Here is a 57,671-nt window from a genome sequence, read left to right as displayed (position 1 = left end):
CTCTGAACATCTTAATGGCGGTTCTGAGTTATCAGTATCTCATGCTATCTAACAAGGTAACGCCAGTAATGGGCGTGTCATATTTTGTTATCAATGGCGTGCTGTTGCTTTGTTTCTCATTGATGGCGATCCACACCGTTCGATTTATCGCGAGCGATGTCGCTTCTCTAAAGCGCTCTTCTAAGTAGGTACGATTTATGGAAAGCTATCTTCCAATCCTTATTCTGTTTGTTCTATTTCTATTGAACATACCCATCGCGTTTTCTCTGATCGCATCGGCGATGGTTTACTTTCTTTTTATCAATGACTCTATTCCGGTGAGCTTGGTAATGCAGCGCTTTATTAGTTCTGCTGAGTCTTTTCCGTTGTTGGCTATTCCGTTCTTTATCATGGTGGGTTCGGTGATGAACTATGCGGGGATCAGTAAGAGCTTACTTGCTTTTGCTGACTCAATGATTGGCCATAAAACCGGTGGTCTTGCTCAAGTGAATGTCGCACTGAGTACACTGATGGGCGGTATCTCGGGCTCTGCAAATGCGGATGCGGCGATGCAATCGAAGATTCTAGCCCCTGAAATGACCAAGCGTGGTTATGATTTGCCATTCACGGCCGCTGTGACAGCTGCGTCTTCAAGTATCAGCCCTGTGATTCCACCGGGTATCAACTTAATCATCTTTGCCTTGTTAGCGAACGTGTCGGTTCATCAAATGTTTATTGCGGGCTACGTTCCTGCATTTTTGATGGCGCTGTCGCTGATGGTCACTATTGCGTTTATCGCGCGTAAACGTCGTTACAAGCCTTCTCGTTCGGAGCCTGCGTCTGCCAAAGAGCGTTTTCATTACTTCCTGAAAGCGATTCCGGCACTGCTGATCCCGTTCGGCATTATCCTAGGCATGCGTTTTGGCTTGTTTACGCCTACCGAAGCTGGGGCTATCGCCGTATTGCTTTGCGCGATTATTGGTATCTTCGTTTATCGTCAACTGGGTTTGCGTCATATCCCGCTTATCATGCGTGAAACGGTGCAGGGCACAAGTAGCGTTATGTTCATCATTATTGGTGCCATGGTTTTTGGTTACTACATGACGCTAGAGCAGATCCCACACAATGTTGCTTCTGCTTTGATTGAACTTACCGACAACAAGTTAGTCTTGCTGTTGTTGATTAACGTGCTGCTGTTAGTGGTTGGTATGTTTATCGAAGGCGGTGCTGCAATGATCATACTCACGCCATTGCTGCTTCCTGCTGTGCTCAACCTAGGCGTTAACCCGGTTCACTTCGGCATCATCGTGATAGTGAATATCATGATTGGTGGTGTGACTCCGCCATTTGGCTCGATGATGTTTACGGTTTGCTCGATTTTAAAAGTTCGTATGGTCGACTTCGTGAAAGAAGTGGCTCCGTTGTTTCTAGCACTACTCACGGTTCTGATGTTGCTGACTTTCTCTGAAAGCTTGGTGATGTTTTTGCCGAATTTGCTTTAACACTGTTTAGTGATTGATTATTTAGAGGTGTAGAAATGAATTCGGTATCGAATGAATTGAACCAAAATTGGAAAAAAATAGATTGGGTGTTAACCGATGTGGATGACACCTTAACGTGGCAAGGTCAATTGCCGCCTGAAACCTTGATCGCTTTGAGCAAGCTTCGTGATTCAGGAAAAAAAGTGATTGCGGTAACGGGCGCTTGTGCCGGGTGGTGTGATCATATTGCTCAGCTGTGGCCGGTTGATGCGGTTCTCGGCGAGAATGGCGCGTTCATTATGGAAAAGAGAAATGGCTATCTGACATTGCGCTCTGATATCCCTTTGCCAAAAGTCAGTGCCAATCAGAGCAAGCTAAAAGAACAAGTATTGGCTATTTTGAGCGATTACCCAGAGCTAAGTTTAACGCTGGATCAGTCGTACCGCTTGTGTGAGGTGGCGATCGACATCGGTCAAAACCGTCCAAAAGTCGACGATGCCATTATTGAAGAGATTGTCTCTAAGATTCACGCATTAGGCGCACATGCGACAGCAAGCTCTATTCACATTAATGCTTGGTATGGTGAGCATTCTAAGAAAGCGACATCGACCGCTTTTCTTAAGGAGAAGGGGTTATCTGACCAAGAGATACTTGAGCGTAGCTGCTATGTCGGCGACTCGATGAACGACCAATATATGTTTGAAATTTTGCCTAACAGTGTCGGTGTAGCAAACATCCAGCATTACTGGGATCGACTTGAGCATCATCCATCAGTGGTGATGAGCAAGCCGGGCGGGTACGGTTTCTCAGAGTTTGTCGATAAGTTACTTGCATTAAAATAGCACTCGGTTGGCGGTTTTAACTGCCGATGATTAACATCAAACACAGCTCTTTCCTTCGTTGGATTGAGCTGTGTTTTTGTTTTATCACAAGAGACGTGTTCGCTTCTTAAGATGGTTTGTTAGCCTTTTTTAAATACTTCTGTTGGTGACTCAACCCACAACTTGCAAACTTGTTGTGTCGGTAACTCAATTCCTAGATGGGCAAATGAGAAAATTGTGAGACGCTTGATTAAGTGTCAGTCGAATAACAAGGAAGTTGAATGCACCACTTTAATATCCGTGCTCTTGAGTATTTAAACGCGTTGTCAAAATATGGGTCGTTACGTAAGGCATCTAAGATGATGAACGTTGACCCTGCCGCAATGAGCCGAATGCTGACACAGCTTGAAGCACAGGCGGAAATTAAAGTATGGGAACGCAATAATCGCCAATCTCTGCTGACTGAGGCGGGGAACGAACTGTTGAACTACTATCGCTCCATTGTTCGTGGAGAGGCGGCAGTGCTTGCTCGACTAACCAAGCTTAAAAACCTCAAGGGCGGTAATGTTAGCATCGCGATTGGAGAAGGATTTATTACTAACTTGGTCTCTAAACCGATGCAAACTTTCATGACTCGTTATCCTGATATCAATCTTTCTATTGAGATCGCAGGGGCATTGGATGCAGTCAAGATGTTGGAAGATCAACAGATAGACTTTGCGATAACCTATGCGTCTGCACCACATCCTAAACTGCACTCTCACGTTGAACGCAGCCATCCGCTCGAATTGATTGCTCCTAAGGGGCACTTCCTTACGATGAAAGAAGAACCAGTGGTAATGCAAGATATTCAAGACGCTTCTCTTGCCTTGATCGATAACTCGACCGGTATGGGGAGGTTGGTAAAGCAGGCTGAACAAATTTCCCATCTTACCTTGCAGCCAAAGCTACAAACCAATTCGGTCACCGCACTCACTAACTTCGTTTCAGCAGGGTTGGGCGTCACCTTTATGCCTAAGCTCACTGTGATCGATGAAATAAAGTCAGGGCAGATAGAAGTGGTTGCCACCGAGTTGGAGATACTATCGAAGGCGACGGTTAAGGTTCAATCTTTGAAAGGTCGCGCACTTACGTTACAGGCCGAAACCTTGTTGGATTTCTTACTTGAAAACGCCACTTTCTTGAGTCATGACGCTTACAATATCTAGGCATAGTAGATTTATGTAACGATCCCTCCCAAGCTTTCAAATACCCCTCAATATCACAGTTCCAAACTGCCGAATTCGTTTTTAAGTCGGATTGAGTTTTTGTCAACGCTTTCTCTATTGTTAAGTCAACACGTGCGGAATAAGTTACAAATCATTAACGAAACGAGTTTTACACTGACAACTGTGTTCGACTGGTTTTGGCTTTGTTGGGCATTAGGGGAAGAGAATGGAAGTTATTGTAATTGGCAGCGGTGTTATTGGATTGACCAGTGCTTGGTACCTAGCGAAAGAAGGTCACTCGGTCACGGTTATTGATCGTCAAGATAGCAGTGGCAAAGAAACCAGCTTTGCGAATGCAGGGCAAATTTCTTATGGCTATTCTTCACCATGGGCGGCGCCTGGTATTCCATTGAAAGCGATGAAATGGCTTACCCAAGAGCATGCCCCTTTAAAAGTTAAGCCTTCACTTTCTCCTGAATTGGTTTCTTGGGCGACTAAGATGCTCGCCAACTGTAATGAAGCCAAATACGCACAGAATAAATCGCGCATGCTGCGAGTCGCTAACTACAGCCGAGAGTGTCTCACTCATCTAAGAACCAGTGAACAACTGTCTTACGAAGGTAGGCAAAAAGGGACGCTACAAGTGTTTCGAAGCGAGAAGCAACTCGATGCTATTCAGCAGGATATGAAGCTATTAACAGAGAGTGGAATCGAACACTCGCTGTTTGATGTTGAACAGTGTCTGTCAGTGGAGTCGGGCTTAGCAGACGTGAAAGATAAGTTGGTGGGCGGCCTGTATTTACCACATGATGAAACCGGTGATTGTCACCAGTTCTGTTTAACCTTGACTGAGAAAGCCAAGCAACTCGGCGTTCAGTTCGTATTTGATACTGAAGTGGTCAAGCTCAATCATCAGAATCAAACCATTGAGAGTATTACAACGACTAAAGGCGAGTTCAAAGCGGATGCTTACGTGGTTGCTTCAGGAAGCTATTCTCGAGAATTGCTGAAGCAAGTCGATTTGTCGATTCCGGTTTACCCAGTGAAAGGGTATTCGTTAACACTACCGATCGTGAATGCAGATAAGTCACCAACTTCGACTGTGATGGATGAAACCTACAAGGTAGCGATGACGCGATTTGATGACCGTATTCGTATCGCGGGTACGGCCGAGCTTGCGGGTTTTAATTACCTTATCCCTGAAAAACGCAAAGCCACGATTGATATGGTGATAAAAGATCTTTTCCCACAAGCGGGGGATTTCTCTAAGGCTGAATATTGGACTGGGTTAAGACCAATGACACCAGATGGTACGCCTATCATAGGAAAGACGCCTATCAAGAACCTATTTACCAATACGGGACATGGAACATTAGGTTGGACAATGGCATGTGGCTCAGGAAAGATCTTGGCAAGCGTGGTCAGTGGCTCAGCTAGTGATATTAAAACTGATGACTTAAGTATCCACCGCTATTTGTAGTGAGATGATGCAGTGATAATTAAACAACCCCATTCTTAAGTTTGCGAATGGGGTTGTGGGTTCTGAGGGAGAAGATTATCTGGTGGTGGTTTCTAGCACATGGGTAAATCTATCCCATGATTTTTGGTCAGCTTCTTGTTGATAGTTGTTTGAGCCGAATACGGTAAAGGCATGCGGCGCACCACTGTAGGTGATCATTTCATGCGGAACTTTGGTTGTTTCAAGCTGAGCGGCGAGGTTGCCAAAGTCTTCCATGGAGATCATGGCGTCAGCTGTGCCATGGAACACGACAACAGGAGCTTTTGTCTCAGAGTAGTCTTGTCCTTTCGGTGTTGATAAACCGCCATGGAAGGTGACATAAGCTTTCGATGGGATACCCGCACGAGCTGCTTCTAAAACGGCTGCGCCACCAAAACAGTAACCCATCATCACGTTGTTATCTAAGTTACCACCAAGTCGTTTCGCTTCCATTGCCCCCGCGCTAAGTAGTGCGCGCATTTTATCTCTGTCTTTATACAGTTCGCCGGTGTGCTGTTTTTTATCTTTCACTTCGGTCGGGCGAATGCCTTTACCAAATAGGTCGATGGCGAACACGTTGTAACCGAGTTCGTTTAGCATCTCAGAACGTTTCTTTTCGTAATCGGTTAAGCCATCCCAATCGTGTATTAGCAGTACCAAAGGCGCTTGGTCACTGGCTTCACTCCAATAACCTTCGTAATCCATCCCGTCGACTTGGTAAGTGACGTTTTCTCCTGAAATCGCAGAGAAGGGCAGTAAAACTGAAAACAGGCCGAGCGTAGTGAGTTTTCGCATGCGTAATTCCTTTCGATGACAATTGACGTTCCAATCGAAAGTATAGATAACGCGATGATTCTCGCCAGATTTCTGTCTCTAACTTGAAATGTATGGCAGGGATAACAGGTGGCTATTGCTGACAAACAGCCATCGAAAGCGAGTGCGATGGCTGTACATGATGCGCTGAGAAACTCTCAGTTCGCAGAAACGCGGGGTATTAGAGTAGAAAAGAACGGATTACTACCAAGTAGCGTTATCAGCGGTGTGGCTACTTCGAAGTTCTGGGTACTTACGTTGATAGCGCGGCAACATCGACTCATTACCTAAGATGCCGCCTTGATGGATATAGATGACGGTTTTGGTTGGGTTCTCTTCTTGCCATTGCTCTAAGCATTGCCACATCAATGGGTCATAGAGCAGGTCGAATTCAATATCAGTCTGTTCTTGTAGATCCAACCAAGTTTGATAGTCCTGTTGATACAGCTTACCAAAGTGGTGTTTGGCTTTAAGCGGTAATATCTGCGGGTGATCGGTTTCGCCGAGTTCATTGAACTGCTGCGTTAGGTAGTCGCTGCCACCAACACAAGCGCAGGTTAACACTGGGATGTTGTGCACTTTTAAATGCTTATGCAGATACAGAGCTGTGCTGCCTGTGCCTGCTGGCAGTGCCACCACGAAATCGTGTTTGTTTTCGAACCGCGTCCAGCTGAGTATTTCAATCGCCAGTTGCTTCACGCCGTATTCAGAAAGCTGAGAGCGTCCACCTTCTGGTAACACAATGCATTGTGAGTCAGGTTGTCTTACTTGCTCAATATACTCTTGTGGATGAAGCTCAGAGCCTGTTTCTTTGACTGAAATAACCTTAGCCCCGAGATCGATAGCGCCACGGTAGTTGCCGAGTGGGCGTTCTTGTAGCCATTGAGGCAGGTGGTCGACGTAAAACTCAAGCGTCCAACCTTTGATTTTGGCAAGTGCGGCGAGTGAGAACAAGGAGTTAGCTTGAGCGGAACCATAGCTTATTAGAGTGGTGGTGTTTGGGCTATCGTCTTCCAGTAGCTTCATGAACTTTCTGGCTTTGTTGCCGCAAAAGTGGGAGTGAAGCTGATCGTCACGCTTTAAGAAAAAGGTGTGCTCGTTGTATTGATGTTGAGTTACAGGGCTATTATTTAGTTTCATCGCACTTAGACAAAATGCTGACTCAAGAGCCAGCATTTATAGTTCAAATAGGACTAACGAGTATCTAGTAGCTAGGGACTGCTGTAAACCAACTAAATCAAGTTTTCGTTCGATATTGAGCCGCGAACTATGAACTCATTTACTCTGGGATGGATGCGGATAGATCGGTTTGAAAGGTGATTTTAGCGGTACATCCGCCACAGCTACGATTGACCAATTCAAAGCCCCATTGGAAGCGTTGGCATAAGTCCTCGACAATCAATAAACCTAACCCATGCCCATTTGGATTGTACTGTTCTTGGAGGCCTTCTCCTTGGTCTTCAATCACAACACTCTCGTGGGACAGAGTGACCGTTACGGTACCACTATTGGTCGCTGCAATGGCATTTCTTAACAAGTTTCCGACCAACATATTCATTATCGCGCTGGTGGCTTGAATAGTGGGTTCGGATTGAACGTGCATGGAAATTTCGACATCTTTCTCATCCGCCTGTGCGGAGTTTTTTGAGACGATAGCCTCTAACTCTTGTTGGCTAAACAATCGCAGTGGCGCATCGTCACTGTTTCTTTCGTAACGCACGAGGCCGAGTAGGGCATCGACCATCTCTGACATCTGAACAATGGCTTCATCAATGCGCTCAATTTGGCGAGATTGAAACTCGGTGGTTTCACTTCTTAGCAGTAATTTATTTGCGCCACGAGCGACCGTTAATGGTGTTCTCAATTCGTGACTTGAGTAACGAGCAAACGCTTGTTCACGTTTGAGTAAGGAATTGATTTCTCTTCGGTACTGATTGAGTTGATCTGTGAGCTGACGAAACTCAACCGCGGCGTCGTCATTGACACTAAATTCTTCATTGAGGTTAAGCTTATTCGATTCCAGTTGTTCGGAAATAGAGTTAAAGGGTTCAATCAGTCGTTTAGATAACCGATAGAGCAGAGCACCAAAGCTAAAAATTAGAATAGAGAGTAACGTTAGTACAAAGGTGGTCGCATAAACGAGTTCGTAAATCTCAAACTCGACGCGGTCGATCTCGGAAAGCAGAACGATTGGGTGGGTTTGACCTTTATCAGAATACTCACCTATATACACCATGCGAGAGTTAGGCTCTTCACCTACTTCGCCAACAAAGCTTTCTTTGCCTTTAATGTACTTGAGGTATTCTGCAGGTATCAATGAAAGGTCGTTGTAGGCGATTGTCAGGTCATCAATTCTTAACTCACCGCTTTCGCCTGCTTGGAATAAACCAACCGCATAGTTACGGTCGATCAGGATACGTCTTTCACCGACGCGATCTTCTGACATGTAGAGTGCGGCAACAAAGACTAAATAGACAAAGGCCGATACAATCACGGCCATTAACCCAAAGAAAACCGCTAAGCGGCCGGTTAGGGTTTTGGTGCTCGTGAGAACATTTAAAATCAATTCGATGACTCCAGACGGAATCCAACTTTAGGGACGGTAATTAACATCTGAGTGTCAAAAGGCTTGTCGAGTTGGTTTCGCAATTGATAGATGTGACTGCGTAACACATCATTGTTGGGTTCGTCTTCTTCCCAGAGTTTGTAGGAGATATCTTCGCGAGTAACCACCTCTGGTGCTTTTTGGCACAACATCTCAAGGATGGTGTAAGTGGTTGGGTTGAGTGCGAGCAGCTTATCTTGACGGTAGGCTTTACGCGTTTTTTGGTCGATGGTGAGTTCATCAAACTGCAATTTAGAAGACGCCACCTTTCCGCGGTAACGACGAACCAGTGCGTTCATTCTCGCTTCTAAAATATCCAAATCGAAAGGCTTGGTTAGGTAATCATCGGCACCGTGGTCAAACCCTTTCAACATGTCTTCACGGCTATCAAGCGCGGTAAGCATCAGGATCGGGGTTGTGTTGCCTTGGTCTCTTAGCTTGTTACAAACCGTTAGGCCGTCCATTCTCGGCAGCATCAGATCTAATATGATGATATCAAAAGAGTTATCCATCGCGAGTTGCAAGCCAAGCTCACCGTTGTCCGCGTAATCGAGCTCCATCCCAATGCACTCAAAATAATCAAATAATACGCCTGCAATTTCGCGGTTATCTTCGACTAATAGAACTCGTTTCATTTTGATTCTCATACAGAAATAGACGGTAACATTATCCTGAGTGAGCGTGAAAAATATGTCAATAACATAACTTTCACTTATGAGGGGGTAGATTGGATTCAGATTAAAAAATAGAAGAACGTATTATGTCTGAACTTCATATTAGCCGACCTAAAGTCTCCACATCACGGATCAATCCCGCCGTTTCACTATCGATCATTGTGCCGTTTTACGATGAACAAGAGGTGTTAGAAGAGTTTCATTCTCGCTTAACCAAGGTGCTGGATAGCTTACCCATCACCAGTGAAATCGTTTATGTCGATGATGGCAGCAAAGACAACAGCTTGGATTTGGTGAGCTCATTCACTTCAATCAATAGCTCAATTTCTGTGATCGGTTTAAGCCGTAACTTTGGTAAAGAGTCAGCGATGAGTGCTGGCCTCGAACACTGCCGAGGACAAGCCGTGATCTTGCTCGATGCAGATCTGCAAGATCCACCCGAGCTGATTCCTCAAATGATTGCTAAATGGCGCGAAGGTTATGACGTCGTCAATATGCAGCGTAGCCAACGTGACGGTGAAACGTGGTTCAAGAAGTTTTCAGCCGCAAGCTTTTACAAAGTCATGAACGTGGCAGCGAAGATCGATGTTCCAGAAAATGTGGGTGATTTCAGACTGTTAAGCCGAGAGGTTGTCGACCATATCAACCAACTGCCTGAACGTAACCGTTATATGAAAGGCATCTTTTCATGGCCAGGTTTTAGACAAGCAACGATTCAGTTTAAGCGCGACGCTCGCTTCTGTGGTGAGACCAAGTGGAACTACCTCAAGTTAATCGGATTGGCGATGGATGGCATCACATCATTCTCTATCCGCCCGCTGCGTATTGCGACGGCCGTTGGTGGATTAGTGGCGCTTACCGCTTTTGTGTATGGCGTCTTCATCGTGTTCAAAACCATGATGTTTGGTGAGCCTATTACGGGTTACCCATCAATGATGGTGGTCCAACTTGCCCTAGGCGGTATTCAACTTCTGAGTATTGGTTTAATGGGGGAATACATAGGTCGTATTTTCATTGAAACCAAGAACCGCCCTTTGTATTTGATCCAATCGGTGGTCGATACCCCTGCATTAAAAACACATTTTAAATTAGAGGAGTCAGCATGAGCCTGAACCGAACGCACCTATGGTATTTGTTGGCTTTTGCATTGGTTTTAAGGCTCTTATCTCTGGCGACATACCCTTTAATGGATACCACGGAAGCGCGCTACGGTGAAATGGCTCGCTTGATGGTAGAAACCGGCAATTGGTTAACCCCTCAATTCGATTATGGCATCCCTTTCTGGGGTAAACCACCGTTGTTCACATGGATGAGTGCGGCGGGGATTGAGCTGTTTGGTTTGAGTGAGTTTGCTGTGCGTGCGCCACACTGGCTAGCAGGTTTTGCGACGATTTTGTTGGTTGCGTACATGGCTAAGCGTACCGGACAAAGTGCCTTGGTGGCGGCCGTGGTATTGGCGACATGTGGGATTTTCTCTATCGCGGCGGGTGCTGTGATGACCGACATGGCGTTAACATTAGCGATGACCATTGCCATGTTAGGTTTTTATCTATGTTGGTTAGGAGGAGAGGGTTCAAAGGGAGGAGGTAATGCGAAGACTAATCGGTCTTGGGGCTATGTCGGTTTCATTGGTTTAGCACTAGGCTTGCTGGCAAAAGGGCCGGTAGCGATTGTGATTATGGGTATCGCTGTTTTCCCTTGGTTAGTATTGCAACATGGCTTCTTTGGCGCTTTCAAAGTGCTATGGCAACGCTTTCCACTGTTGTCTGGCTTAGGTGTGATGCTGGCGATTGCTTTGCCTTGGTACATCATGGCTGAAATGGCAACACCGGGCTTTATCGATTACTTTATTGTTGGCGAGCACTTTAAGCGTTTTGTTGTGAGTGGCTGGGAGGGCGATTTATACGGTTCTGCCCATGACCAAGCAAGAGGCATGATCTGGTTGTTTTGGCTTCAAGCGGCTGCGCCATGGTCGATTGTGTTACCTATTTTGACTTTTGCTCGTCGTAAGAAAATCGCAGAAGTTAACGCTGAACATAGTGGGTTGTTTTCATTCCTTTTGTGTTGGTTGGTCTCTCCTCTAATTCTATTCACCATGGCTGGTAATATTCTTCCAGCTTACGTTCTACCTGGCATTCCGGCCCTTGGTTTGCTGGTGGCAATGCTTGTGGTAGAAAAAGATAAGAAGTGGTTCTCGAGTGTGGCTCTAGTGTTACCTGTGTTGCTAATGATTGCGATGGTCTACCTCAACCTAGGCAAAGCGAATGAGAAAAGTGACCGTATTATCTTTGAACAAATTACGGATGAAGCGCCGAGCTTTTACGTCGGTAAACGACCTTTCTCCGGGCAGTTTTACAGTCATGGACAAGCGAAAAAGCTACTTGATGTTGAACAGTTAGATGGTATCGACAAGTTCTATCTGATTGGTAAAAGAGCGGAAGTGGAAACCAAGATTAAAGACAATGCGTTGACCTGTATTTTAGAGCCGACGGTGAAGATCAAGCGCGCTCTATTTAGTTGTCATAGCCAAAACATCAAACCAAATCTATCGTTGAGCCATATACGAAGTGACGGCGATGTTCAATTTTAACTCGTCATCGAGACTGTTTAGCCACAAGTTCGACGCGCTAAACCAAAAACTACAACCTCACCATAAGATGATTAAATTCGCTATGGTGGGAGCGGGTGGCTTTGTTGTCGATTGTGCCGTGTTTGCATTGCTGCATTACGTTATTGGACTGCCGTTGATGAGTGCTCGAATTGGTTCTTTCATCGTAGCTGCAACGACAACTTGGTTTGGAAATCGAGTGCTGACCTTTGAATTCAAAGGTCAGGGGAGTTGGTACGAAAAGCTGATTCAGTGGCAAAAGTTCATGTTCTCTGCATCGATATCGGCGATACCTAATTTGCTGTGCTTTAAGCTGATGACGGTGTTACTTCCTGCATTTACAGGGGGAGTGTTTATCGCAATGGCGGTAGGCATCTTGGTGGGAATGGTCAGTAATTATCTGCTTAGTCAGTATTGGGTGTTTGCTCGTTAGACTCTCTTGTAATCACACAGACAAGTGAAAATTGTGGTTAGTCATTGGTAACAGACACAAAAAAGCGCAGATATAATAGCTGCGCTTTGTGTTTTTACGATAGCGAAGTCAATCGGTTCGCGATATTAGCGTTGTGCTGCGCGCTGGCGGTTCTTGCCGTTAGCCGCAGGTTTGCCACCTTGACCATTGCCCGATTTATTGCGGTTTGGTTTGCTGTTTCCGCCGCCATTACCTTGTGATTGCTGACCACCAGGTCCTTTCTTAATGAAGCCCGTAGCTGGTTTACGACCATTGCCATTACCGCCACCTTGGTTAGCATTACCTTGGCTACCGTTGCTGTTACCAGTTGGCTTCTTGCCACCCGGTTTTTTACCAGAGTGGTTACGTGGGCTTTCGCCACCAAGACCTGGCTGAGACTTACTGTGCTTAGTCGCAAAGCGCTGTGAACCGTGACGACCAGATTTACGACGTTGTGCAGGTGTTTGCGCATCAAAATCTTCTGCTGGTACTAGGCAGTTTGCTTTGTCACCAATTAGGTGTTGTTTACCCATGCTGATCAGCGCTTCACGGATGATTTTCCAGTTTTCAGGATCGTGGTAACGAAGCAGTGCTTTATGCAGACGACGTTGACGATCACCTTTCGGTACAGGAACATCTTCACGCTTCTTATATTTCACGCGTTTCAGAGGGTTAGTCTCTGAGTAGTACATCGACGTTGCATTACACATTGGCGATGGGTAGAAGTTCTGTACTTGGTCACACTCGTAGTTGTGCTTTTTCAGCCACATTGCAAGGTTAAGCATATCTTCGTCTTCTGTGCCCGGATGAGCAGAGATGAAGTAAGGAATCAGGTACTGTTTCTTACCGGCTTCAGCGCTGTACTTCTCGAACATCTCTTTGAAACGATCGTAAGTGCCCATGCCCGGTTTCATCATCAGGTCCAACGGGCCTTTTTCAGTATGCTCTGGAGCAATCTTCAAGTAACCACCAACGTGGTGAGTCACAAGCTCACGAACGTATTCTGGAGACTCAATCGCTAGGTCGTAACGAACACCAGAAGCAATCATGATCTTCTTAACGCCCGGTACTTTTCTTGCTGAGCGGTACAGGTCGATGGTGTGTTGATGGTCTGTGTTTAGCTTTTCACAGATTTTCGGGAACACACATGATGGACGACGGCAGTTAATTTCTGCTTTTGGATCTGAACAACCTAAACGGTACATGTTCGCCGTTGGACCACCTAAGTCAGAAATAGTACCGGTAAAGCCCGGTACTTTATCTTTAATGTCTTCGATCTCATCCAAGATAGATTCTTTCGAACGGTTTTGAATGATACGACCTTCGTGCTCTGTGATTGAACAGAAAGAACAACCACCAAAACAACCACGCATGATATTAACCGAGGTTTTGATCATGTCGTATGCTGGGATTTTCGCTTTACCGTACATCGGGTGAGGAACACGCTTGTAAGCAAGGCCAAACACGTAATCCATCTCTTCTGTAGTCAGTGGAATTGGCGCTTGGTTAACCCAGAGCTCACGATCACCGTGACGTTGAATCAGAGCACGACCCGAGTACGGGTTTGTCTCAAGGTGCAGAATACGGCTAGCGTGAGCGTAAAGAATACGGTCATTGTTTAGCTTTTCGTAACCTGGGATACGAACTGCTGTAGTTTTTGCATCGTGACGAGAAGGGCGAATAGTAATAGGCTGCGCTTTTACTTCTTCTTTTTCGTCTTTCTTGGTATCACACTGGGTTTCAACTTCGTATGGGTTAACGGGAACATACGCTTTGTTCGGCTTTTCGATACGAGAAGAGTCAATGATTTTGAAGCCTTCAGGCGCTGCTGGAAGATTGATAGCAGTACCGCGGATATTGGTTAGTGTAGACATGTCTTCGCCGTCGGCAATGCGATGTGCCACTTCAACCAGTGCACGTTCAGCGTTACCAAAAAGAAGAATGTCGGCTTTTGCATCAAACAATACAGAGCGACGAACTTTATCCGACCAGTAGTCGTAGTGAGCAACACGACGCAAGCTCGCTTCAATACCACCAAGAACGATTGGCGTGCCTTTGTAAGCTTCACGACAGCGTTGAGAATAAACCAGAGTTGCACGGTCAGGACGCTTGCCACCTTCATTGTTTGGTGTGTAAGCATCATCGTGACGTAATTTGCGATCAGAGGTGTAGCGGTTGATCATGGAGTCCATGTTACCCGCTGTGATGCCGAAAAATAGGTTAGGTTTACCTAGCTTCATGAAGGCATCTTTATTGTCCCACTTTGGTTGAGCAATAATGCCTACGCGGAAACCTTGAGCTTCAAGCAGACGGCCGATGATAGCCATACCAAAGCTCGGGTGATCGACATACGCATCACCAGTTACAATAATAATGTCACAGCTATCCCATCCAAGAGCATCCATCTCCTTTCTACTGGTAGGCAAAAAGGGTGCAGTTCCGTAGCACTCGGCCCAGTATTTTTTGTGTTCGTGAATAGGAGTGATATCGCTGTACATATTTCAACCTCTGATTTTTGAGGCGGGAATTATAGCGGCATGAGACTAGACTAGCCAGTAGAACATGCCCCTGTTAGTTCTGGTGTCTTTCGCTATATCGCTTTTAAAAGCATCAAAAGAGCCATACAACAGCATAGTTGAAGCCTTGAATAACGTCGCTAATTTGTGATTTTGATTAGTGTTCGCAGCAGTTTTTGATATTATTCGCGAAAATAAGTCTGAAGAAGTAGATCCACAATGGTCGAAACGTTATTAGTACAATTTGCTCCGATGCTTTTAGGAGCCCAACTGATCTTAACCCTCATCTTGGTGAAAGGGGATATTTGCCCGGGACAACGTGGCCGTATTCACAAGATGTTACCTGCAATTGGCGTGCTTTGGCTGGCGGTTGCCTCAGTAAAAATTGAAGCCTTTCTGGTCGTGTTCGCAATTTTTTATTTCTATTCTCAAGTTCAAACTAAGAAGACTCGTGATTCTGGCCCTATCTGGGTTATGTATTTGGCGTGTGGTTTGGCGTTATCTTACGTTGCTATTCAAGCGACGGAGCAAGCAACCACAGTCGGCATCATTACGACTCTGCTGTTGGTCGTATTGTTAGGTGCTGCGTTTGGTCATTTACTGCTGACGATCGCAAGAACGCGTTTGCAAGCTTTCCACCGTGTTTTGCCAGTGGTGGGTGTATTGGCGGGTATGTTGGTGGTACTGGCAACAGTCGTGAATGTTTACTCACTCTCTGAAGCTCAGTTAGAGCCAGTAATTTCCACGTTACTATTTAGCTTCGCTTTGTTGATCTCTTCTATCGTGGTGTGGTGTTGGCATCTACTGTTCGTTAAGACACCTGAAAAGCTTCAACTTACGGTTTCATTGTTGATGTTATTAGCGGCCGCTGTTGGTTTAACGCCAGTTTGGGCTCTGTAATTTTGGGCATCGTAACTTTGGGTATGGTAACCACGTATCTGATTTAAGAAGTGTGATCTGTTTTTTAGCGTGACCTTGGTAAGCGTTCTAAACTTAACTCTAGTCAGTGTGTTCGTAAGGAGTACGAGATGGATTTAAGCAACGTCAAAAGCCTGGATAGCATTATCTTGCTGGGAATAGTGAACGAAAAACTGCGCTTAGAGTGCGACAGTTTTGAAGAGCTCATTAGCATGTATGAGATGGATATAGAAAGTGTCGTCGGTAAGCTTGATATGCTTGGCTATCAATACGACCCACTGACTAACCAGTTTAAATCTTACGCAAGATAGTCTATTTTTCGCGAATCAACAGGTATCGAAAATCATCGGTACTGAAACTAAAAAGTCACAGATTATCTGTGACTTTTTTTGTTTCTGGCATTTGTTTCTTGTGCTTGGTGTAAGCGGAGTTAGTTGACGATGGTTATTGTTAAACGACCTCAATACCATCAAGGTGACTCTTACTCTGCTGCCTTGCCGTACTAAAGAAAGCCTGTAGGTAACGCTTGTCTTTTTCTGAGTTTCTTACTGCAGCAAACAGTCTTCTCGAAAGCCCTTTACCTAACGGCTTGCTGGCTATCAAGCCTTGCCTTGAGAACTCACTGATTGCCCAGTTTGGTAATGCCGCGACACCTAATCCTGCCGATACCATTTGCACCAACATCAAGGTGTTGTCTGCCTGCTTCCACTTCTTAGGTTCTACACCTGCAGGTTGCAAAAAGTGCTTCACGACATCTAAACGCTGTTTTTGAACTGGATAGGAGAGCATCGTGAGATCGCTAAGATCTTGCGGTTCAATGCTTGGCTTTTCAGCCAAAGGCGAGTTTATTGCAGTGATCAAACGCATCTCGAAATCAAAGAGTGGCTCATAATGAACCTCTGAACGCGGCTGTATATCAGAGGTGATCACCAAATCTAATTCACCAGCCATTAATGCGGGCAGCGGCTCAAAACCAAAGCCTGACGAGAAATCTAGGGTTACGCTTGGCCAAGCAACTTGGTATTCCTTCAAAGCGGGCATTAACCATTGGAAGCATGAGTGACACTCGATCGCCATGTGCAAACGACCATTCACATCCTCTTTCAGGCTTGCGAGTTCGTTCTCTGCTTTAGCGATTCTTGGCTGTATCTCATCGGCGAGCTTAAGCAAAATCTCACCTTCAGAGGTGAATTTAACTGGCCTAGTTTTACGAAGGAAAAGCTGACCGCCAATACGCGCCTCAAGGTCTTTCAATTGATGAGAAAGCGCCGACTGAGTCAGGTGAAGAGAGGTTGCAGTCGCGGTTAGTGAGCCGCTGTCTCTTAAGGTAGTCAATGTTCGAAGGTGTTTAAGCTCTATCATGAGTATTCCTCATATTCACTAAGCCAATTCAATATTTCTTAATAATCACCCTACGGGGTTTTTTATCATTTGTAAACGTCTAGATGTCCAGATGGGTTTGGTATGTTCATCTTCGGTCTGTTCAAGATGAATATTTTTAATAAACAAGATGAATATTTGGACGTTGTTCATCGTTCAGATTAGGTGGATAGTTTAGCCATCCAGACGCCTTTATGTGAAAGCAAAAACCATGACAGGCAGTCTGACCGGAAATTAAAATTATCGAATAAGGAACAGACTCATGACGACAACAACGCATATTCTTGGCTACCCACGTATCGGCGAAAAACGCGAACTTAAATTCACACTAGAGAAGTACTGGCGCGGCGAGATTGGTCAATCTGAGCTCAAGCAGCTCGGCAGCGAATTGAGAAATCGTAACTGGAATGTACAAGCCGACGCGAATCTAAGCTTTGCAACTGCGGGTGACTTCGCATGGTACGACCATGTTCTAACAACGACGTTACTTCTAGGCCATGTACCTAAGCGTCACGCTGGTGGATCAGAAGATGAAAAAGCCTTCCCAGATTTAGATACCTTGTTCCGCGTTGGTCGCGGTCAATCTCAAACACAATCCACCTGTTGTGGCGCTAAGCACGGCTCTGAAAGCGCTAAAGATGGTGCAGCAGCATCAGATATGACGAAGTGGTTCAACACTAACTATCACTACATTGTTCCTGAGTTCAGTAAAGACGACACCTTTGAAGTGAGCTGGCCACAACTGTTTGACGAAGTGAGTGAAGCGATTAAAGCGGGGCATAAAGTGAAGCCAGTTCTTCTAGGCCCATTATCTTATTTATATCTCGGCAAAGAAGTGGAAGAGGGCTTTGACCGTTTAACCTTGCTTCCACGCTTGCTTACTGCTTACCAAGCGATTCTGGCAAAACTGGCCAAGTTGGGTGTTGAGTGGGTTCAAATCGATGAACCTATCCTTTCTCTGGAACTTGAAACTAAGTGGGCAGATTCATTCAAATTGGCGTATCAAGTGATTCAAGGCGATGTGAAGCTACTCCTTACTACGTACTTTGATTCTGTGACTGATACGTTAGATAAAATCGTAGAGCTGCCCGTCAACGGTTTACACATCGATTTGGCTGCCGCACCGCAGCAACTTGATGAAGTGGTGAATAAGCTACCTGAAAATTGGGTGCTTTCTGCAGGTGCAATCAATGGACGTAATGTTTGGCGAGCTGACTTAGCCGCGCAGCTTGAGTTGCTGCAACCAGTGAAAGAAAAGCTAGGCGATAAACTATGGATCGCAAGTTCATGTTCACTGCTGCATAGCCCGGTTGACCTTGAGTTAGAAGAGACGCTTAGCGAAGAAGTGAAGAGTTGGTTTGCCTTTGCAAAACAGAAGGTCACTGAGGTGAGCTTATTGGGTGCCGCGTTAGACGGCGACCAAAATGCCATTTTAGCGTGTGAGACTTACAGCCAACCGATTGTTGCACGCAAGAGCGCGACTCATGTGAACAAGCCGCAAGTTCAAGCTCGTATCAATACCATTACTAAAGCGCTAGCAGAGCGCACTGCTCCATACGCAGAGCGTGCGGCTCATCAGTCTGAGGTGTTGGGTTTACCGTTACTGCCAACCACAACTATTGGTTCGTTCCCACAGACAGGCGAGATCCGTGTTCAACGTAGCGCTTACCGCACTGGCAAACTGAGTGAAGCTGAATACACAACCGCATTGAAAGGCCATATTGCGGATGCTGTTAAGCGCCAAGAAGCTTTAGATTTGGATGTGCTTGTTCATGGTGAAGCCGAGCGTAATGATATGGTGGAGTACTTTGCGGAAAACCTAGCAGGCTTTCAAACCACTAAGTTTGGTTGGGTACAAAGCTACGGCTCTCGCTGCGTGAAGCCGGCGATTGTGGTCGCGGATATTGAACGAGAAAAACCAATGACGGTGGAATGGTCGACCTATGCCCAATCTCTGACTTCGAAGCAGATGAAAGGGATGCTGACAGGCCCTGTTACCATCTTATGTTGGACATTCCCACGTGAAGACATTTCACGCAAAGAGATCACTAATCAATTGGCATTTGCGCTGCGAGATGAAGTGTCTGATTTGCAAGACGCGGGCATCAACATTATTCAAATCGATGAACCAGCGATTCGAGAAGGTTTGCCACTGAAAAAGCGTGACCACGCTGAATACCTAGAGTGGGCGGTCGATGCCTTTAAGATTTCAGCGGTGAGTGCGAAACCTGAAACTCAGATCCATACCCATATGTGTTACAGCGAGTTCAACGAGATCATTGATTCAGTAGCCGCGCTAGATGCCGATGTGATTACCATTGAGACTTCTCGCTCGAACATGGAACTGCTGAAAGCATTTGAAGAGTTCAACTACCCGAATGCGATTGGACCTGGCGTTTATGACATTCACTCACCAAACATCCCGTCAGAAGAGTGGATTGTTGATTTACTTAAGAAAGCGGCAGAGAAAATTCCAGCGGAACGTTTGTGGGCAAACCCTGATTGTGGGCTGAAGACACGGAACTGGGCAGAGACAGAAGCGGCACTGACTAACTTAGTTTCGGCGACTAAGGCACTGCGCAAAGAGTGGGAATCAGCCGAGGCATAATTCAGTCTAGTATTTAGATTGACCCGCTATTCCACGATGAACCACAAAAAAGGCCTCGCAAATGCGAGGCCTTCTGGTTTTATACTTGTTCGAATCTCGAGCTAGAAACTAGCTGCTGCTCTGACACGTCTCTTTGCTGATCAACTTCTCAACCATCAGTTGTCCGCGAGTGTTGCGAATCTTGATGTTGTAAGCCAAGCCCATATCGAGGTTTGCTCTCACTTCAGAGTTGGTGCAGTAGCTATTCACGCTCATGTCTACAACTTGGTTTAAAGGCTTAGCACCTTTTGCATCTTGGTTGTAGATCATCATGATTTCGATAACCGTGTTTTTTGCTAGCACGCGCATGACCGACAGTGGGCCATACTCAATCGGCAGGCCAGCAGATAAAACGCCAGCTCGGTGCTGCGCCATCATCTCTAGCTGTCTTTGTTCGTCTTGCTCACTTGAAGCACAGCCTGCAAGCAGAGCTAAAGCCAGTGAGCCAATAATCCATTTTTTCACGTTAAAATACTTTCTTGAATGGTTTTACAATCACATTTTGGTAAACGCCAGCATCAATGTACGGGTCAGCGTCTGCCCATGCTTGTGCATCTTCCAAAGAGTTAAATTCAGCAATCACAGTTGAACCTGTAAAGCCTGCTTCGCCAGGGTTATCTGAGTCAATAGCTGGCATTGGACCCGCTGTTAACAGTCGGCCTTCATCGTGAAGTGTTTGTAGGCGTTCTAGATGTTGTGGGCGAACACTTAGGCGTTTTTCTAATGAATTTTCGACGTCTTGAGAAAAAATCACGTACCACATATTGAGATATCCTTATTTTACTTCACTAAATTGAGGGCGTTTAAATTCGCTATCTTGCTAATTTACGCGAACTAATTGGTATTGGAAGAGCTAATGATAAGAAATTGTGAAATGGTGCGGGAGAGTGATAAGGTCTTTAGCATTTTTAATCGAAATGGCTAAAGACCTTTCAGTGCGATAGGGCTGTCGAAAGTACTATTTATTGATTGGGCGAGGCTTACCACTTTCATCAACCGCAACGTAGTTGAATGTCGCGCCACACACCTTGTAGCGGTCACCGATACCGTGGTCAAGTACAGGCTTAACCCATACTTCTAGGTCGATATTCATCGAGCTGCGACCAATCTTAGTGCAGTCACCGTAAACGCACACAACATCACCCACAGAAACTGGCTGTTTGAACTCGATACTCGACACTGAAACAGTGACTATCTTGCCGTTAGAGATCTCTTTCGCCAGTATGCCGCCAGCAAGGTCAAGTTGAGACATTATCCAACCACCGAAAATCTGGCCCGCTGCATTTGTATCAGAAGGCATCGCTAATGTGCGAAGAAGTAAAGAACCAATCGGGTTCAAAGTTGATTGAATAGTCATTGTCGTACTCTTAATGGTATTGATTGTTTTATATAAAAATAGATGTGTTTACGAGACTCGTGGTGGTCTAATTTTTAACGTCTTCACCGAACACAAATAATCAGCGGCCAATGATCACGAGTATCATTGGCCAATCGTATATTGATAATAATTGTATCAAATAGGGTATGAGGACTCATCCCTAAGGGTTACTTCTCGTCGGTATTTTTATCCGTTAACTCTTTCTGCTGGTCTTTTGGTAGATGCTTATAGATATAAACACCAGTGAGCAAGGTGAAGAGCAAGGTAGCGATGAGCAAACCAAACACTTTGAAGTTCACCCAAACATCCAACGGTAGGCTGAAGGCAACGTAAACGTTGAGAACGGCACATAGGGTAAAGAACAGCGTCCATGCCCAGTTGATCTTACCCCATACCGAATCAGGCAGTGTGATCTCTTTGCCTAACATACCTTTAATCGCTGATTTGCCCATGATGTGACTGACCGTCAGACCAATCGCAAACAGTGCGTAAACGATGGTGACTTTCCATTTAATGAAGTTGTCGTCGTGCAAGAAGATGGTCATGCCACCAAATACGGCAACCATTAGAAAGGTGATGACCTGCATTTTTTCGACTTTCTTGTAGATGAAATAAGTCAAAATAATTTGAACTGCAGAGGCAACGATCAAAGCGCCGGTCGCGGTATAGATGTCGTACATCTTATAAAGCGCAAAGAAAATAATGAGAGGAATGAAATCAAGAATTTGTTTCATGAGACACTGACTATCCAGTTAGTTGAGTTGCTGACAGTCTAACGAAAACTGTCTCGATGCTAAATAGCCCGAGACAATTGGGTGCCAATTAATTCAATCTAACCACTCATCGTGTTTAAAGAGTTTAAGCAGGTTATCGCATTGACGAGGTTTGATAGCGAGGTATTAGCTTCTTGATGTCTTCAAGGTAACCTTCGCTTTTCAAGCTGTCTAATGTGTTTTCGAGTTCTTGTTCGCTCATGGCAAAACACGTCGATTTACCGGTCGTTAAGTCGAGATACTCGTGATATTCACGTTCTGTGAAGTGGCCAATTCTGTCCATTAATAGGGTTTTAATTCCATGGTGAATCAAGCCGTAATACGTATGTCTTTGTAAGGTCATAGCCTATCCTCCGTGACAAGCTGCAGTTCAAATGATGCAACCTGCTGTATATTGGTTGGGTTATCTATGACAAAGCAATTCGAATGCCATTTTTTCCAATTGAACAGAACAAATTCCCGACCAAATAGAATTGAATTTCTTTTCAATTAGTTAAAGGAACGTACGTTCTATTCTCTAAACACCAATACGGAGCTGACGAAAAATAGTTTTATTTTGAGAATGGTAAAATTCTCATTATGACGATCTACTGAAGCTTTAAGGCTCCTGAATTGGCAATTTGATAACCGTTAATCGACTAGCCAATCGACTAAGGTTGATAGCGAGGCATTCTGACGGTTCTTGGGTTGTAATAGGAAGTATCCATTTCCCGAAAACACACTGCCTTCACTCACTTTCACCAATCTGCCCAAATCAATATCTTGCTTAGCAAGCGTGATGTCACCGATTGCAATACCAAACCCTTGAATGGCGGCGTTCATCGCTTGATCGAGTGTCGCGAATTGTTGGTTGTTCTTGCTTGAAAGGTCGTGGCTGCCTATGTGTTCTAACCAAAGTCGCCAATCACTCTGCTCATTGTTGGCGTGTAGCCAAGTGTATTGGGCAAGCTTGTGTGGCTTGATGATGGTCGATGCGTCGTCGACAAGATGGCTCTGTGTAATGCTTTGTGCTTGGCAAACGGGCGCTAACTGCTCGTTAAACAATAATTGGCTGATAATCGATTGCTGGTTTGGCTTCTTGCCATAGGTAATTACGGCGTCAAACGGATCAAAGCTTGGTTCGAAGACGTGTTTGATGGTCGACGTGAGTTCGACATCAATTTCAGGATAGGCTTGCTGAAAAGACATCAACTTAGGTAGTAGCCAAGAGGTAATACAGCTCGGTGCGTTGAGTTTGATCTTGGAGGGAGAGCTAGCCACTTGATTTAGAGCCGATTGCAGCTGATGAATCGTTCCTTGTATCAGGGGAACCAGTTCTTCTCCTTTCGGCGTTAAAGACAGTCCACGAGCGTGGCGATAGAAGAGATCACAGCCAAGGCTTTCTTCAAACGACAATACCTGACGACTCACTGCACCTTGCGTAACATTGAGCTCATGTGCCGCGCGCGTAAAGTTGAGATGCCTTGCCGTCGACAAAAACGCGAGCAAGGTTTTGGTTGAAGGAAGTGTGCGATTCATATCTTTACCTATGATTTTTTATCATGACTATTATGTGATTATTTCGATTCATTTATCAATAGTGTTCTGTTTGAATGTAAATACTTACTCATCATTAGTGATTCAATATGTGTATAAATCACATTTCTTGAATATGAAAGCAGTGATGAGACATCGTGATTATGTGAAAGGGATAGCTTCTTGACATCTTTTATTGATAACTTAGTGCCGCAGGCTGTAAAAAAATTAATACCTTATCAATCAGCAAGAAGAATTGGTGGTGATGGACGTGTCTGGTTAAACGCAAATGAATTGGAAAACTCTCTGTTTCAAGGAGAAGCCAGCCATAATCGTTACCCAGACTTTTTACCGCAAGACATTGCCAAGGCTTACCAAGCTTATTGTGGAACTGATGCTGCAACCGTTGCGGTGCGTGGCGCCGATGAAGCAATTGATTTACTGATCAGAACATTCTGCAAACCCGCTCAAGACAATATCCTTATCTGTTCACCAACGTATGCCATGTATGAGTTTTGCGCTGATGCACTAGCGATTGAAACGCTCGATTCTCCTTTACAGGAAGATTTCAGCCTGAACGTCGCTGATATTGTGAATAAGGCAGAGCTGGCGAATATCGTGTTTCTTTGCTCACCAAACAATCCAACGGGCAATGTGATTCCTAAATCGGATTTGATTCAGGTATTGGAAGGCACGACTGGGAAGTCGCTAGTGGTCGTCGATGAAGCGTATATCGAATTTGAACCACAAACGTCAGCCGTTAGCCTTATTGAGCGTTATCCGCACTTGGTTGTGATTCGAACCTTGTCTAAGGCATTTGGATTGGCTGCAGTTCGTTGTGGTTTTATCTTAGCGAGTCAAAATGTGATGCAGTATGTCGCGAAGCTGATTCCACCTTATCCGATGCCAGATTGCTCATCGCAAATCGTGCTAGACGCTTTGTCTGATGAACGAGTCTCAGTGATGCAAGATGCGACGCAAAAGCTGGTTGAGCTACGTAACTGGTTTGCTTGTGAGCTAACGCAGTTTGATTTCATCGAGTCTGTTTACCCTTCATCGACAAACTTCATTTTGCTGCGTCAAAAAGCTGGGCACCAAGTGTTCAGTGTCTTGGCGAAGGATGGCATTGTGACAAGGAATCAAAACCATGAACCGGCTTTGCGTAACTGTGTTCGAATCAGTATTGGTAGCCAAGAGAGCATGCTAGAAGTGATAACGTCACTAACACGTTACCAAACCGAATTAGAAAAGAATCAACAAGGCAAACAAATTCAACAAGCTCAACATAAAGAAACTGAATCTCAACTCGATAAAGATCATATCTAGGATGGCAATGATGAAAAAGATAATACTAGGACTCGCTTGTGCGGCCGCTTTACTTGGTACAACGGTACAGGCGAAAGAAATCCGTTTGGCGTCCGACTTTACGTATCCGCCATTCAACTATAAAAACAGTGACGGTGTGCCTGTCGGGTTTGATATTGAGATAGCTGATGCTTTGTGTGAGCAAGCTAAACTCGATTGTACTTGGGTTTCACAAAGCTGGGATTCGCTAATTCCAAGTTTATTGGCAAGAAAGTCGGATGTGATTATGGCGTCAATGCGTATTACTGAAGAGCGTAAGCGTAAGATTTTGTTTACTGATAAGTACTACCAAACTCCAGCCGTGTTTGTTGCTGCTAAAAGCGCAGAATTCAGCGTTGATCAGGCGGGCTTAGCGGGCAAAACCATCGGTGTTCAACAAGGTACGATTCACGATCGCTACGTAACCGACAAGTTTGGCAGTGTTGCCAACATTAAGCGTTACACAGGGCAAGATGAAGTTTATCTGGATCTGCAAAACGGCCGTCTAGATCTAACCTTCGGCAACTCAGATCAACTGTCATTAGCTTTCTTAGATAAGAAAGAAGGCGAGGGCTTTGAGTTCAAAGGCAAAGCAGTAACCGACAAAGCCTACATTGGCGAAGGTACGGCGTTAGCACTAAGAAAGCAGGATTCAAAACTGGCGAAACAATTCAATGCCGCGATTGAAGAGATCAGAGCAAACGGTACTTACGACAAGATCGCCGCTAAGTACTTTACGTTTGATATCTATGGCGCTGATTTGTAATTCGTCTAACGCCTAAAAATTAGAACACCAAAAACAAAAATCCGAGGGCTGTAAGGCTCTCGGACTTTCAAGTTTATGCTGGTGGTGTCAATTCAAGTCACCACCAACTTAGCGCTTAATATTACGCTTGCTGTTTTTGTAGCTCAGCTTCTTTCGCTTCGTCTTCGATTAGAGAATCAACGATAACTGCACATGCTGCATCACCAGTGATGTTCAGAGCAGTACGGATCATGTCGAAGATACGGTCTAGAGCGAACAACAGAGGTAGACCTTCGATAGGGATACCAGCCGCTAGAAGAACTGCAACCACTAGGAAAGAAGGACCTGGAACACCCGCTTGGCCAACCGCACCTAGTGTAGACGTTACGATGATAGCAACGTAAGCACCCATAGACAGGTCGATGTTGAACAGCTGTGCGAAGAAGATAGCAACTAGGCCGTAGTAAATCGCGTTACCAGACATGTTGATCGTCGCACCAAGAGGCAGAACGAATGAAGCCGTAGAGTTACGAACGCCAAGTTCTTTCTCTACCGTTTCCATTGTTACTGGCAGTGTCGCCATTGAAGATGCTGTTGATAGTGCAACCGCTTGAGGCTTCTTCATCGCAACTAGGAACTTCTTCGCAGAAGTCTTAGTGAAGATTTGAATCATCAGTGGGTAAGCAACAAAGCCGAAGATCAGAATCGCAGCGATGTAGACAACGAACAGTTTGAACACAACCATAAGTGCGCCAAAACCGAACGTACCCACAGCTTCTGCCATTAGGCCGAATACGCCAAGTGGTGCAATGATCATAACCTTGTTGATCATCCAAACCATAGCGTCAACAATCGCGTTTACGCCATTGATGATAGGGTCACGTTTCTCTTTCGCTTGTTTAGAAATCGCAATACCGAAGAATAAGCAGAAGACTAGAATTTGCAGAATGTTTGCTTCATTCAGTGATTGGAAAACGTTGGTCGGGATCATACCCGTTACGGTTGCCCAGAACGTTGGAAGTTCGCCTTTTGCAGCGTATTCAGAAGAGAACATGCCTTCAACGCCAGAAACATCGATACCACGACCCGGTTCGAATATTTCACCCATTACTAGCGCTAGTGCTACAGCAAGTGCAGACGTTAGTGCAAAGTAACCTAGAGTGGTCACGCCCACTTTACCTGCTGATGAGCTGTTGCCTAGACCAGCAGCACCTGAAATTAGGGCAACCGCGACTAGAGGGATAACCAGCATCTTGATCAAATTGATGAAGATAGCACCCAGTGGAGCGAACATAGTTGCGCTGTCACCCATCATCGCACCGACTAGGGTACCGATGATCATTGCAATAACGACTTGAACGCCGATGTTGCTTAGTAAACTCTTTTCTTTTAACACTTCCATAACCTCTGTGCTACTAAATATAAAAATCCCAGAACTACTCACCAATGTACGATGTACCATTGGATTAATATTTCGCGAGAAGTTTTACACGTATCCTTTACATTTATCAATATGAGCAGAGATGAAAGCCCTCGAAAAGTAGGTGGTTTTATGTCATTTGTTGTTTTTCTATACCGATGCAATCGTTTGCTTTTGTTTTTTATTACTCTGATATTTGCAGGGTTTATAAAAGGCTTCTTGTTGGGTGTTTCGTGAATGATTTGAGGGGTTGGTATTTGACTTGCTTTGTTAACATTTGGTTTTCATTTTTGGGTGTTTTTTGGTCTTGATATTTGAGCTAATTCAAAGACGCGTGTTGTGTGAAATTTAGCCTGAACTATGCTTAAGGTATCTATTTATTACCAAGATGTTACCTCTGCGCTTTAAATAAAACGTCTATCTAGCATCTCAGTTGTAAGGAGAGGGGCTATGACTTTTATATTAAAGTACTTGTTTGCGTTTCTTCTGTTGTTCAGCTCTGTGTTTGCTCAGGCCGATGATGTCTGGGTTATTGAGGTGAATGGAGGAATAGGTCCTGCGACCAGTGACTACCTCACTAGAGAAATAGAACAAGCTCACGATGAGCAAGCGAAGCTCATTATTTTGAAAATGAACACGCCCGGCGGGTTAGATACGTCGATGCGAGATATTATCCGATCCATCACCACCTCACCGATCCCGATAGCAACTTGGGTTGGGCCTGCTGGCTCACGTGCGGCGAGTGCGGGAACCTACATTCTACTTGCTAGCCACATCGCCTCTATGGCGCCTGGAACTAATTTGGGCGCAGCCACGCCTGTCTCTCTTGGTGGTGGTAAAGCACCGACTAATCCACTATCTCCTCAAGACGATGCTAATAAAGATGACAACACGTCAGCGAGTGAGCAAGACGAAACAAAACAAGAGAACTCAGACCAAGTAAAAGCCAGCACTGCGATGGAGAAGAAAGTCATCAATGATGCTGCAGCCTACATTGTCAGTTTGGCTAAGCTACACAATCGCAATGAAGAGTGGGCTGAAAAGGCGGTAAGAGAAGCGGCGAGTTTGGACTCAGAGAACGCGCTAACACTTAATGTGATCGATTTTATTGCTAGCGACCTTCAGCAATTGGTTGAGCTGAGTAACGGACGCACCATCATCATCAACGGTATCAATCAGGAAGTTCAACTTAGTGAGGTGGCTTTTGTCGAGCGTGAACAAGACTGGCGCTTTAGTTTGCTTTCGGTGATTACTAATCCAAACGTCGCTTACATCCTCATGCTCATTGGCATCTATGGCTTGTTACTGGAGTTCTATAACCCTGGAGTCGGCTTACCGGGTGTATTGGGCGGTATCTGTTTGTTGTTGGCGATGTACTCCTTACAAATGCTGCCTGTGAGCTACGCGGGCCTTGCCTTAATTCTATTGGGAATAGCCTTAATGGTCGCAGAGGCCTTTAGCCCTAGCTTTGGTATTTTCGGTTTGGGTGGCGTTGCTGCGTTTACGCTCGGTTCAATCATGTTGATGGACACCGAAGTGCCGGGTTATCAAATCGCATTGCCGTTAATTATCGGGATCAGTTTGTTCTCTGTTGCTTTTATTGTCGTAACTATCTCTATGTTAGTCCGAGTGAGAAACAAGCCTGTGACTACAGGGATGGAAGCGGTGGTTGGTGAGACAGGTAAAGTTGTCAGCGGTTTCCCGGGTGCTGGCCGAGTGCTAGTTGAAGGTGAAATTTGGCAAGCTCAATGCGCCAGTGAACTGCAAGCGGGGCAGCTTATCAGAGTGACCAAACTGACTGGGTTGCTTTTGGATGTCGAGGCACTACCCGATGAGGTACCACCGAGGCCGAGTTAGCGCGGAGTGTTAGGACAAACTTGATTGAATTATTTATTGCTTAACTATCGTTACCATTAGGGGGCGGTTATGTTTATACACACTATAGGTATTGTCATCGTGCTCGTTATCTTGTTGATAGCCAGCATGTTTAGAGTTCTGCGCGAGTATGAGCGTGCAGTGGTGTTCTTCCTTGGGCGCTTCTATGGCGTTAAAGGACCGGGCTTGATTATCATCATTCCTTTCATCCAACAAATTGTGCGAGTGGATCTACGTACTATTGTTTTGGATGTGCCAACACAAGATTTGATCACCAGAGATAATGTGTCTGTGAAGGTTAATGCTGTGGTCTATTTTCGAGTTCTCGATCCGAAAATGGCGATCAACAACGTTGAGAATTATCTTGAGGCCACCAGTCAACTTTCACAAACAACGTTACGTTCTGTGCTAGGGCAACATGAGTTGGACGAGCTGTTGTCTGAGCGAGAAGAGCTTAATAGAGATTTGCAATCGATACTGGATCAACACACCGATAACTGGGGGATTAAGATTGCCAATGTTGAGATTAAGCATGTCGACCTTGATGACAGTATGGTGCGAGCGCTTGCTAAACAAGCCGAGGCGGAACGTTCTCGTCGAGCCAAGGTGATACATGCGACGGGTGAGTTAGAAGCATCGACCAAATTACGCGAAGCGGCCGAAGTACTGAATCAAGCGCCTAACGCCATTCAATTGCGATATATGCAAACGCTAACCGAGGTGGCTAATGAAAGAACCTCCACAATCATCTTCCCAATGCCCATCGATTTAGTGGAGAAGATAACCGATCCGATCAAAGCGACGCTCAATGAGGCAGCGATTAAGAAAGCGATGAAAGCCGATGAGTGATTGGCTTAAATGAAAAGCAATAAAAAAGGCTCCACAGTTGTGGAGCCTTTTAATACTTGAATCGCTGGTTCGATTTATTGACCGCAGATTACTTTTGCGTAGCCGCTTTCATTGGCGTAACAAACTCAGCAAGTGCTTTAAGCATTGCTTCTGGTTGTTCAACGTTGTTTTCAATGATTTTCACAACTGCTGAGCCAGAGATAGCACCTGCAGCGCCAGCTACAATTGCTTCTTTCACTTGTTCAGGAGCCGAGATACCAAAACCAAGCAGTGCTGGTGGCGCATCAAACTTGTTCAAACGATCAAGAAGGGCAGTCACAGGCATGTTTGCTTTGGTTTCTGCACCCGTTACGCCAGCACGAGAAAGTAGGTAAGTGTAACCACCACCTAGCTCAGAAACCGATTGAAGCGTCTCATCACTTGCTGTTGGTGGAGCAATAAAGATTGGGTGAATACCAAACTTTTTAGCTGCAGCAACAAACTCGCCACTCTCGTTGGTTGGGACGTCAGCAATCAATACAGAGTCGATACCTGCATTCGCACAACGCTCGTAGAAGTTCTCGATACCACGTGCGTACACCAAGTTTGCGTACATCAGTAGGCCGATTGGCAACTCTGGGTATTTAGCACGAATTTGACCAATAAGATCAAAACACACATCTGGCGTGACTTTAGAATCTAAAGCGCGAATGTTCGCACCTTGGATTGTTGGACCATCAGCAAGAGGATCAGAGAATGGGATACCAAGCTCAAGTGCGTCTGCACCCGCTTCAACCAAAGTTTCCATGATCTTAAGCGATTGCTCAGGGTTAGGATCGCCAACTGTTACGAATGGTACGAATGCGCCCTGATTCTTTTCAGCTAAGCGAGTGAAGAGTGATTGATAGCGATCCATTATAATGCTCCTTTCTCTTTAAGAATGTCGTGTACAGAGAAAATGTCTTTGTCACCACGGCCAGATAAGTTAACGACTAATAGCTGTTCTTTCTCTGGATCGTCATGAGCCATTTTGATTGCATGAGCCAAAGCATGAGATGACTCTAGTGCAGCGATGATACCTTCGTTACGTGCGATAGCTTGGAAAGCTTCTAGTGCTTCGTCATCGGTCACGTTGTCGTATTCAGCACGGCCAATAGCATTTAGGTGTGCGTGTTGAGGACCAACTGATGGGAAATCTAGACCCGCAGATACAGAGTAAGACTCTTCTACTTGGCCGTTCTCATCTTGCATCAGTGGCGCTTTCATGCCGAAGAAGATACCGGTTTTACCGTGCTTAAGCGGTGCGCCGTGTTGGTCGGTATCAATACCTTTACCAGCTGGCTCAACACCGATTAGGCGTACAGACTCTTCTTCAATGAAATCCGCGAACATACCGATAGCGTTTGAACCACCGCCGACACAAGCGATAACCGCATCAGGAAGGCGACCTTCACGCGCTAGAATCTGGTTCTTCGTTTCTTCACCAATCATGCGTTGGAAATCACGAACAATCGTTGGGAATGGGTGAGGACCCGCTGCAGTACCCAGTAGGTAGTGCGCGTCTTCATAAGTTGCAGACCAGTCACGTAGCGCTTCGTTACACGCATCTTTTAGCGTTGAAGAGCCAGAATGAACAGGGATAACCTCTGCGCCCATTAGCTTCATACGGAACACGTTCGGGCTTTGACGTTCAACGTCTTTTGCACCCATGTATACACGACACTTAAGACCTAATAGAGCACAAGCTAGCGCCGTTGCCACACCGTGTTGGCCTGCGCCAGTTTCAGCGATGATTTCCTGTTTGCCCATACGTTTTGCTAGCAATGCTTGACCAAGTACTTGGTTTGTCTTGTGAGCACCGCCGTGAAGTAGATCTTCACGCTTTAGGTACAGTTTTGTTTTTGTACCTTTTGTTAGGTTACGTGCTAGCGTTAGTGCCGTTGGACGACCAGCGTACTCTTGAAGAAGCGTCATGAATTCGCTACGGAACTCAGGATCGGCCTGTGCATCGATAAATGCTTGTTCAAGTTGGTCTAGTGCTGGCACTAGGATCTGCGGTACGTATTGACCACCGTATTCACCAAAGTAGGCATCGAGTTTAGCCATTGTGTTATTCCTTCAATTCTACTGATGTGTATTCACACCAAGTCATTTAATCTTGTTTGAGCTTCGCAAAAGGCAAAGCTCACAAATATGTTTTTAGTTTTTGCTTTCTAATTTCTAGCGCCGAGTTTGGACTAGTAATTACGAATCGCTGCAAAAGCACGCTGCAGTTTGTCTGCGTCTTTTTTACCTGGAGCGGATTCAACGCCAGAGTTTAGGTCTAATCCTAAGCAGCCCAACTTAGCCGCTTGGTTAGCATTTTCTGGGTTTAGACCACCCGCCAACATGATTGCGCTTTGGTTGTTGATTAGGCTCCAATCGAACACTTGGCCTGTGCCACCTGTTTGAGAACCCACTTTAGTATCTAGCAGGTGACGAGTCACGTTGCTTTCCAGTAATTCTGGTAGCGAGCTCTCTGTATCGGAAGCAACACCATAAGCTTTCCAAATCTCAACGCTTTCAGGCAGTGACTGTTTTAGTTCATCGACATACGCTTGAGACTCATCACCGTGCAATTGCACAGCGAACAGGCCTAGCTCAGAAACCGTTTTCGCAACGTCTGCCACGCTGTGGCTTTGGAACACACCCACGTAGTTCAAAGGTGCGCCGCTCATAGTCAAACGAGCCGCTTCGATATCCACATGACGCTTAGATGCTTCAACGAAAATCAGACCACCGAATACCGCACCAGCTTGATACGCTTTCGCTGCATCATCAGAGTGAGTTAAACCGCACACCTTGTTTTCACCCAGCGTTACTTTACGCACAGCAAGCTCTAGGTTCTTTTCTGCCATTAGAGAGCTACCGATTAGGAAGCCATCTGCAAACGTTGAAAGGTCACGAACTTGTTGATGTGTGTAGATGCCAGACTCTGAAATCACGACTGCGTTTGGAGCCAGTTCGCGAATCAGGGGCGCCAACTCTTTAGTACGGTTTAAATCAGTCGAAAGGTCACGAAGGTTACGGTTGTTAATGCCGATTACTTTCGCGTTTAGGGCGACTGCGCGGTGAAGTTCTTCTTCGTTGCTGACTTCGGTCAATACACCCATGTTGAGTGAGTGAGCGACTTCCGCCAGCGCTTGGTACTCTTCGTCATCCAATACCGACAGCATCAACAAGATAGCATCAGCTGAGTAATGACGAGCCAAGTAAACTTGGTAGGTATCAACCATGAAGTCTTTACACAGGATAGGCTGCTTAGCAATGCTGCGAACCTTAGGTAAAAACTCAAAGTCACCTTGGAAGTACTTCTCGTCTGTCAGCACAGAAATCGCGTTTGCGTGGTTGTTGTAAACCGACGCAATGTAGTCGAGGTCAAACTCGTCACGGATTAGACCTTTTGACGGAGATGCCTTTTTACATTCAGTGATGAAAACAGTTTGCTCTCCGCTCAGAGCATCATAAAAGCTGCGGTCTGTTGCAGTTAGTGATGCTTTAAACTCGTCTAATGGTTGAGTCTGCTTACGCGCTTCAACCCATTGGTATTTATCACGAACGATTTTTGCTAATACTTCCGCCATTTCAGCTTCTTTGACTGAAACGTGGGTCGACAGTTTATCGGTAGTCTGTGTCATGTTCTTTGTCTCAATTCGTCGTTCGTTAGGCGTGTGCAGCAAGCTTTTGTACAAGCTCGTAAGCTTTGCCAGAGTTCATCGCGTCAATCGCTTGCTGTGCGTTGGCTTTTAGGTCTTCGTGACCAAACAGACGCATCAGTAGAGCAACGTTGACTGCCACTGCGCCAACTTGAGCATCAGTGCCTTTACCCGTCAGGATATCGGTTGTGATGGCTTTGTTCTCTTCTGGCTCGCCGCCCTTAATTGCTTCAAGAGAGTGAGTGTTTAAACCAAAGTCAGCCGGTGTCACTGTGTACTCGTGAATCTCGCCATCTTTAATTTCAGCAACGATAGTCTCGCCGTGAATCGCCACTTCATCTAAGCCGCTACCGTGAACAACCGCAGCACGCTTCATGCCCATTTGCAGCATGGTTTCTGCGATAGGGCGAACCAACTCTTTGCTGTAAACACCCATTAGCTCGATGTTAGGGCGAGCTGGGTTAATCAGTGGGCCAAGGATATTGAAGATAGTGCGCGTTTTCATTGTTTGACGAACCGGCATCGCGTGACGTACACCAACGTGATACTGCGGAGCAAATAGGAATGCTACGCCAAGTTCATCAACAGCCGTACGTGTGTCTTCAGCTGTCATTGCTAGGTTGATACCGAACGAATCCAGTAGGTCAGAAGAGCCTGATTTGCTCGATACGCTGCGGTTACCGTGCTTCGCGACTTTTAAGCCACACGCTGCGGCAACAAATGCAGAAGTCGTCGAGATATTGATGGTGTTGTGACCGTCGCCACCTGTACCTACGATGTCTGCGAAATCGTAATTAGGGCGCGGGAACGGGTTTGCATTCGCAAGCAGTGCTTTCGCTGCGCCAGCGATTTCATCGGGCGTTTCGCCTTTGATTTTTAGCGCTGTCAGCGCTGAAGCCATCAAGATTGGGTCTAGTTCACCCTTGATGATCACATCAAATAACTGTTGGCTTTCTTCTTGAGTAAGAGACTGCTGTTCGTAAAGTTTATTAATCTGTTCCATGATCGTTTCCTATATCGTCTTTTTCTCAAGAGCCCAATCGATAGCGTTTGCTAGAAGCGTTGCACCGTAGGTCGTCATAATTGATTCAGGGTGGAATTGGAATCCACACACCTTGTCTTGTTCTTGAACCACAGACATCACCAAATCATCGACTTCAGCGGTCACCGTTAGGCTATCAGATACATGCGTTGCCACTAAAGAGTGGTAGCGAGCGATAGCCAATGGCGAAGGTAAGCCTTGGTAAGTCGCATGGTTTTGGTGTTCCATCATCGACACCTTACCATGAATGATTTCGCCAGCGCCTGCAACGGTGCCGCCATAGGCTTCAACAATCGCTTGGTGGCCTAAGCAAATACCAATCATTGGCACTTTACCTTTTAGAAGCTGAATCAGCTCTGGCATACAGCCCGCATCTGCTGGAGCGCCAGGGCCTGGTGAAAGCAGTGCAACAGGGTTGTCTAGTTCGTTGATCGCCGCTTCAACTACTTTTGCAGGAATGTTGTTACGGTAAATTTTTACGCTGTGACCTAATGAACGAAACTGGTCTACAAGGTTGTAAGTGAATGAGTCGAAGTTATCGATGAATACAATATCAGCCATGATTACGACTCCTTCTTATTTGTTAGGTTCTTAGTATGAGCTGCTTGAATCGCTGAGATGACCGCTTGTGCTTTGCCGCGAGTTTCATCGGCTTCTGCTTGTGGGTCTGAATCGAATACCACACCAGCGCCAGCTTGTACCTGTGCCACGCCATCTTCAACGTAAGCAGAACGAATTACGATACAAGTATCTAGAGTCCCTTCACCGGTTAGATAACCGACTGCACCACCGTAGCTACCACGACGCGTTTTTTCTACGTCACGAATAAGCTGCATAGCACGGATTTTTGGTGCGCCCGTTAGCGTACCCATATTCATACAAGCTTGGTAAGCGTGCAGGGCATCTAAGTCCTCACGCAGCTGACCAACAACACGAGAAACCAAGTGCATCACATGGCTGTAGCGGTCTACTTTCAGTAAGTCTGCTACGTGGCGAGTGCCTGCTTCGGCAATACGTGCAACATCGTTACGTGCTAGGTCGACTAGCATCATGTGCTCGGCGTTTTCTTTCTTGTCGGTACGCAATTCAAGTTCGATACGGCTGTCTAGGTCGAAATCGATTTGACCGTCTGGGCGCTTACCACGACGACGAGTACCAGCAATTGGGTAAATCTCGATTTGGTTGGTTTCTGTCTCGTATTTCAGAGCACTTTCTGGAGAAGCTCCGAACAGAGTAAACAGCTCGTCTTGCATGTAGAACATGTAAGGGCTTGGGTTACTTTGTTTGAGTTCTTTATAAGCCGCCAGTGGAGCAGGGCAAGGTAGAGTAAAGCGGCGTGAAGGAACTACTTGGAACACATCGCCTTTAACTACGTACTCTTTTAAATCACGAACCGTTTGGCAGAAGTCTTCATCTGAAACACTCGGTACAGCTTCAACGTTGTCTAACGGCGTTACTTCAGTGATGGCTTTCAGGGACTGACACTTAGTTTGAATGTTGGCTAGACGGTCAGTTAATTGCGCTTTGATATTGTCATCTTGAGCAAATAAGCTCGCGTGAAGTAGGCCTTCGTTCTCTTGGTGATCGAAACGCAATAGTGTTTCAGCTACGTAGAAAACAAAGTCAGGACAATTGTTGGTCGCTTCAGCATCACCGAGTGGCTCAAAGTTTGCCACGATGTCGTAAGCGAATAGACCCGCCATGAATAGCGCGTGTTTGTTATCCGCGTCTTGCTCAAAGCTGTGCTGAACTAAACGTAGAGCATCGAATGAAGAGGCTTCTCTTAAACGTGAGTCTTCGTCTAATTCGTTGCTTGGCTCGATAAAAGTCAGCGTCAAAACGTTATCAGTAAGGTCAGATTTAATTTCTGCTTTCACGTTTTGAGTGAGGTGTTCGATAAGCGCTTGACCGTTTTCAGTCAATGCTTGAAAGGTTACTTCATGTCCGCGACATACGATGCGAACAGCAGAGTCGATAAGGAGTAGGCTTGTCAGGTTCTGTTTAGATTCAATCTCGGCAGATTCCAACAAAAGACTATCAGTTTTGTTTTCACACAAAGTATGAAAAACGCTGGTTGGATCTTGCGAGTAAGGAACTGAAGAATTGATGACCTCAATGGTTCCCAGCTTTTTGATTTCAATGGCCTTGTTCACAAGACCTCCTTTATGATTCTTTAAATTTCCTGCCGTACATAGTCGCATAAAGATACCTTTCACCCAATCTAGAATATGGTCAATTCGATGATTTGTTAGTCAGTTGAATGTGAGATGTTCGACAAATTAAAAAGCCCGCTATTAAAGCGGGCTTAGTGATAACTTTTTTATAAACAAACTGTTTAACTAGAAGTACACGTTAGCCCACCAAGAACTTGTCCAAGTGCGCCACCAATTAAGCTCCGAACTTGCTTCTACTGAAGAAAGTTCTAAAACTTTATCTTTATGGTTTTGGTTAAATTCTTGTAACATGGTGAACCTATCAAATGTGATACTTCGTATTTGTGTACTAGTTAACTAGTTTTCTGCTTGCGGGTCAAGTGTGTTGACACAAATATAACGATAAAAATTGAAAACAATGAAAAAGAATATATGAGAATTGATCTACATAGTCATACAACAGCCTCAGATGGCCGACTTACTCCACCTGAACTGATTGACCGAGCGCTAGGCTTTAACATCGAAGCGTTAGCGATTACAGATCATGATACGACTGATGGACTTGCAGAAGCACGCAGCTATATTGCTGATAACAATCTTCCTATTCAGTTGATTAACGGCATCGAGATCTCAACCGTTTGGCAAAACAAAGATATCCATATTGTTGGGTTAAACGTCGATCCTGAATCACCAGAATTGAAAGCGTTAATTGAACAACAGAAGCAACACCGTGTCGGACGTGCAGAGATGATTGCGCAACGTCTTGAGAAAGCGACTCGTGAAGGTGTGTTAGAAGAGGTTAAGTTGATTGCAGGTGATGCACCAATTACTCGAGCACACTTTGCGAAATGGTTAGTCGACAATGGCTACGCGAAAACCATGCAGCAGGTGTTTAAAAAGTTTCTTACGCGCAACAATCCAGGTTATGTGCCGCCAACATGGTGCTCAATGAGTGATGCTGTCACGGCTATTCATGCGGCTGGTGGTCAAGCGGTATTAGCTCACCCTGCGCGATATGGCCTTACCGCCAAGTGGGTTAAACGCCTTCTCGCTGCATTTGTTGAAGCAAATGGTGACGCGATGGAAGTCGCTCAACCTCAGCAAGCACAACAAGAAAGACGCACACTTGCGGATTATGCTATACAATACAAACTATTAGCCTCCCAAGGCAGCGACTTCCATTACCCATCCCCATGGATGGAACTTGGACGTAATCTCTGGCTACCTTCTGGGGTCGAAGAAGTATGGAAAGATTGGGAGTTTCAAACGGTTTCACCATCTGAATAGTCTTTAGGTGAACCAGCTCCTTCTGATGATAGAGTCGAGAGATTCGATAACGAGGATCAACAATGAGCCAGTTTTTTTATGTACACCCAGATAACCCACAAGCGCGCTTAATTACTCAAGCGGTTGCGATTATTCGCAATGGCGGCGTTGTGGTTTATCCAACAGATTCAGGTTATGCACTGGGTTGTCAGCTTGAAAATAAACAAGCACTCGAACGCATCTGTAAAATTCGTCGAATCGATGATAAGCACAATTTCACTTTGTTATGCCGTGATCTTTCTGAGTTGTCACTGTATGCACGAGTAGATAACGTGGCTTTCCGTCTGCTTAAGGCGCACACGCCAGGTGCTTACACGTTTATTTTTAAAGCAACAAAAGAAGTGCCAAAGCGTTTGATGAACGCTAAGCGTAAAACGATCGGTATTCGTGTACCGGACAACAAAATTGCCCTAGACCTTCTAGAAGCAATGGGCGAGCCATTGATGTCGACGTCTCTGATTCTTCCGGGTAACGAGACAACTGAATCGGATCCTGAAGAAATTCGTGACAGCTTAGAGCATGCGGTTGATGTTATTTTGAATGGCGGCTACTTAGGTGAGCAACCTACTACGGTTATTGACTTCAGTGACGATGACGCCGTTGTTTTACGTCGTGGTGCCGGTGATCCAGCGCCGTTTGAATAATAGCGTTACTGATTAACAGTCTGTAACGAAACAGCAAACCTGCCAGAGTAAATAACAAGTGCTTTTTGGCAGGTTATTTGCGATAATACGCGACCGCGATTTGGTCGCGAAAAATTCATTCGACGTCTGTGAAGACGACAATTAGGTAGAAAAGAGTAAATGAGCGAAAAATTACAGAAGGTTTTAGCGCGAGCTGGTCACGGTTCTCGTCGTGAACTAGAAGGTTTAATCAAATCTGGTCGTGTAAGTGTTAACGGTCAAGTTGCGAAATTGGGTGAGCGTCTTGAAGACGAGAACTCAGTGATCCGTATCGATGGCCACACAATTACAGGCAAAGCCTCTGAAGAAGTGGTTTGTCGTGTACTTGCTTACTACAAACCTGAAGGTGAGCTTTGTACTCGTCACGATCCTGAAGGTCGCCGTACTGTTTTTGATCGTCTACCTAAGATCCGTGGTTCTCGTTGGATTTCAGTTGGTCGTCTTGATGCAAACACATCAGGCCTACTGTTGTTCACAACCGATGGTGAACTAGCTAACCGCCTAATGCACCCAAGCCGTCAGGTTGAGCGTGAGTACCTAGTACGTGTATTTGGTGAAGTAACCGAGCAAAAAGTTAAGAACGTGACTCGTGGCGTTCAACTTGAAGACGGTATGGCTCGTTTCGAAGATGTGGTTTACGCTGGCGGTGAAGGTATGAACCATACTTTCTACGTAGCAATTAACGAAGGTCGTAACCGTGAGGTTCGTCGTCTTTGGGAATCACAAGAAACAACAGTAAGCCGTCTGAAACGTGTACGTTACGGTGATATCTACCTTGATAAGAAACTGCCTCGTGGCGGTTGGAAAGAGCTAGATCTTCAAGAAGTAAACTACTTGCGTGAGCTTGTTGAACTTCAGCCAGAAAAAGAGACACTGTTGGATCTTGATCCTGCAAACACGTCTCGTAAGCGTGAGCGTTCTCGCAGCCAGAAAATTCGTCGTGCTGTTAAGCGTCACGAAGAGCGCGCAAATGCTCCTAAAGGCCGTAGCAACCAGACTAAGCGTAAGAAGCCTGCAACTCGCGGAACTACAACACCTGATTCAGGTCGTAGTGCTCCAGCGACCAATGGTAAACCTCAGTCTACCAAAAAGCCTAAACTGAACAACGGACGCCCGGCTAAACCGGCTAAGCCAAGATCACGTAAGTAATTTCGTGGATTCTATAGCTTAATCCAACGTTTCGAATACAAAAAAACCTGCTAACTTAGCAGGTTTTTTTATGTCTTGAATATGGCGCAGTTCAAATCATGTGGGAGTGCTTAACTAGTTAGAAGTGATTAACTAGCTAGAAGCGCTTAGCCAGCTCGGCTGACTCGCTACGATTGATATTAGGTCACTTTCAAATGATTCGAGAAGTTGTCACCCTTCGCCATGCGGTCATACAGAATAACATTGACCGCGGCAGCAAGGTTCATGCAGCCATTAGTCGGAACGTAGATGGTTTCACGACAGAAGTCCGTGATCTCTTTTTTTAGAGTCCCATCTTCAGGGCCGAAGATATAAAAAGCGCGAGGTGGGTGCTTATAATCAGGCAGAGGCTTAGCGCCTTCTATCAAATCAACTGCGATGGGCACGCAGCCAACAGGAATAATGTCTTTAAGATCTTCAACACCAATCAAAGGCAACTCAAGATGCTTTTCCTTGGTGTCGGTATGAAATTGTCGAGCGTGGTCATAACGGGTGCCAGTATAAAATACAGAGTTTGCTCCGTAGCAACCAGCTGCTCGCATTACTGAGCCAACATTTTCAGGGGTTTTGGGATTTACTAATCCAACACAGGCATAGCCTTTGGATAGGGTATCTGTCTTTGCTTTGGTCATAATTTTGTAGAGTTGCAGTTTGGTAAAGTGATGAGGCTATGAAGTCGTAAGAAAACCAGCTCAGTACTCTGAGCTGGTTTAAGAAGAGCCTAGTCGCGTTTCCACAACATGTGACAGAACTTGTGTTCAGGGTCACGGCTGATCAGTAGACGAGCGAATACGTCATCTAAGACATCATCAGCTTCATTTACAAGACCAATGCGTACTTCAGCGTAGATCTCTTTGTCGACTTCAAAGCCAACATGTTCAACCCAATCGTCACCAGTTTCAACAAGTTCTGCAGCGCCACGATCTTCAAACTGAGCCGTGAATAAGATCACGTCTGCAGGTTCAAGATTATCAGCAGCCATCTCTAGAAAGATGTCGTATGCAGTGTCAATTGCGTCGTCGTAAGACATTAGGTCGTTAGCTTCGGTCATAATCAGTATCTTAGCTTGCGCGGTTCATGTATTTACGTTCAGCTGTGTTCACAACAACTTTGTCGCCAGTTGCAATGTACTCAGGAACTTGAACAGTAAGGCCTGTAGACAGACGAGCTGGCTTAGTACGAGCTGAAGCAGAAGCACCTTTGATTGAAGGGTCTGTCTCTTCGATTACTAGCTCAACTGAAGTTGGTAGCTCAAGAGTCGCCGCAGTACCGTCGATAAGAATCGCGTACATACCTTGCGTATCTTCGTTGATGAATAGCAGTTCGTCTTCGATCATTTCACCGTTGAAGATGAACTGTGTGTAATCTTCGTTATCCATGAAGATGTACTCGTTGCCATCAACGTAAGAGAACATCACTGCACGCTTAGTTACGTCGATCGTTTCAACGATTTCGTCAGCCTTGTGACGAACTTCTGTTTTAACGCCAGTTGCTACATCGTGACCACGGAAGCGGTAAATCTTTTGACCGCCACGGCCACCTGGTGTTGTTACTTCGATATCTTTAACTAGTACTGTTTTGCCATCAACATTGATCGCAAAACCTTTTTTAATCTCACTTGCTCTAGGCATTTTGTGTTTGTCCTTATTGGGTCTATCCGGTGATTATATCTCGTAGATGCTATAAATAGGAATAGCTTGAATCATAAAGTCACCTAGGCGATCATAGAGTTATAGTTAAATCATTATTTTATTTACCGAAACGACCTATGCAGCTACCTGTTATTGACCCAACACAGCCTTTTCAACCTGAATTTCAACCTGTGGTTAACGATCTGATTACCTTTCTAAAAGGTGGATTAGGATCTAATCTGCACAGTATTTATATTTATGGCAGTGTGGCACGTAAGCAAGCCGTTGTCGGTCGCTCCAATCTAGATGTGGTTGTGGTAACCCATCGACCGTTTCCTGACCAACGAACCACTTTGTTGAACACCATCAAATGGCGTTTCCAAAAGAGCTTCCCGCAGGTAACTCAAGTTGCGATAAAAACTACCTTAGTGAGTGAGATAGTCGATTTCGACAATATCTTCACTTGGGGTTTTATGCTCAAGCATTTAGCCGTGTGTGTGCATGGTGAAGACTTATCAGACTGCTATGGTGATTTTGAAACAAGTTGGGAAATCGCTAAGCACTGGAATATGGATGCGGAAAACTGGTTGGCGGTGTATCGCAACAAGATCGCACGAGCGACAACGCCAGAACAACAAGTCGCTGCGCAGGTGATTATTGCCAAGAAGCTTCTACGGGCGAGTTACTCACTGGTGATGTACCGCGATAAATATTGGTACGATGATCCTGTTGAATGTGGCCAGCAATTTTTGAAGTATTATCCAGATCGAGAAGTCGAAATCCAAAGGTTGGGCATTTTGCTTTCTGGTCGACCAATCCCTAAACGTTCGGTGATCGGTATTCTTGATGGCTTTGGTGAGTGGTTGATTAAGCAGTATCAGAAAACCGAGTTCAGAATCGGATAGAGATTTATAACCGAACAATTGATACAAAAAAGCAGAGCGTGCTGAAGAGCATGTCTCTGCTTTTTTCGTTTAAAGGGCATATTAAAATAGTGCTAGAACAGACCCAACTGCTGCCCACTGACTCTTTCAAAATCTAAACCGATGAAGGGTAGGATTGCCTCTGCGACCGGTTTAATCTGCTTGTCGATGTAATGCTGATAATCGATACCACTCTTTAAATACTCCTTGGGCTCAGGGCCACTCAGAGTAATCAAATACTCAATACGTCCTTTGTTTTGGTATTGAAGAGTGCGTCCTAACTGAGCATTGAGCTCGTCGGCCATACGAGCTGCGCGAACCTGCGGCGGAATGTTCTTTTGGTATTCATGTAATTTGCGGCGTAAGCGCTTTTGATACACCAATAAATCATCATGTTTGCCAGCAGAGGTTTCATCAACAAACTGTCTAACATAGTCGGTTGGATCTTGATCGTGAAACACCATCTCATACAAGGTTTGTTGGAATTGCTGGGCGAGAGGTGTCCAATCGGTGCGTGCACTCTCTAGTCCTTTAAAGATGATCTTCTCTTTATCGCCTTGAGTGATTAAGCCGGCATAACGTTTCTTTGAGCCGGTTTCTGAACCTCTAATGGTTGGCATTAGAAACTTGCGATAGTGAGTCTCGTATTCCAGTTCAAGTATTGAGGTTAGGTTGTGGGTCTCTTTTAAGTGATTCGTCCACCAATCGTTGATGTAAGCGACCAGTTCATTCCCTATCTCGTCTGCTTTTTTCTGATCATAACTGCCGTTCAGAGACACGAAGGTTGAATCGGTATCGCCGTAAATCACTTGATAGCCTTTGTCTTCGATCAGAACCTTAGTTTGCTTCATGATCTCATGTCCACGCATGGTAATTGAAGACGCTAAACGGGTATCGAAGAAACGACAACCAGACGAACCTAACACACCATAGAATGAGTTCATGATGATCTTAATCGCCTGAGAGAACGCTTTCTCGTTGTTCTTCTTCGCCACATCACGTGCAGCCCAGAGGTTTTCGATCATCTCGGGCAAGAAGTGTTTAGAGCGGTGGAATTGCCCACCTCGAAAGCCATCAACGGCTTGGTCTTCTGCTGGGCCTAGTTCAAGCTTCAACCCTTCAATAAGCCCCATAGGGTCAATCAGAAACGAACGAATGATCGATGGATACAGACTCTTAAAATCGAGTACCAAAACCGAGTCGTACAGATTGGGAATTGAATCCATCACATAACCACCGGGGCTCGCAATCCAATTTTCTGGCTCTAAGTTCGGTGCGACATAACCCGCTCTGTGGATTTGAGGCAGATATAAGTTAGTAAAGGCCGCAACAGACCCACCAACGCGGTCCAGTTCGACACCGGTTAATCGAGATCGCTCAATCGCGAAGTCGAGTAGGTGAGTGTGTTCGAAGATACGGTTTACTAGCACGCAGTCTCGAAGGTTGTACTTAGCGAGTGAAGGTTTATCGAACTTAAACATTCGGTTTATTTCATCCATACGGTCGTGAACGTTATGGATGTCTTTGCCTTCCCCAAGCAGCTCTTGCGATACCGACTCCAGCGACCAAGACCGGAAGTGATAGGTCGCTGTTTTAAGCATATCGATGCCATCCAAGACAACACGGCCTGGAATCGTGATAAAGCCTTGCTGGTTTTGTGCAGAGCTACGAAAGAAGCTGGGTTGGTTGTCTCTGCCGATGTTGAGCTTCACTTCATTCCATTCTGAACGTTTGTGTAGCAGCCTAAAATCGAAATCGATAACGTTCCAGCCAATGATGATGTCAGGATCAAATTTAGAGAACCAAGCTATCATTGCTTCGAGTAGCGCTTTCTCGTTGGCAACCCATTGGATATTGGTTTCAGCTTGTTGTGCTTCGCCGACCATGATTACTCGGCTGTCCATCGGGCTGTCTAGGCCAATTGAATAAAGCACGCCTTTTTCCGAACACTCAATATCAAGCGAGACCACAGATAGATCGGGTAAGTAATCACCTGCTCGGCATTTCGCATTTGAGACTCGGCGATGCTGATTTTTTTGCACAGCAGATCCTGTGAACTCAATACTTCCCTTGATAAAACGTTCCATTAAGAATCGATCGGCGAGTCGAATATCGCTTTCAAAGGTTTGGATTTCTTCGTTGTGAAAGGCTTGCGCTAAACCAAAGCTACTTCTCGACAGTGAGGTGTAACACGCGGCGAGAGGTGTTTGCTCGAATGTGGCTAGTTCTAGAGGCTTAAATTGGCAATCGATCGACTCTTTCGCTGCGATTGCTTGGCATGCTTCAACGTCAGATTGAGCAACAAAAAATACCGGTTTTTCATTTTGAATTGTCAGCAGAGTAGGGCCTTGAGGGGTGCTTAACCACAAGTCGATTTGTGTGCGCCCTGAAAAATCTCTTGCTTGTCTTGTGAGTACAAAGCCTTGCTGAATATCCAATGTAGTAACCTATTGAAATGGGGAATCGAATACTACCATCTAGCGACCCTCTACGCACAACAGGCAGTAAAAATACTAACTAAATTCTAGTTAGTAGAGGCGAATAACGGGACTCTATAAGCAAATAAGTGAAATTGTCACGAATGGTTATTCAATGGTATTGAAAATATCTCTATCTTATGTAATTTTATTGGGTGTTGTTTTAACTGGTTGATTTTTAGAAAAAGCTTGTTGTTTTAGTTAGCTTATTTGTTAATAAGTACTTGCTAAAGTTCGTGTTTCAGCACATATTCAACAGAGCTTTTTTTTAGTAATTAAGTTAAGATGTACTCAATGCTGCGATCCACTGTTCCTTTGTTCAATTGTTTCAAACAGATGAAACGACACAGTGGTTGCAGAGCCAATTAATAGTGTGGAGATACAAGTTTGATAAATGTTTTCCTTGTAGATGATCACGAGCTGGTTCGCACAGGGATACGACGTATTATTGAAGACGTCCGTGGAATGAACGTAGCAGGGGAAGCTGAAAGCGGTGAAGATGCTGCAAAATGGTGTCGTACTAACAATACTGACGTTATTTTGATGGATATGAATATGCCTGGTATTGGTGGCTTAGAAGCAACCAAGAAGATCTTGCGTTTCAACCCTGATGTTAAAATCATCGTTTTAACTGTTCATACGGAAAATCCGTTTCCAACTAAAGTGATGCAAGCTGGAGCTGCTGGTTACCTTACTAAAGGGGCAGGTCCGGATGAAATGGTAAATGCAATTCGAGTGGTTAATAGTGGCCAACGATACATTTCACCAGAAATTGCGCAGCAGATGGCTTTGAGCCAATTCTCGCCTGCGTCTGAAAATCCATTCGCAGACTTATCTGAACGTGAACTTCAAATCATGATGATGATTACTAAAGGTCAGAAAGTGACGGATATTTCAGAACAACTCAATCTAAGTCCTAAAACAGTCAACAGTTACCGCTACCGCTTGTTCAGTAAGCTGGATATCAGTGGCGATGTAGAGCTGACGCATTTAGCGATTAGACATGGAATGTTAGACACTGAGACCCTTTAACACTGAGATCGTATAGTGACCAACTTGTTTGACTCAGTCTCATTCCTCAAGACAGTAACAGAGCAGCCCGGCGTTTATCGAATGTATAACGCCGAGGCTGTCGTTATTTACGTCGGTAAAGCTAAGAACCTCAAAAAACGCCTTTCCAGTTATTTCCGTAAAAAAGTCGATAGTGAAAAAACACGCGCTCTAGTCAGTAATATTGACAAGATCGACGTCACTGTAACTCACACGGAAACAGAAGCGCTCATTCTTGAGCACAACTACATCAAGCAGTACTTGCCTAAATACAACGTACTTTTGCGTGATGATAAGTCGTACCCTTATATTTTTATTAGCGGTCACAAGCATCCTCGTTTGTCGATGCATCGTGGTGCTAAGAAGAAAAAGGGCGAATACTTTGGTCCTTACCCTGATTCCGGCGCTGTGCGTGAGACGTTACACCTAATCCAAAAGATTTTCCCTGCCCGCCAGTGTGAAGATACCGTTTATGCCAACAGAACACGTCCATGCTTGATGTATCAAATTGGTCGTTGTGCCGCGCCTTGTGTCAGCTCAATCATCTCTGATGAAGAGTACAGCGAGCTTATCGACTATGTTCGTCTGTTCCTGCAAGGTAAAGACAAGCTGGTGCTAGAGACGCTCATCGAGAAGATGGACACGGCTAGCCGAGACCTTCGCTTTGAACAAGCAGCTGCTTTCCGCGATCAAATCCAAGCGATTCGACGTGTGCAAGAGCAACAGTATGTATCTGACGACTCCATGGAAGATATGGATGTGTTGGGCTTTGCTCAAGAGAATGGCGTAGCGTGTATTCATATCTTGATGATTCGCCAAGGCAAGGTTTTAGGCAGCAGAAGTCATTTCCCAAAAATTCCAAACAATACGGTGCGAGAAGAGGTCTTCTCGAGCTTTTTAAGCCAATACTATCTTGCGCATAATGAAGCGAGAACCATCCCAACTCGTTTGATTCTCAATGCCGATTTGATGGAAGATGTCACACCGATTCAAGAAGCCTTGTGTGAAGTGGCGGGTCGTAAGATTCACTTCAATACCAACCCCTCTGGTACTCGAGGTCGTTACCTTAAATTGTCGAATACTAATGCATTGACGGCTATTACTACCAAGATTAATCACAAGATGACAATTAATCAGCGCTTCAAAGAGCTTCAAGAAGTGTTGTCGATGGATGCTATCAAGCGCATGGAATGTTTCGATATCAGTCATACCATGGGTGAAAGCACGATTGCGTCGTGTGTGGTATTTAATCAAGAAGGCCCGGTTAAACCAGAGTACCGTCGTTACAACATCACCGGCATTACAGGTGGTGATGATTACGCTGCGATGGCTCAGGCGCTTGAGAGACGTTATTCGAAGCAACTCGATGTCGACAAGATCCCCGACATCATCTTTATCGATGGTGGTAAAGGTCAGTTAAACCGCGCTCATGAGATCATTTCTCAATATTGGGGGGATTGGCCATTTAGACCAAGAATGATGGGTATTGCGAAAGGGGTAACGCGTAAACCGGGTTTAGAAACTTTGGTAACCCTTGAAGGTGAAGAGTTTAATTTACCTAGCGATGCGCCAGCACTGCACCTTATTCAACACATTCGTGATGAAAGCCATAATCATGCGATTGCAGGGCACAGGGCGAAACGTGGTAAAACGCGCAGAACCAGCGCTTTGGAAGGAATTGAAGGGGTCGGGCCTAAACGTCGTCAAGCTTTGCTGAAATATATGGGTGGCTTACAAGAACTTAAGCGTGCAACTGTCGAAGAAATAGCCAAAGTGCCGGGCATTAGTCATTCTTTGGCAGAAAACATTTATCAAGCATTGAAACAATAGTAAAAATCCCGCACCATTAAAGCGCAATTAATAAGAGCCCAATAATATGCGTTTGAATATACCTAACATTTTGTCCTTACTGAGACTATTTTTGATCCCAGTATTCGTTGTCGTTTTCTATCTACCTTATCAATGGGCTCCTTTCGCTGCTGCGATGGTGTTTTGGGTAGCAGGTTTCACTGACTGGCTAGATGGCATGCTAGCTCGTAAGTTAGGGCAAACGTCTCGCTTTGGTGCCTTCATTGACCCTGTGGCTGACAAAGTGTTGGTCGCTACGGCTCTTATCCTGATTACTGAGCATTACCACTCGATTTGGATAACTATCCCAGCGGTGACCATGATTGCTCGTGAGATCATCATCTCAGCGCTTCGTGAATGGATGGCTGAAATCGGTAAACGTGCAAGTGTTGCGGTATCTTGGGTTGGTAAAGTAAAAACGGTTTCTCAGATGTTCGCCCTTTGGGTACTTATCTGGCGCTACGACGATTGGATGGTATGGGTCGGATACATTGCGCTCTATGTCGCAACCGTACTTACTTACTGGTCAATGGCACAATACTTGATGGCCGCCAAAGACGATTTGTTAGACGAAAAACATCATTGATGAAGAAGCGAGCTGAGGCTCGCTTTTTTGATCTTTAACCTAAGGTTAAATTATCAATAGTGGATATCTAATGTGATATAGATCTCCTTTGAATAACCCGCTCACAGTGTGTTTTGAACATAAAGTCAGCTATTTGGCCTGTTTCGTATGAAATCTATTCAAACGAATTAAAAATACAAAAATAATATTGACTCAATCGTCTGAATCCGTAGAATGCATCCCGTACCCAAGAGGATGGCAATGAGCGATTCGATTGGAGTTACTAAGGCGCCTTGGCAGAGTGGCTATGCAGCGGATTGCAAATCCGTGGACCTCGGTTCGACTCCGGGAGGCGCCTCCATTCTTTTTCTTAGCTTGATAAGTTAAGAGATATTAAGAATGAAAATGCGATACTAGCTCAGTTGGTAGAGCGCAACCTTGCCAAGGTTGAGGTCATCGGTTCGAACCCGATGTATCGCTCCAAATTTTGTAATGTTGATTGGCGTCAGCATTAAGATGGTGTTTTACTTTTCAGTAATCGGCATCGCAATAAAGAATTGCGTGCCCTGGTGGTGGAATTGGTAGACACAAGGGATTTAAAATCCCTCGGCGTTCGCGCTGTGCCGGTTCAAGTCCGGCCCGGGGCACCATCTATTAAAGTCTTTATCTTGATAAAGCAAATGCGATACTAGCTCAGTTGGTAGAGCGCAACCTTGCCAAGGTTGAGGTCATCGGTTCGAACCCGATGTATCGCTCCAAATTAAGAAGCCCGAACAGAAATGTTCGGGCTTTTTGGTTTCTGGCGTATAGCTTTTACGTGTCAGTACTCTTCTTGTTTGAACCCGCACTCAAAATTTATTTCTATTTCTATCTCAAAATTTCGCAATCAAGTTCGTTTTTAAAAGCGAGATTCCCTATGAACTCGTTCCTCGTGCTAGGGAATGACGGAAAGGTACCATGGCTCAAAGCTTATCTAGCAACGTTTATAACCACACGTCGTCATCCTCGGGCGTGAGGAACGAATGAACCGGGGATCTCTTTCCTAAACTTAGTGTTGACGATATTTGCAGCAATTGCTTAGCCACCGCTGCTATTTATCAAGCTATTATTAAAAACTATTGGTCGTTCATTTCACTTTATGTTACTTTCCCGCGCAATCTCGGAATGAACAATGTTCAAGAAGAGCAACGATTGCTTCTGGGGGATACGCGTAGTGACCATTCTTGCTGATTGGGACATTACGTAGGGTAGGTATTGGCTAGTCCTTTAGCTGATAGACGGGATACTTATGGCGCAGTTCGCCATGTTAATGGGAAACCCAACATTGAACACACTAATTACAACATTGCTAATCAGCTCTGCATTTCCAAAGGGACCAGCTCCTCATAGCTGCCCGATCCTGCAAAAATGTCCAATTCTTCAAAACAGTAGCATTACTGAACCTTGAGCTCACGCTAACAATTTATCGCTGTCTTAAGACGGCTTAATTTCGTATTCGTCATTTGACTTATGCGAGCGTACAGCTATATCTCATTTCTAGACAATACGCGTGCTTCGCTATGAACTCTCTCCAAATTTAACGAGAGTTGGTGGGTAATTGCGTCTGATGGAGGTGAGTATGAACACATTCAAGGGGACTTTTATGACTACCGCCTTTGAAGTCGATATCAATACTATCGCAAATTCATTTTCAACTATGGTTCCTATCTTAGAGGGAACGTACGACCTAACACCTGACGCTATTTTGCTAGAGCAAGAACAGCATGAGTCGGATGTTCGCTCTTACCCAAGACGCTTACCTATTGCTATTAAACGAGCATGTGGCGCTTTAGTTGAAGATACTCGTGGCCAACTCTTTCTCGATTGCTTAGCCGGTGCAGGTACACTTTCTCTGGGTTACAACCACCCTGAGATTAACCAAGCACTTAAAGACCAGCTCGATTCTGGTTTGCCATACCAAACACTTGATATCACGACTCAAGCAAAAGAGACGTTTATCAAGCGAGTTAAAGCTTTTCTTCCTCAAGACTTTTCAAATAACTCGGTTCTTCAATTCTGTGGCCCATCGGGTGCTGACGCTGTGGAAGCCGCGATCAAGCTCGCTAAGCAAACCACAGGTCGCAACACCATGTTTGCTTTCCGTGGTGCTTATCATGGCATGACCAACGGCACCATGGGCATGATGGGTAACCTCGGCACTAAAGAGCGTCGTAGCGGCTTGATGTCTGACGTACATTTCATGCCTTTCCCATACAACCTACGCTGCCCGTTTGGCATTGGTGGTGAAGCGGGTGCCAACGCGAGCATTCGTTACATCGAGCGTATGTTGAACGATGACGAGTCTGGCATCATGAAACCAGCAGCGATGATCGTTGAACCTGTGCAAGGTGAGGGCGGTGTGATTCCTGCTCCAGCATCTTGGTTACAAGGCCTACGTCGCATCTGTGACGAGCACGGTATACTACTGATTTTTGATGAAATTCAGTGTGGTGTGGGTAAAACGGGTCATCGATTTGCGTTTGAAGAGTCAGGCGTTAACCCTGATATCTTATGCTTGTCTAAAGCGATTGGTGGCGGATTGCCTATGTCGCTGCTTGTGTTCGATAAAAGTATCGATACATGGAAAGCGGGTGAGCACACGGGTACTTTCCGTGGTAACCAACTAGCAATGGTGTCTGGTGCGAAAGCGTTAGAAATCATCGAGCGAGATGGTTTGGTTGAACACGCAAACATTGCAGGCCAATACCTACGTCACGGGTTAGAGAAGATTCAATCTCGCGTGAACTGTATTGCTGAAGTTCGTGGTAAAGGTCTAATGCTTGGCGCTGAGATCAAGCAACCAAACGGCGAACTTAACAAATTTGGTGAGCCGAAATCAGACGGCGAACTGACCCTAGCTATTCAACGAGCAGCACTAGAGCGTGGCTTGATGGTTGAAAAGGGTGGTCGTGATGGTTCGGTCATTCGTTTCCTTCCGCCAATGATTATCTCTTTTGAGCAGATTGACTTTGCATTGCGCGTCATGGAAGAAGCGATCATCGCAGCAGGTGGTGGTTTACAACAAGACCCAACTTCAAGCGAACAAGCAAACCAAGAATGGAACAAGCATTTCATCCAGACAGGTTTAGGCGGTAGCAACGAATTTGCTAACGTGATGAACCAAACCACTCAAGCGATGAAAGCGGTTTTTGAACAGGTTGAAACCCCTTATTCGGGTTTAGATCCAAAAGTGTTAGAAGCAGCTATCAATGCTGTCGACCTCGATAACAATCAACACGCTTTGGTTGATGTTGTAGATAGCACTGCAGACCTTGTCGCTGCAAACTCCATCTTCGTGCAACACCCAGACTGTATTGCACACCTTCACACTCCTCCTCTTATGGCTTCGGTAGCAGCGGAATCGATTATTGCGGCGTTGAATCAATCAATGGATTCTTGGGACCAAGCATCGGCTGCGACTTATGTTGAGCAGCGTGTGGTGGATTGGATGTGCGACAAATACCAACTTGGCGCACAAGCAGACGGTGTTTTCACCAGCGGCGGTACGCAAAGTAACTTAATGGGTTTATTGCTTGCGAGAGACTGGGTTGCGGATAAGCACAATGGTCATTCTATCCAAAAGCTAGGCTTACCAGAATACGCGAGCAAGCTGCGTATCTTATGTTCAAAGAAATCTCACTTCACGGTTCAGAAGTCAGCCTCTCTACTAGGGCTAGGCGAAGCGGCAGTGTGCTGTGTTGACACCAATGCAAACGGCACTATCAAGCCTGACTTGTTAGATGCAGAAGTGAAAGCGCTTAAAGCACAAGGGTTGATTCCTTTTGCTGTTGTCGGTACTGCGGGTACGACCGATCACGGTGCTATTGATGACCTTGAAGCGATTGCTGACATCGCCAACCAACAAGATCTTTGGTTCCATGTCGACAGTGCTTACGGTGGCGCGCTTATCTTAAGTAGCCATAAAGCTCGCCTGAAAGGCATCGAGAAAGCGGACTCTGTCAGCGTTGATTTCCACAAGTTGTTCTTTCAAACAATCAGCTGTGGTGCTGTGTTGCTGAAAGACAAAGCGAACTTTAAGTACCTACTGCATCACGCAGACTACTTGAATCGCGAGCACGATGAGCTGCCAAATCTTGTCGATAAGTCTATTGCGACCACCAAGCGCTTTGATGCATTGAAAGTCTTCATGACGATGCAAAGCGTTGGGCCAAAGCAGCTGGGTGATATGTACGATCATCTTCTAGAGCAGACGCTTCAAGTTGCAGACCTAATTCAAAACCAAGACGATTTTGAACTGCTTGCTGAGCCGTCACTGTCTACTGTGCTGTTCCGATCGGTACCTCGCAATGGGCAATCAGCAAACGGTGAGCTAGATTTAGACAAACTGAATCAAACGTTAAGACTGGAAGCTCTGACTCGTGGTGTTGCCGTGCTTGGCGAAACGGTCGTTGACGGTAAAAGCGCGCTGAAATTCACTATCTTGAATCCGTGCTTAACGACATCAGATTTCAAATCTCTAATTAACAAAATTCAAACTTTAGCTATTGAGCTAGCAGAACAACAAGGGTAATTAAAACTATGGCTATTCTACAAATTGGTGCAGGCGGCGTTGGTTGGGTTGTTGCACACAAAGCAGCACAAAATAACGAAGTACTGGGTGATATCACAATCGCTTCTCGCACAATCGCGAAGTGTGAAAAAATCATCGAATCTATCAAGGGCAAAAACAACCTTAAAGATTCAACTAAGAAACTAGAAGCACGTTCAGTAGACGCTGATGATGTTGATGCGCTTGTTGCTTTGATTAAAGAAGTTCAGCCGGATCTAGTGATCAACGCTGGTCCTCCTTGGGTAAACATGGCAATCATGGAAGCATGTTACCAATCTAAAGTTTCTTACTTAGATACATCGGTAGCGGTTGACCTATGTTCTGAAGGCCAACAAGTACCACAAGCTTACGATTGGCAGTGGGGCTACCGTGAGAAGTTCGCTGAAGCGGGCATCACAGGTATTCTTGGTGCTGGTTTCGATCCAGGCGTGGTATCAATCTTTGCTGCGTACGCGGTTAAGCACTTGTTCGATGAGATTGACTCAATTGACGTAATGGACGTGAATGCTGGCGACCACGGCAAGAAGTTTGCGACAAACTTTGACCCAGAAACGAACATGCTTGAGATCCAAGGCGACTCTTTCTACTGGGAAAATGAAGAGTGGAAACAAGTACCTTGTCACTCTCGTATGCTTGAGTTTGAATTCCCGAACTGTGGTTCTCACAAAGTTTACTCAATGGCGCACGATGAAGTTCGTTCAATGAAAGAGTTCATCCCAGCTAAGCGTATCGAATTCTGGATGGGCTTTGGTGATGCATACTTGAACTACTTCAACTGCATGCGTGATATCGGTCTTCTTAGCCCAGATCCGCTAACACTGCACGATGGCACTGTGGTTCAGCCTCTGCATGTTCTTAAAGCACTACTGCCGGATCCAACATCTCTGGCTCCGGGTTACACAGGTTTAACGTGTATCGGTACTTGGGTTCAAGGTAAGAAAGACGGTAAAGAGCGCAGTGTATTCATCTACAATAACGCAGACCACGAAGTGGCTTACGAAGACGTAGAGCACCAAGCGATCTCTTACACAACAGGTGTCCCAGCAATTACCGCTGCACTTCAGTTCTTCCGTGGCGAATGGGCTGATAAAGGCGTGTTCAACATGGAACAGCTAAACCCAGACCCATTTCTAGCAACTATGCCTGAAATCGGTCTAGACTGGCACGTTCAAGAGCTAGAGCCGACAGCCGGTCTACCTCTGATCCACACTTTGAAGTAATTTCTGGCTCTTTGCCCTCGTCGCGTTGTCCTAGCGACAAGGGCAAAGCTCTGCGAATTCCATTCAAAGTCATATGATTGACGAGAACGTATAATTACAAGCCGATGCTGTTGCGTCGGCTTTGTTCGATTATCATGTGCCTTCGTGAACTCGACGGCCGCAAGGTATTAACATGCAAAACAACGAACTAAAAACGCCTTATTTCATGATCAACGAAGATAAGTTGATCGCGAATTTAGAGATAGCTAAGCAGCTGAAAGAGGTTTCAGGTGTGAAGTTGGTATTGGCACTCAAGTGTTTCTCGACATGGGGTGTGTTTGACATCATCAAACCTTACCTCGATGGCACGACGAGCTCTGGTCCATACGAAGTGAAACTTGGCCACGAAACCTTTGGTGGTGAGACGCACGCATACAGTGTCGGTTACAGCGAAGATGACGTGAGAGAAGTCGCGGATATTTGCGACAAGATGATCTTCAACTCTCAAAGCCAACTTGCTGCTTACCGTCATATTGTTGAAGGTAAAGCTTCACTGGGTTTACGTTTAAATCCGGGCGTGAGCTACGCAGGGCAAGACTTGGCGAATCCAGCACGTCAATTCTCGCGTTTGGGCGTGCAAGCTGACCACATCAAACCAGAAATTTTCGATGAGATTAATGGTGTGATGTTCCACATGAACTGTGAGAACAAAGACGTCGATGCGTTTATCGGCCTGCTTGATTCAATCTCAGAACAGTTTGGTGAGCACTTAGATAAGTTGGACTGGGTGAGCATGGGCGGAGGTGTGTTCTTCACATGGCCTGGCTATGACATCGAAAAACTCGGTCTTTCGCTGAAAGCCTTCTCTGAAAAGCACGGTGTGCAGATGTATCTTGAGCCGGGTGAAGCGATCATCACTAAAACAACCGACCTAGTTGTAACAGTGGTCGATATTGTTGAGAACGTGAAGAAAACAGCGATTGTGGATTCAGCGACTGAGGCGCACCGCCTTGACACGCTTATCTACAATGAGCCAGCATCAGTATTGGAAGCCTCAGAAACAAGCAGTCACGACTATGTGATTGGTTCATGTTCATGTCTTGCGGGCGATCAGTTCTGCGAAGCGAGCTTTGATGAGCCACTTAAGATTGGTCAAAAGCTACACCTGTTAGACAGTGCCGGCTACACCATGGTGAAACTGAACTGGTTCAATGGCCTTAAAATGCCATCAATCTACTGCGAACGTAGCAGTGGCGAAGTTCAGAAGCTAAATGAATTTGGCTATGAAGACTTCAAACGTTCTTTGTCACAGTGGTCAGTTAAGTAACTGAGTCATATCTTCAGAACAATAAAAAGAGCAGCCAATGAGCTGCTCTTTTTTGTTCTTCAATTTTGTTTATTTAGCTTTCAATCATCACTCGAGTATCTTCACTGAGCGTTTCGAGTTCATTGACCACATCATCGATCTGTACTTCGATTGGCAGTTTAACGGCGATTTTTGATGTGAATAGGCTTGAGCTAACACCGCCGCCACCAGCGATAAAGACGCGGTGACAGTCCATATCGAGAATGCTGATCCCTTGTCTATCCAATACATGAGTCACTTCGTTGACGATACCTGCTCGGTCGTTAGAATCGAGTCTTAGGTGATGGATTGTGTCTTGAGCATTGTGCGTATGATCGGAATCGACAAACTGCACGATGAGATCCGGATTGGCGCTAAACGCTTCTTTGACAATCGATTCGTTGATGGCTGGAAGTTGAACCTTTAGTACGCCAGCGACTTGGTCTTCAATAAAGTTCACTTTACTGATGAGCCATTTGCCGTCGTTTTCGTGAGTAACCGCAGCAAGCTGTTTGATTGTTGCTGGTGATGCTTTTCCGATAAAGTTTACGATAAATGTACTGTTCATATCAGCCCCCAAGGTTTCAATTATTCTTTGCTAATTAAATGTTTGATATCACGCGATAAAGTTCTTTAATTTCAGTGTAGAAGGTTACATCGAACAATGTTTGACCTAGGTCAATTTTTGAAACTAAGCTTCGATGCAAAAAAAGAGAATGAAGAGTAGGGCACAAAAAAAGCGGCTAGAGAGCCGCTTTTTAGAAGAATTGTCACTGTGATTGATGATCCAGCAACTTATATTCAATAATTTATATTGAGTAATACTAGAGACGAATTAGAACGTTACTTTGAAGTTCATACCAACAAACTGAGAGTCGTATGGTGCGCCAGCATCGTAAGCAAAACGCGCAGCGTCTTGGTTATCCCACCAAGGGTTAGTATTCAGGTTCACTTCTGCGTCACCGCCCCATGCATCACTTACCCAGTAATGAATATGACCAACAGGGTTAAGGAAGAATAGCGACACATCACCCATCGTTTGAGAGCCCATCACTTCGCCACCTGAAGCAATGATATCTTGCTCGGTTTCTAGCATTATTTCACCCACAACCGCACCGAAGAAAGGTGTGATGAAGAGATCTTGCCATGAAGGTACTTCAGCAAACGCTTCTACGCCGTATTCCCAGAAGAACGTCGACATAGTCCAAGAGTATAAGAATGACTCAAACTCGTCGTAACCTGCGTGTCGAGCTGCGGTGTAGTAAACACCACCGAAATATGGGTGCATTACGTAGTTTAGGAAGTGTTCGTCACGGTCCCATACTGGGCCTTCAGAAACGTTATCTTTCCACTTTTTACCTAATGAGCTGATATCACGTTGGTCATCATCCCACTTAGTAATACTTTCAGGGAGCAGAGTCATTAGACCCACTGTCGCGACACTTAAGCCTAGAATGGTGTAGGTTTGACCCATTAGGTAATCCCAATCTTTCTCCTGGCTCACCAACATGTGTTTTGGTTGTTGGATTGAGAAGTCGTACTCATCACTCGATTCGCTCAGTGCGTAATTGGTACTAGGCTTGTAGGTATACAAGTTGTCATTAAAACAGTAATCTTGAGCACATTCATCCGAGTAAGAAAGGTTGATTGGCTGGTCGAAGTCGTATTGGCTTGCAACCGAGTTAACTGACATTAGCATTGAAAATGCAGCAGTAACCTTTGCTAGTAACGGTGATTTGGCCACAAGGGTCTCCATGAGAAAGTTTGGAATTGATCAGGGTCACAATTATCTATTAAATGCCTGATTTAGGGAACTAATAATTTATAGCTTTTCCTAAGAAAACCTTAGGTTTAACATTATTAATATTAGTGAAAAGGCGAATTGCTCCAAATTCAACCATAGACCAGTTTGTAAATAATGCAGTGTCTTTTTATGACAACAAGGGATAGAAATATGACGAAAATCGCAATGTTAAGTACAGGTGAAGAAGTTCTTCATGGAGACATTGTAGATACAAACGCAGCTTGGATGTCTGGTGAGTTTTATCAGCATGGTTTTGCTCTTGCTAAGCGCTCAACTGTGGGTGATCAAATGAATGCTCTTGTTGAAGAACTGTTGATGCTGAGCTTTAACTATGATGTGGTTATCGTTAATGGTGGTCTAGGGCCAACAACCGATGATATGAGTGCTGCAGCCGCTGCAACGGCTTCTGAGCAGAAACTCGTCATGTTCCCTGAATGGCTTTCTCGTATGGAAGAGATGTTCTCCGGACGTGGCATGCCCATGCCTGACAGCAATCTTAAACAAGCTTTGTTACCTGCGAGTTCAGATATTGTCGATAACCCTGTGGGGACGGCTTGTGGCTTCAAACTGAAAATCAACGATGCGACTTTCTATTTCACGCCGGGTGTACCGAGTGAGTTCAAACGCATGGTCACGTTTGAGATTCTTCCTGACTT

52 protein-coding genes, 4 tRNA genes and 1 other annotated feature (2 of these 57 only partly in view) are annotated in these 57,671 nt (G+C 45.2%); of the genes, 30 read left to right on the top strand and 26 right to left on the bottom strand.

All coding sequences use genetic code 11. The features are described from left to right. The 5 genes from HRQ85_RS12255 to HRQ85_RS12235 all read left to right on the top strand — a co-directional run. Positions 1-188, top strand: the 3' portion of a protein-coding gene (locus tag HRQ85_RS12255; RefSeq protein WP_052879053.1) for a TRAP transporter small permease. The gene continues 277 nt to the left of window position 1, outside the view; 188 of the gene's 465 nt are visible here — the last part of the coding sequence; the start codon falls outside the window, past its left edge; it ends in the stop codon at positions 186-188. Between the two features lie 9 nt (positions 189-197). Next, entirely contained in the window at positions 198-1,481 is a 1,284-nt protein-coding gene (locus tag HRQ85_RS12250; protein WP_172379731.1) for a TRAP transporter large permease, read from the top strand. A gap of 35 nt (positions 1,482-1,516) precedes the next feature. Next, entirely contained in the window at positions 1,517-2,302 is a 786-nt protein-coding gene (locus tag HRQ85_RS12245; RefSeq protein ID WP_172379730.1) for an HAD-IIB family hydrolase, read from the top strand. Positions 2,303-2,562: 260 nt separating this feature from the next. Further along, complete coding sequence (locus HRQ85_RS12240; RefSeq protein ID WP_172379729.1) at positions 2,563-3,489, top strand: LysR family transcriptional regulator; 927 nt, start codon at positions 2,563-2,565, stop codon at positions 3,487-3,489. Between the two features lie 226 nt (positions 3,490-3,715). Next, a complete protein-coding gene (locus HRQ85_RS12235) occupies positions 3,716-4,969 on the top strand; it encodes a D-amino acid dehydrogenase (protein ID WP_172379728.1) in 1,254 nt (417 codons plus the stop codon). Between the two features lie 75 nt (positions 4,970-5,044). Here HRQ85_RS12235 and HRQ85_RS12230 read toward each other — a convergent pair whose 3' ends face one another. From HRQ85_RS12230 to HRQ85_RS12215, 4 genes are all read right to left on the bottom strand, one after another. Continuing rightward, positions 5,045-5,782, bottom strand: a complete 738-nt coding sequence (locus HRQ85_RS12230) for a dienelactone hydrolase family protein (RefSeq protein WP_172379727.1) — start codon at positions 5,780-5,782, stop codon at positions 5,045-5,047. Positions 5,783-6,004: 222 nt separating this feature from the next. Continuing rightward, positions 6,005-6,940, bottom strand: a complete 936-nt coding sequence (locus tag HRQ85_RS12225) for a pyridoxal-phosphate dependent enzyme (RefSeq protein WP_172379726.1) — start codon at positions 6,938-6,940, stop codon at positions 6,005-6,007. A gap of 139 nt (positions 6,941-7,079) precedes the next feature. Continuing rightward, entirely contained in the window at positions 7,080-8,366 is a 1,287-nt protein-coding gene (locus tag HRQ85_RS12220) for a sensor histidine kinase (RefSeq protein ID WP_172379725.1), read from the bottom strand. Continuing rightward, on the bottom strand, positions 8,363-9,040 hold the full coding sequence (locus HRQ85_RS12215; RefSeq protein ID WP_172379724.1) for a response regulator transcription factor: 678 nt from the start codon (positions 9,038-9,040) through the stop codon (positions 8,363-8,365). The genes HRQ85_RS12220 and HRQ85_RS12215 overlap by 4 nt, the downstream gene beginning before the upstream one ends. 125 nt (positions 9,041-9,165) lie before the next feature. Here HRQ85_RS12215 and HRQ85_RS12210 point away from each other — a divergent pair, with 125 nt between their 5' ends. The 3 genes from HRQ85_RS12210 to HRQ85_RS12200 are packed head-to-tail and all read left to right on the top strand — an operon-like array spanning position 9,166 to position 12,120. Beyond that, complete coding sequence (locus HRQ85_RS12210) at positions 9,166-10,185, top strand: glycosyltransferase family 2 protein (protein ID WP_050634924.1); 1,020 nt, start codon at positions 9,166-9,168, stop codon at positions 10,183-10,185. Further along, a complete protein-coding gene (locus HRQ85_RS12205) occupies positions 10,182-11,669 on the top strand; it encodes an ArnT family glycosyltransferase (RefSeq protein ID WP_172379723.1) in 1,488 nt (495 codons plus the stop codon). The genes HRQ85_RS12210 and HRQ85_RS12205 overlap by 4 nt, the downstream gene beginning before the upstream one ends. Continuing rightward, the gene (locus HRQ85_RS12200; RefSeq protein ID WP_172379722.1) at positions 11,656-12,120 is read left to right on the top strand and encodes a GtrA family protein; all 465 of its coding nucleotides are present in this window, start codon (positions 11,656-11,658) and stop codon (positions 12,118-12,120) included. The genes HRQ85_RS12205 and HRQ85_RS12200 overlap by 14 nt, the downstream gene beginning before the upstream one ends. 125 nt (positions 12,121-12,245) lie before the next feature. On the opposite strand, the gene HRQ85_RS12195 is transcribed toward HRQ85_RS12200, so the two are convergent. Next, positions 12,246-14,636 (bottom strand): YgiQ family radical SAM protein, encoded by a 2,391-nt coding sequence (locus HRQ85_RS12195; protein WP_172379721.1) that lies wholly within the window; start codon positions 14,634-14,636, stop codon positions 12,246-12,248. Between the two features lie 237 nt (positions 14,637-14,873). On the opposite strand from HRQ85_RS12195, the gene HRQ85_RS12190 reads away from it, so the two are divergent. After that, a complete protein-coding gene (locus tag HRQ85_RS12190; RefSeq protein WP_048659617.1) occupies positions 14,874-15,554 on the top strand; it encodes a hypothetical protein in 681 nt (226 codons plus the stop codon). Positions 15,555-15,682: 128 nt separating this feature from the next. After that, the gene (locus HRQ85_RS12185) at positions 15,683-15,883 is read left to right on the top strand and encodes a DUF4250 domain-containing protein (protein ID WP_004741624.1); all 201 of its coding nucleotides are present in this window, start codon (positions 15,683-15,685) and stop codon (positions 15,881-15,883) included. A gap of 139 nt (positions 15,884-16,022) precedes the next feature. On the opposite strand, the gene HRQ85_RS12180 is transcribed toward HRQ85_RS12185, so the two are convergent. Then, on the bottom strand, positions 16,023-16,934 hold the full coding sequence (locus HRQ85_RS12180) for a LysR substrate-binding domain-containing protein (RefSeq protein ID WP_048664705.1): 912 nt from the start codon (positions 16,932-16,934) through the stop codon (positions 16,023-16,025). Between the two features lie 280 nt (positions 16,935-17,214). Between HRQ85_RS12180 and metE the strand changes: the two genes are divergently transcribed. Continuing rightward, positions 17,215-19,560 (top strand): 5-methyltetrahydropteroyltriglutamate--homocysteine S-methyltransferase, encoded by a 2,346-nt coding sequence (gene metE, locus HRQ85_RS12175; RefSeq protein ID WP_172379720.1) that lies wholly within the window; start codon positions 17,215-17,217, stop codon positions 19,558-19,560. Between the two features lie 108 nt (positions 19,561-19,668). Here the strand turns inward: metE and HRQ85_RS12170 are convergent, their stop codons facing one another. The 6 genes from HRQ85_RS12170 to HRQ85_RS12145 form a co-directional block, all read right to left on the bottom strand. After that, positions 19,669-20,064 (bottom strand): GspS/AspS pilotin family protein, encoded by a 396-nt coding sequence (locus tag HRQ85_RS12170; protein WP_017062026.1) that lies wholly within the window; start codon positions 20,062-20,064, stop codon positions 19,669-19,671. Position 20,065: 1 nt separating this feature from the next. Further along, the gene (locus tag HRQ85_RS12165; protein ID WP_004741234.1) at positions 20,066-20,362 is read right to left on the bottom strand and encodes a YciI family protein; all 297 of its coding nucleotides are present in this window, start codon (positions 20,360-20,362) and stop codon (positions 20,066-20,068) included. Positions 20,363-20,557: 195 nt separating this feature from the next. After that, positions 20,558-20,956, bottom strand: coding sequence for an acyl-CoA thioester hydrolase YciA (gene yciA, locus HRQ85_RS12160; RefSeq protein ID WP_017061510.1), 399 nt, complete (start codon positions 20,954-20,956; stop codon positions 20,558-20,560). Positions 20,957-21,144: 188 nt separating this feature from the next. After that, positions 21,145-21,711, bottom strand: coding sequence for a septation protein A (locus HRQ85_RS12155; RefSeq protein WP_017061509.1), 567 nt, complete (start codon positions 21,709-21,711; stop codon positions 21,145-21,147). A 133-nt stretch (positions 21,712-21,844) separates the two neighbouring features. Next, the gene (locus HRQ85_RS12150; protein WP_017069991.1) at positions 21,845-22,093 is read right to left on the bottom strand and encodes a hypothetical protein; all 249 of its coding nucleotides are present in this window, start codon (positions 22,091-22,093) and stop codon (positions 21,845-21,847) included. 287 nt (positions 22,094-22,380) lie between these two features. Beyond that, the gene (locus tag HRQ85_RS12145) at positions 22,381-23,268 is read right to left on the bottom strand and encodes a LysR substrate-binding domain-containing protein (protein WP_171732025.1); all 888 of its coding nucleotides are present in this window, start codon (positions 23,266-23,268) and stop codon (positions 22,381-22,383) included. 180 nt (positions 23,269-23,448) lie between these two features. Between HRQ85_RS12145 and hisC the strand changes: the two genes are divergently transcribed. Both hisC and HRQ85_RS12135 read left to right on the top strand, forming a co-directional pair. Further along, positions 23,449-24,591, top strand: a complete 1,143-nt coding sequence (gene hisC, locus HRQ85_RS12140) for a histidinol-phosphate transaminase (RefSeq protein WP_172379719.1) — start codon at positions 23,449-23,451, stop codon at positions 24,589-24,591. 10 nt (positions 24,592-24,601) lie between these two features. Further along, positions 24,602-25,375 carry an ABC transporter substrate-binding protein gene (locus HRQ85_RS12135; protein WP_048613921.1) on the top strand — a complete coding sequence of 258 codons (774 nt, stop codon included), beginning with the start codon at positions 24,602-24,604 and terminating at the stop codon, positions 25,373-25,375. 121 nt (positions 25,376-25,496) lie between these two features. Here the strand turns inward: HRQ85_RS12135 and HRQ85_RS12130 are convergent, their stop codons facing one another. Continuing rightward, a complete protein-coding gene (locus HRQ85_RS12130) occupies positions 25,497-26,816 on the bottom strand; it encodes a dicarboxylate/amino acid:cation symporter (protein ID WP_321162967.1) in 1,320 nt (439 codons plus the stop codon). Between the two features lie 408 nt (positions 26,817-27,224). Here HRQ85_RS12130 and HRQ85_RS12125 point away from each other — a divergent pair, with 408 nt between their 5' ends. Further along, complete coding sequence (locus tag HRQ85_RS12125; RefSeq protein ID WP_172379718.1) at positions 27,225-28,631, top strand: NfeD family protein; 1,407 nt, start codon at positions 27,225-27,227, stop codon at positions 28,629-28,631. Positions 28,632-28,700: 69 nt separating this feature from the next. Next, complete coding sequence (locus HRQ85_RS12120; RefSeq protein ID WP_048613235.1) at positions 28,701-29,498, top strand: slipin family protein; 798 nt, start codon at positions 28,701-28,703, stop codon at positions 29,496-29,498. Between the two features lie 88 nt (positions 29,499-29,586). On the opposite strand, the gene trpA is transcribed toward HRQ85_RS12120, so the two are convergent. The 7 genes from trpA to HRQ85_RS12085 form a co-directional block, all read right to left on the bottom strand. Beyond that, complete coding sequence (gene trpA, locus HRQ85_RS12115) at positions 29,587-30,393, bottom strand: tryptophan synthase subunit alpha (protein ID WP_048607245.1); 807 nt, start codon at positions 30,391-30,393, stop codon at positions 29,587-29,589. Further along, positions 30,393-31,583 carry a tryptophan synthase subunit beta gene (trpB, locus tag HRQ85_RS12110; RefSeq protein WP_048613233.1) on the bottom strand — a complete coding sequence of 397 codons (1,191 nt, stop codon included), beginning with the start codon at positions 31,581-31,583 and terminating at the stop codon, positions 30,393-30,395. The genes trpA and trpB overlap by 1 nt, the downstream gene beginning before the upstream one ends. A 131-nt stretch (positions 31,584-31,714) precedes the next feature. After that, a complete protein-coding gene (trpCF, locus tag HRQ85_RS12105; protein WP_172379717.1) occupies positions 31,715-33,154 on the bottom strand; it encodes a bifunctional indole-3-glycerol-phosphate synthase TrpC/phosphoribosylanthranilate isomerase TrpF in 1,440 nt (479 codons plus the stop codon). Positions 33,155-33,179: 25 nt separating this feature from the next. After that, positions 33,180-34,175, bottom strand: coding sequence for an anthranilate phosphoribosyltransferase (gene trpD, locus HRQ85_RS12100; RefSeq protein ID WP_172379716.1), 996 nt, complete (start codon positions 34,173-34,175; stop codon positions 33,180-33,182). Between the two features lie 9 nt (positions 34,176-34,184). Beyond that, the gene (locus HRQ85_RS12095) at positions 34,185-34,775 is read right to left on the bottom strand and encodes an aminodeoxychorismate/anthranilate synthase component II (RefSeq protein ID WP_172379715.1); all 591 of its coding nucleotides are present in this window, start codon (positions 34,773-34,775) and stop codon (positions 34,185-34,187) included. 2 nt (positions 34,776-34,777) lie between these two features. Then, the gene (locus HRQ85_RS12090; protein ID WP_172379714.1) at positions 34,778-36,367 is read right to left on the bottom strand and encodes an anthranilate synthase component 1; all 1,590 of its coding nucleotides are present in this window, start codon (positions 36,365-36,367) and stop codon (positions 34,778-34,780) included. 125 nt (positions 36,368-36,492) lie between these two features. After that, positions 36,493-36,607, bottom strand: a sequence feature (Trp leader region). After that, positions 36,554-36,679, bottom strand: a complete 126-nt coding sequence (locus tag HRQ85_RS12085; protein WP_009848753.1) for a trp operon leader peptide — start codon at positions 36,677-36,679, stop codon at positions 36,554-36,556. It overlaps the preceding feature by 54 nt. Positions 36,680-36,799: 120 nt before the next feature. Between HRQ85_RS12085 and rnm the strand changes: the two genes are divergently transcribed. The 3 genes from rnm to rluB all read left to right on the top strand — a co-directional run bounded on the left by rnm (position 36,800) and on the right by rluB (position 39,525). Continuing rightward, positions 36,800-37,654 (top strand): RNase RNM, encoded by an 855-nt coding sequence (gene rnm, locus HRQ85_RS12080; protein WP_009848752.1) that lies wholly within the window; start codon positions 36,800-36,802, stop codon positions 37,652-37,654. 62 nt (positions 37,655-37,716) lie between these two features. Next, positions 37,717-38,337 carry an L-threonylcarbamoyladenylate synthase gene (locus HRQ85_RS12075; protein ID WP_009848751.1) on the top strand — a complete coding sequence of 207 codons (621 nt, stop codon included), beginning with the start codon at positions 37,717-37,719 and terminating at the stop codon, positions 38,335-38,337. A 159-nt stretch (positions 38,338-38,496) separates the two neighbouring features. Continuing rightward, on the top strand, positions 38,497-39,525 hold the full coding sequence (gene rluB, locus HRQ85_RS12070; RefSeq protein ID WP_017104066.1) for a 23S rRNA pseudouridine(2605) synthase RluB: 1,029 nt from the start codon (positions 38,497-38,499) through the stop codon (positions 39,523-39,525). A 179-nt stretch (positions 39,526-39,704) separates the two neighbouring features. Here the strand turns inward: rluB and HRQ85_RS12065 are convergent, their stop codons facing one another. The 3 genes from HRQ85_RS12065 to efpL form a co-directional block, all read right to left on the bottom strand. Further along, positions 39,705-40,196: an RNA methyltransferase gene (locus HRQ85_RS12065; RefSeq protein ID WP_004729783.1), complete on the bottom strand. Its 492-nt coding sequence runs from the start codon at positions 40,194-40,196 to the stop codon at positions 39,705-39,707. Between the two features lie 89 nt (positions 40,197-40,285). Further along, entirely contained in the window at positions 40,286-40,615 is a 330-nt protein-coding gene (locus tag HRQ85_RS12060; protein WP_012604336.1) for an HI1450 family dsDNA-mimic protein, read from the bottom strand. A 10-nt stretch (positions 40,616-40,625) separates the two neighbouring features. Then, the gene (efpL, locus tag HRQ85_RS12055; protein WP_009848748.1) at positions 40,626-41,195 is read right to left on the bottom strand and encodes an elongation factor P-like protein EfpL; all 570 of its coding nucleotides are present in this window, start codon (positions 41,193-41,195) and stop codon (positions 40,626-40,628) included. Positions 41,196-41,332: 137 nt separating this feature from the next. Here efpL and HRQ85_RS12050 point away from each other — a divergent pair, with 137 nt between their 5' ends. Next, the gene (locus HRQ85_RS12050; RefSeq protein ID WP_172379713.1) at positions 41,333-42,100 is read left to right on the top strand and encodes a nucleotidyltransferase domain-containing protein; all 768 of its coding nucleotides are present in this window, start codon (positions 41,333-41,335) and stop codon (positions 42,098-42,100) included. A gap of 92 nt (positions 42,101-42,192) precedes the next feature. On the opposite strand, the gene HRQ85_RS12045 is transcribed toward HRQ85_RS12050, so the two are convergent. After that, positions 42,193-44,556, bottom strand: a complete 2,364-nt coding sequence (locus HRQ85_RS12045; RefSeq protein WP_172379712.1) for a DNA polymerase II — start codon at positions 44,554-44,556, stop codon at positions 42,193-42,195. Positions 44,557-44,982: 426 nt separating this feature from the next. On the opposite strand from HRQ85_RS12045, the gene uvrY reads away from it, so the two are divergent. The 10 genes from uvrY (at position 44,983) to nspC (ending at position 55,193) form a co-directional block, all read left to right on the top strand. After that, positions 44,983-45,627, top strand: a complete 645-nt coding sequence (uvrY, locus tag HRQ85_RS12040; protein ID WP_004729778.1) for a UvrY/SirA/GacA family response regulator transcription factor — start codon at positions 44,983-44,985, stop codon at positions 45,625-45,627. Positions 45,628-45,642: 15 nt separating this feature from the next. After that, the gene (gene uvrC, locus HRQ85_RS12035) at positions 45,643-47,475 is read left to right on the top strand and encodes an excinuclease ABC subunit UvrC (RefSeq protein WP_172379711.1); all 1,833 of its coding nucleotides are present in this window, start codon (positions 45,643-45,645) and stop codon (positions 47,473-47,475) included. Positions 47,476-47,521: 46 nt separating this feature from the next. Then, positions 47,522-48,079 carry a CDP-diacylglycerol--glycerol-3-phosphate 3-phosphatidyltransferase gene (gene pgsA / locus HRQ85_RS12030; protein ID WP_017061490.1) on the top strand — a complete coding sequence of 186 codons (558 nt, stop codon included), beginning with the start codon at positions 47,522-47,524 and terminating at the stop codon, positions 48,077-48,079. A gap of 266 nt (positions 48,080-48,345) precedes the next feature. Then, a tRNA-Cys gene (locus tag HRQ85_RS12025) sits at positions 48,346-48,419 on the top strand. A gap of 46 nt (positions 48,420-48,465) precedes the next feature. Continuing rightward, positions 48,466-48,541: transfer RNA gene (locus tag HRQ85_RS12020), tRNA-Gly, on the top strand. Between the two features lie 80 nt (positions 48,542-48,621). Then, positions 48,622-48,708, top strand: a tRNA-Leu gene (locus HRQ85_RS12015). Positions 48,709-48,740: 32 nt separating this feature from the next. Beyond that, a tRNA-Gly gene (locus HRQ85_RS12010) sits at positions 48,741-48,816 on the top strand. 860 nt (positions 48,817-49,676) lie between these two features. After that, on the top strand, positions 49,677-52,628 hold the full coding sequence (locus tag HRQ85_RS12005; protein ID WP_172379710.1) for a pyridoxal phosphate-dependent class III aminotransferase: 2,952 nt from the start codon (positions 49,677-49,679) through the stop codon (positions 52,626-52,628). Between the two features lie 8 nt (positions 52,629-52,636). Beyond that, complete coding sequence (locus HRQ85_RS12000) at positions 52,637-53,887, top strand: carboxynorspermidine synthase (RefSeq protein ID WP_050621275.1); 1,251 nt, start codon at positions 52,637-52,639, stop codon at positions 53,885-53,887. 172 nt (positions 53,888-54,059) lie between these two features. Then, on the top strand, positions 54,060-55,193 hold the full coding sequence (gene nspC, locus HRQ85_RS11995) for a carboxynorspermidine decarboxylase (protein ID WP_172379709.1): 1,134 nt from the start codon (positions 54,060-54,062) through the stop codon (positions 55,191-55,193). A 73-nt stretch (positions 55,194-55,266) separates the two neighbouring features. On the opposite strand, the gene HRQ85_RS11990 is transcribed toward nspC, so the two are convergent. Both HRQ85_RS11990 and HRQ85_RS11985 read right to left on the bottom strand, forming a co-directional pair. Continuing rightward, positions 55,267-55,779, bottom strand: coding sequence for a glycine cleavage system protein R (locus HRQ85_RS11990; RefSeq protein WP_050646057.1), 513 nt, complete (start codon positions 55,777-55,779; stop codon positions 55,267-55,269). Positions 55,780-56,046: 267 nt separating this feature from the next. Further along, entirely contained in the window at positions 56,047-56,955 is a 909-nt protein-coding gene (locus tag HRQ85_RS11985; protein ID WP_050646058.1) for a DUF3943 domain-containing protein, read from the bottom strand. 210 nt (positions 56,956-57,165) lie between these two features. Between HRQ85_RS11985 and HRQ85_RS11980 the strand changes: the two genes are divergently transcribed. Further along, a protein-coding gene (locus HRQ85_RS11980; protein ID WP_081231417.1) for a CinA family nicotinamide mononucleotide deamidase-related protein crosses the window boundary here: on the top strand, positions 57,166-57,671 show its 5' portion. The gene runs 733 nt beyond the window's last position; the window shows 506 of its 1,239 coding nt (coding positions 1-506); the start codon lies at positions 57,166-57,168; its stop codon lies beyond the right edge, outside the window.

It is taken from the genome of Vibrio sp. Vb339, from assembly GCF_902751245.1.
GTDB classification, from domain to species: Bacteria; Pseudomonadota; Gammaproteobacteria; order Enterobacterales; family Vibrionaceae; genus Vibrio; species Vibrio coralliirubri.
This window is presented reverse-complemented; position numbering and strand designations above follow the sequence as displayed.

Bases quoted from the DNA above. Each gene is read 5' to 3' on its own strand.
- HRQ85_RS12250 (WP_172379731.1), top strand. From the start codon at position 198: ATGGAAAGCTATCTTCCAATCCTTATTCTGTTTGTTCTATTTCTATTG.
- HRQ85_RS12245 (WP_172379730.1), top strand. From the start codon at position 1,517: ATGAATTCGGTATCGAATGAATTGAACCAAAATTGGAAAAAAATAGAT.
- HRQ85_RS12240 (WP_172379729.1), top strand. From the start codon at position 2,563: ATGCACCACTTTAATATCCGTGCTCTTGAGTATTTAAACGCGTTGTCA.
- HRQ85_RS12235 (WP_172379728.1), top strand. From the start codon at position 3,716: ATGGAAGTTATTGTAATTGGCAGCGGTGTTATTGGATTGACCAGTGCT.
- HRQ85_RS12230 (WP_172379727.1), bottom strand. From the start codon at position 5,782: ATGCGAAAACTCACTACGCTCGGCCTGTTTTCAGTTTTACTGCCCTTC.
- HRQ85_RS12225 (WP_172379726.1), bottom strand. From the start codon at position 6,940: ATGAAACTAAATAATAGCCCTGTAACTCAACATCAATACAACGAGCAC.
- HRQ85_RS12215 (WP_172379724.1), bottom strand. From the start codon at position 9,040: ATGAAACGAGTTCTATTAGTCGAAGATAACCGCGAAATTGCAGGCGTA.
- HRQ85_RS12210 (WP_050634924.1), top strand. From the start codon at position 9,166: ATGTCTGAACTTCATATTAGCCGACCTAAAGTCTCCACATCACGGATC.
- HRQ85_RS12205 (WP_172379723.1), top strand. From the start codon at position 10,182: ATGAGCCTGAACCGAACGCACCTATGGTATTTGTTGGCTTTTGCATTG.
- HRQ85_RS12200 (WP_172379722.1), top strand. From the start codon at position 11,656: ATGTTCAATTTTAACTCGTCATCGAGACTGTTTAGCCACAAGTTCGAC.
- HRQ85_RS12195 (WP_172379721.1), bottom strand. From the start codon at position 14,636: ATGTACAGCGATATCACTCCTATTCACGAACACAAAAAATACTGGGCC.
- HRQ85_RS12190 (WP_048659617.1), top strand. From the start codon at position 14,874: ATGGTCGAAACGTTATTAGTACAATTTGCTCCGATGCTTTTAGGAGCC.
- HRQ85_RS12185 (WP_004741624.1), top strand. From the start codon at position 15,683: ATGGATTTAAGCAACGTCAAAAGCCTGGATAGCATTATCTTGCTGGGA.
- HRQ85_RS12180 (WP_048664705.1), bottom strand. From the start codon at position 16,934: ATGATAGAGCTTAAACACCTTCGAACATTGACTACCTTAAGAGACAGC.
- metE (WP_172379720.1), top strand. From the start codon at position 17,215: ATGACGACAACAACGCATATTCTTGGCTACCCACGTATCGGCGAAAAA.
- HRQ85_RS12165 (WP_004741234.1), bottom strand. From the start codon at position 20,362: ATGTGGTACGTGATTTTTTCTCAAGACGTCGAAAATTCATTAGAAAAA.
- yciA (WP_017061510.1), bottom strand. From the start codon at position 20,956: ATGACTATTCAATCAACTTTGAACCCGATTGGTTCTTTACTTCTTCGC.
- HRQ85_RS12155 (WP_017061509.1), bottom strand. From the start codon at position 21,711: ATGAAACAAATTCTTGATTTCATTCCTCTCATTATTTTCTTTGCGCTT.
- HRQ85_RS12150 (WP_017069991.1), bottom strand. From the start codon at position 22,093: ATGACCTTACAAAGACATACGTATTACGGCTTGATTCACCATGGAATT.
- HRQ85_RS12145 (WP_171732025.1), bottom strand. From the start codon at position 23,268: ATGAATCGCACACTTCCTTCAACCAAAACCTTGCTCGCGTTTTTGTCG.
- HRQ85_RS12135 (WP_048613921.1), top strand. From the start codon at position 24,602: ATGAAAAAGATAATACTAGGACTCGCTTGTGCGGCCGCTTTACTTGGT.
- HRQ85_RS12130 (WP_321162967.1), bottom strand. From the start codon at position 26,816: ATGGTACATCGTACATTGGTGAGTAGTTCTGGGATTTTTATATTTAGT.
- HRQ85_RS12125 (WP_172379718.1), top strand. From the start codon at position 27,225: ATGACTTTTATATTAAAGTACTTGTTTGCGTTTCTTCTGTTGTTCAGC.
- HRQ85_RS12120 (WP_048613235.1), top strand. From the start codon at position 28,701: ATGTTTATACACACTATAGGTATTGTCATCGTGCTCGTTATCTTGTTG.
- trpA (WP_048607245.1), bottom strand. From the start codon at position 30,393: ATGGATCGCTATCAATCACTCTTCACTCGCTTAGCTGAAAAGAATCAG.
- trpB (WP_048613233.1), bottom strand. From the start codon at position 31,583: ATGGCTAAACTCGATGCCTACTTTGGTGAATACGGTGGTCAATACGTA.
- trpCF (WP_172379717.1), bottom strand. From the start codon at position 33,154: ATGACACAGACTACCGATAAACTGTCGACCCACGTTTCAGTCAAAGAA.
- trpD (WP_172379716.1), bottom strand. From the start codon at position 34,175: ATGGAACAGATTAATAAACTTTACGAACAGCAGTCTCTTACTCAAGAA.
- HRQ85_RS12095 (WP_172379715.1), bottom strand. From the start codon at position 34,775: ATGGCTGATATTGTATTCATCGATAACTTCGACTCATTCACTTACAAC.
- HRQ85_RS12085 (WP_009848753.1), bottom strand. From the start codon at position 36,679: ATGTTACAAGAATTTAACCAAAACCATAAAGATAAAGTTTTAGAACTT.
- rnm (WP_009848752.1), top strand. From the start codon at position 36,800: ATGAGAATTGATCTACATAGTCATACAACAGCCTCAGATGGCCGACTT.
- HRQ85_RS12075 (WP_009848751.1), top strand. From the start codon at position 37,717: ATGAGCCAGTTTTTTTATGTACACCCAGATAACCCACAAGCGCGCTTA.
- rluB (WP_017104066.1), top strand. From the start codon at position 38,497: ATGAGCGAAAAATTACAGAAGGTTTTAGCGCGAGCTGGTCACGGTTCT.
- HRQ85_RS12065 (WP_004729783.1), bottom strand. From the start codon at position 40,196: ATGACCAAAGCAAAGACAGATACCCTATCCAAAGGCTATGCCTGTGTT.
- HRQ85_RS12060 (WP_012604336.1), bottom strand. From the start codon at position 40,615: ATGACCGAAGCTAACGACCTAATGTCTTACGACGACGCAATTGACACT.
- efpL (WP_009848748.1), bottom strand. From the start codon at position 41,195: ATGCCTAGAGCAAGTGAGATTAAAAAAGGTTTTGCGATCAATGTTGAT.
- HRQ85_RS12050 (WP_172379713.1), top strand. From the start codon at position 41,333: ATGCAGCTACCTGTTATTGACCCAACACAGCCTTTTCAACCTGAATTT.
- pgsA (WP_017061490.1), top strand. From the start codon at position 47,522: ATGCGTTTGAATATACCTAACATTTTGTCCTTACTGAGACTATTTTTG.
- HRQ85_RS12005 (WP_172379710.1), top strand. From the start codon at position 49,677: ATGAACACATTCAAGGGGACTTTTATGACTACCGCCTTTGAAGTCGAT.
- HRQ85_RS12000 (WP_050621275.1), top strand. From the start codon at position 52,637: ATGGCTATTCTACAAATTGGTGCAGGCGGCGTTGGTTGGGTTGTTGCA.
- nspC (WP_172379709.1), top strand. From the start codon at position 54,060: ATGCAAAACAACGAACTAAAAACGCCTTATTTCATGATCAACGAAGAT.
- HRQ85_RS11990 (WP_050646057.1), bottom strand. From the start codon at position 55,779: ATGAACAGTACATTTATCGTAAACTTTATCGGAAAAGCATCACCAGCA.